The sequence below is a fragment of the Streptomyces catenulae genome (assembly GCF_000718015.1).
Taxonomy (GTDB): domain Bacteria; phylum Actinomycetota; class Actinomycetes; order Streptomycetales; family Streptomycetaceae; genus Streptomyces; species Streptomyces catenulae.
Window position 1 is genome coordinate 172,074 of the sequence record NZ_JODY01000008.1, and the last position, 55,469, is coordinate 227,542.

General features: G+C 72.9%; 47 protein-coding genes and 1 pseudogene (1 of these 48 only partly in view). 28 read left to right on the plus strand and 20 right to left on the minus strand.

Translation table 11 applies throughout. The features are described from left to right. Both IF23_RS0110525 and IF23_RS0110530 read left to right on the plus strand, forming a co-directional pair. Nucleotides 1–647 carry the 3' portion of a hypothetical protein gene (locus tag IF23_RS0110525; RefSeq protein WP_078653898.1) on the plus strand. The gene continues 463 nt to the left of window position 1, outside the view, so 647 of the gene's 1,110 nt are visible here — the last part of the coding sequence; the start codon falls outside the window, past its left edge; it ends in the stop codon at nt 645–647. After that, the gene (locus tag IF23_RS0110530; RefSeq protein ID WP_078653899.1) at nt 647–2,074 is read left to right on the plus strand and encodes a hypothetical protein; all 1,428 of its coding nucleotides are present in this window, start codon (nt 647–649) and stop codon (nt 2,072–2,074) included. The genes IF23_RS0110525 and IF23_RS0110530 overlap by 1 nt, the downstream gene beginning before the upstream one ends. A gap of 74 nt (nt 2,075–2,148) precedes the next feature. Here the strand turns inward: IF23_RS0110530 and IF23_RS0110535 are convergent, their stop codons facing one another. Beyond that, nucleotides 2,149–3,678: a peptide MFS transporter gene (locus tag IF23_RS0110535; protein ID WP_030282225.1), complete on the minus strand. Its 1,530-nt coding sequence runs from the start codon at nt 3,676–3,678 to the stop codon at nt 2,149–2,151. 474 nt (nt 3,679–4,152) lie between these two features. Between IF23_RS0110535 and IF23_RS0110540 the strand changes: the two genes are divergently transcribed. Both IF23_RS0110540 and IF23_RS0110545 read left to right on the plus strand, forming a co-directional pair. Further along, a complete protein-coding gene (locus IF23_RS0110540; protein ID WP_030282226.1) occupies nt 4,153–4,833 on the plus strand; it encodes a response regulator transcription factor in 681 nt (226 codons plus the stop codon). 88 nt (nt 4,834–4,921) lie between these two features. Further along, entirely contained in the window at nt 4,922–6,169 is a 1,248-nt protein-coding gene (locus IF23_RS0110545; protein WP_030282228.1) for an ATP-binding protein, read from the plus strand. 13 nt (nt 6,170–6,182) lie between these two features. On the opposite strand, the gene IF23_RS0110550 is transcribed toward IF23_RS0110545, so the two are convergent. Then, nucleotides 6,183–6,704, minus strand: a complete 522-nt coding sequence (locus IF23_RS0110550; protein ID WP_051739466.1) for a GtrA family protein — start codon at nt 6,702–6,704, stop codon at nt 6,183–6,185. A gap of 235 nt (nt 6,705–6,939) precedes the next feature. Here IF23_RS0110550 and IF23_RS0110555 point away from each other — a divergent pair, with 235 nt between their 5' ends. Genes IF23_RS0110555 through IF23_RS0110565 form a run of 3 tightly spaced genes read left to right on the plus strand, consistent with a single transcriptional unit; the run spans nt 6,940 to nt 9,823 of the window. Beyond that, a complete protein-coding gene (locus IF23_RS0110555) occupies nt 6,940–8,091 on the plus strand; it encodes a 5-(carboxyamino)imidazole ribonucleotide synthase (protein WP_037677856.1) in 1,152 nt (383 codons plus the stop codon). After that, complete coding sequence (purE, locus tag IF23_RS0110560; RefSeq protein ID WP_030282233.1) at nt 8,088–8,630, plus strand: 5-(carboxyamino)imidazole ribonucleotide mutase; 543 nt, start codon at nt 8,088–8,090, stop codon at nt 8,628–8,630. Before IF23_RS0110555 ends, purE begins: the two co-directional genes overlap by 4 nt. Beyond that, nucleotides 8,630–9,823, plus strand: a complete 1,194-nt coding sequence (locus IF23_RS0110565) for a dipeptidase (RefSeq protein ID WP_030282234.1) — start codon at nt 8,630–8,632, stop codon at nt 9,821–9,823. Before purE ends, IF23_RS0110565 begins: the two co-directional genes overlap by 1 nt. A 159-nt stretch (nt 9,824–9,982) precedes the next feature. On the opposite strand, the pseudogene IF23_RS0110570 reads toward IF23_RS0110565, so the two are convergent. Then, nucleotides 9,983–10,279, minus strand: a pseudogene (locus tag IF23_RS0110570) (VOC family protein); the annotation flags it as partial. A 74-nt stretch (nt 10,280–10,353) separates the two neighbouring features. Here IF23_RS0110570 and IF23_RS0110575 point away from each other — a divergent pair. Further along, entirely contained in the window at nt 10,354–10,914 is a 561-nt protein-coding gene (locus IF23_RS0110575; RefSeq protein ID WP_030282238.1) for a CGNR zinc finger domain-containing protein, read from the plus strand. Between the two features lie 84 nt (nt 10,915–10,998). Here IF23_RS0110575 and IF23_RS0110580 read toward each other — a convergent pair whose 3' ends face one another. Then, the gene (locus IF23_RS0110580; protein ID WP_030282240.1) at nt 10,999–12,339 is read right to left on the minus strand and encodes a UDP-glucose dehydrogenase family protein; all 1,341 of its coding nucleotides are present in this window, start codon (nt 12,337–12,339) and stop codon (nt 10,999–11,001) included. 246 nt (nt 12,340–12,585) lie between these two features. Here IF23_RS0110580 and IF23_RS0110585 point away from each other — a divergent pair, with 246 nt between their 5' ends. Then, the gene (locus tag IF23_RS0110585) at nt 12,586–13,758 is read left to right on the plus strand and encodes an acyl-CoA dehydrogenase family protein (protein WP_030282242.1); all 1,173 of its coding nucleotides are present in this window, start codon (nt 12,586–12,588) and stop codon (nt 13,756–13,758) included. 63 nt (nt 13,759–13,821) lie between these two features. Here the strand turns inward: IF23_RS0110585 and IF23_RS0110590 are convergent, their stop codons facing one another. The 5 genes from IF23_RS0110590 to IF23_RS0110615 form a co-directional block, all read right to left on the minus strand. Next, nucleotides 13,822–14,010 (minus strand): hypothetical protein, encoded by a 189-nt coding sequence (locus IF23_RS0110590; protein WP_030282244.1) that lies wholly within the window; start codon nt 14,008–14,010, stop codon nt 13,822–13,824. A gap of 410 nt (nt 14,011–14,420) precedes the next feature. Then, on the minus strand, nt 14,421–14,615 hold the full coding sequence (locus IF23_RS0110600) for a hypothetical protein (RefSeq protein WP_030282246.1): 195 nt from the start codon (nt 14,613–14,615) through the stop codon (nt 14,421–14,423). Between the two features lie 86 nt (nt 14,616–14,701). After that, the gene (locus tag IF23_RS0110605; protein ID WP_030282248.1) at nt 14,702–15,550 is read right to left on the minus strand and encodes a helix-turn-helix domain-containing protein; all 849 of its coding nucleotides are present in this window, start codon (nt 15,548–15,550) and stop codon (nt 14,702–14,704) included. Between the two features lie 17 nt (nt 15,551–15,567). After that, nucleotides 15,568–16,092, minus strand: coding sequence for a DUF6879 family protein (locus tag IF23_RS0110610; RefSeq protein ID WP_030282250.1), 525 nt, complete (start codon nt 16,090–16,092; stop codon nt 15,568–15,570). Further along, nucleotides 16,064–16,306, minus strand: a complete 243-nt coding sequence (locus tag IF23_RS0110615) for a hypothetical protein (RefSeq protein WP_030282251.1) — start codon at nt 16,304–16,306, stop codon at nt 16,064–16,066. Before IF23_RS0110615 ends, IF23_RS0110610 begins: the two co-directional genes overlap by 29 nt. Nucleotides 16,307–16,719: 413 nt before the next feature. Here IF23_RS0110615 and IF23_RS0110620 point away from each other — a divergent pair, with 413 nt between their 5' ends. Both IF23_RS0110620 and IF23_RS31090 read left to right on the plus strand, forming a co-directional pair. Next, nucleotides 16,720–18,741, plus strand: a complete 2,022-nt coding sequence (locus IF23_RS0110620; RefSeq protein ID WP_425423826.1) for an MFS transporter — start codon at nt 16,720–16,722, stop codon at nt 18,739–18,741. Continuing rightward, entirely contained in the window at nt 18,738–19,271 is a 534-nt protein-coding gene (locus tag IF23_RS31090) for a MarR family winged helix-turn-helix transcriptional regulator (RefSeq protein ID WP_051739467.1), read from the plus strand. The genes IF23_RS0110620 and IF23_RS31090 overlap by 4 nt, the downstream gene beginning before the upstream one ends. Nucleotides 19,272–19,341: 70 nt before the next feature. Here IF23_RS31090 and IF23_RS0110630 read toward each other — a convergent pair whose 3' ends face one another. Beyond that, a complete protein-coding gene (locus tag IF23_RS0110630) occupies nt 19,342–20,604 on the minus strand; it encodes an LCP family protein (protein ID WP_030282257.1) in 1,263 nt (420 codons plus the stop codon). Between the two features lie 226 nt (nt 20,605–20,830). Between IF23_RS0110630 and IF23_RS0110635 the strand changes: the two genes are divergently transcribed. Continuing rightward, entirely contained in the window at nt 20,831–21,385 is a 555-nt protein-coding gene (locus IF23_RS0110635; RefSeq protein ID WP_030282259.1) for an acyl-CoA thioesterase, read from the plus strand. Here IF23_RS0110635 and IF23_RS0110640 read toward each other — a convergent pair. The 3 genes from IF23_RS0110640 to IF23_RS0110650 are packed head-to-tail and all read right to left on the minus strand — an operon-like array spanning nt 21,336 to nt 23,835. Next, nucleotides 21,336–21,917, minus strand: coding sequence for a VanZ family protein (locus IF23_RS0110640; protein WP_030282261.1), 582 nt, complete (start codon nt 21,915–21,917; stop codon nt 21,336–21,338). The genes IF23_RS0110635 and IF23_RS0110640 overlap by 50 nt on opposite strands. A gap of 38 nt (nt 21,918–21,955) precedes the next feature. Continuing rightward, nucleotides 21,956–22,378, minus strand: coding sequence for a hypothetical protein (locus tag IF23_RS0110645; RefSeq protein ID WP_030282263.1), 423 nt, complete (start codon nt 22,376–22,378; stop codon nt 21,956–21,958). Beyond that, nucleotides 22,369–23,835 (minus strand): LCP family protein, encoded by a 1,467-nt coding sequence (locus tag IF23_RS0110650; RefSeq protein ID WP_078653900.1) that lies wholly within the window; start codon nt 23,833–23,835, stop codon nt 22,369–22,371. Before IF23_RS0110650 ends, IF23_RS0110645 begins: the two co-directional genes overlap by 10 nt. A 286-nt stretch (nt 23,836–24,121) precedes the next feature. Between IF23_RS0110650 and IF23_RS0110655 the strand changes: the two genes are divergently transcribed. Beyond that, entirely contained in the window at nt 24,122–25,144 is a 1,023-nt protein-coding gene (locus IF23_RS0110655; RefSeq protein WP_030282267.1) for a glycosyltransferase family 2 protein, read from the plus strand. A 95-nt stretch (nt 25,145–25,239) separates the two neighbouring features. Here the strand turns inward: IF23_RS0110655 and IF23_RS0110660 are convergent, their stop codons facing one another. Further along, nucleotides 25,240–27,030 (minus strand): LCP family protein, encoded by a 1,791-nt coding sequence (locus IF23_RS0110660; RefSeq protein WP_030282269.1) that lies wholly within the window; start codon nt 27,028–27,030, stop codon nt 25,240–25,242. A 69-nt stretch (nt 27,031–27,099) separates the two neighbouring features. Then, on the minus strand, nt 27,100–28,848 hold the full coding sequence (locus tag IF23_RS0110665) for an LCP family protein (RefSeq protein WP_030282271.1): 1,749 nt from the start codon (nt 28,846–28,848) through the stop codon (nt 27,100–27,102). Between the two features lie 142 nt (nt 28,849–28,990). Between IF23_RS0110665 and IF23_RS33965 the strand changes: the two genes are divergently transcribed. Then, nucleotides 28,991–29,197 (plus strand): hypothetical protein, encoded by a 207-nt coding sequence (locus IF23_RS33965; protein WP_157847995.1) that lies wholly within the window; start codon nt 28,991–28,993, stop codon nt 29,195–29,197. A gap of 876 nt (nt 29,198–30,073) precedes the next feature. Here the strand turns inward: IF23_RS33965 and IF23_RS0110670 are convergent. Then, on the minus strand, nt 30,074–30,838 hold the full coding sequence (locus tag IF23_RS0110670) for a TIGR03089 family protein (protein WP_030282274.1): 765 nt from the start codon (nt 30,836–30,838) through the stop codon (nt 30,074–30,076). Between the two features lie 416 nt (nt 30,839–31,254). Here IF23_RS0110670 and manB point away from each other — a divergent pair, with 416 nt between their 5' ends. Further along, complete coding sequence (gene manB / locus IF23_RS0110675) at nt 31,255–32,337, plus strand: mannose-1-phosphate guanylyltransferase (protein ID WP_030282276.1); 1,083 nt, start codon at nt 31,255–31,257, stop codon at nt 32,335–32,337. A 301-nt stretch (nt 32,338–32,638) separates the two neighbouring features. After that, nucleotides 32,639–33,544, plus strand: coding sequence for a DNA-3-methyladenine glycosylase family protein (locus IF23_RS0110680; protein ID WP_030282278.1), 906 nt, complete (start codon nt 32,639–32,641; stop codon nt 33,542–33,544). Nucleotides 33,545–33,700: 156 nt separating this feature from the next. On the opposite strand, the gene IF23_RS0110685 is transcribed toward IF23_RS0110680, so the two are convergent. The 3 genes from IF23_RS0110685 to IF23_RS0110695 are packed head-to-tail and all read right to left on the minus strand — an operon-like array spanning nt 33,701 to nt 36,591. Next, nucleotides 33,701–35,044 carry a coenzyme F420-0:L-glutamate ligase gene (locus IF23_RS0110685; protein ID WP_030282281.1) on the minus strand — a complete coding sequence of 448 codons (1,344 nt, stop codon included), beginning with the start codon at nt 35,042–35,044 and terminating at the stop codon, nt 33,701–33,703. Continuing rightward, a complete protein-coding gene (cofD, locus tag IF23_RS0110690) occupies nt 35,041–36,027 on the minus strand; it encodes a 2-phospho-L-lactate transferase (protein WP_030282283.1) in 987 nt (328 codons plus the stop codon). Before cofD ends, IF23_RS0110685 begins: the two co-directional genes overlap by 4 nt. 54 nt (nt 36,028–36,081) lie before the next feature. Further along, complete coding sequence (locus IF23_RS0110695) at nt 36,082–36,591, minus strand: cysteine dioxygenase (RefSeq protein WP_030282285.1); 510 nt, start codon at nt 36,589–36,591, stop codon at nt 36,082–36,084. Nucleotides 36,592–37,282: 691 nt separating this feature from the next. Here IF23_RS0110695 and IF23_RS0110700 point away from each other — a divergent pair. The 3 genes from IF23_RS0110700 (at nt 37,283) to IF23_RS0110710 (ending at nt 43,324) form a co-directional block, all read left to right on the plus strand. Then, nucleotides 37,283–37,546, plus strand: a complete 264-nt coding sequence (locus IF23_RS0110700) for a WhiB family transcriptional regulator (RefSeq protein WP_030282286.1) — start codon at nt 37,283–37,285, stop codon at nt 37,544–37,546. A 373-nt stretch (nt 37,547–37,919) separates the two neighbouring features. After that, entirely contained in the window at nt 37,920–41,780 is a 3,861-nt protein-coding gene (locus tag IF23_RS0110705; protein ID WP_030282288.1) for a glycosyltransferase, read from the plus strand. Continuing rightward, entirely contained in the window at nt 41,777–43,324 is a 1,548-nt protein-coding gene (locus IF23_RS0110710) for a DUF5719 family protein (RefSeq protein WP_030282290.1), read from the plus strand. Before IF23_RS0110705 ends, IF23_RS0110710 begins: the two co-directional genes overlap by 4 nt. Before the next feature lie 28 nt (nt 43,325–43,352). Here the strand turns inward: IF23_RS0110710 and IF23_RS0110715 are convergent, their stop codons facing one another. Next, nucleotides 43,353–43,805, minus strand: coding sequence for a metallopeptidase family protein (locus IF23_RS0110715; RefSeq protein WP_030282292.1), 453 nt, complete (start codon nt 43,803–43,805; stop codon nt 43,353–43,355). Nucleotides 43,806–44,157: 352 nt separating this feature from the next. Between IF23_RS0110715 and IF23_RS0110720 the strand changes: the two genes are divergently transcribed. From IF23_RS0110720 to IF23_RS0110760, 9 genes are all read left to right on the plus strand, one after another. Further along, the gene (locus tag IF23_RS0110720; protein WP_078653901.1) at nt 44,158–44,583 is read left to right on the plus strand and encodes a DUF3499 domain-containing protein; all 426 of its coding nucleotides are present in this window, start codon (nt 44,158–44,160) and stop codon (nt 44,581–44,583) included. 203 nt (nt 44,584–44,786) lie between these two features. Next, nucleotides 44,787–46,403 carry an L-lactate permease gene (locus IF23_RS0110725; RefSeq protein ID WP_030282296.1) on the plus strand — a complete coding sequence of 539 codons (1,617 nt, stop codon included), beginning with the start codon at nt 44,787–44,789 and terminating at the stop codon, nt 46,401–46,403. A gap of 149 nt (nt 46,404–46,552) precedes the next feature. Further along, nucleotides 46,553–47,911, plus strand: coding sequence for a phosphomannomutase/phosphoglucomutase (locus IF23_RS0110730; RefSeq protein WP_030282298.1), 1,359 nt, complete (start codon nt 46,553–46,555; stop codon nt 47,909–47,911). Nucleotides 47,912–48,480: 569 nt separating this feature from the next. Next, entirely contained in the window at nt 48,481–48,663 is a 183-nt protein-coding gene (locus IF23_RS0110735) for a Trm112 family protein (protein ID WP_030282300.1), read from the plus strand. 78 nt (nt 48,664–48,741) lie between these two features. Beyond that, entirely contained in the window at nt 48,742–49,878 is a 1,137-nt protein-coding gene (locus IF23_RS0110740; protein WP_030282301.1) for an SIS domain-containing protein, read from the plus strand. 106 nt (nt 49,879–49,984) lie between these two features. Beyond that, a complete protein-coding gene (gene manA, locus IF23_RS0110745; protein WP_030282302.1) occupies nt 49,985–51,190 on the plus strand; it encodes a mannose-6-phosphate isomerase, class I in 1,206 nt (401 codons plus the stop codon). A 183-nt stretch (nt 51,191–51,373) separates the two neighbouring features. After that, nucleotides 51,374–52,333 (plus strand): cation diffusion facilitator family transporter, encoded by a 960-nt coding sequence (locus IF23_RS0110750; RefSeq protein WP_030282303.1) that lies wholly within the window; start codon nt 51,374–51,376, stop codon nt 52,331–52,333. A gap of 501 nt (nt 52,334–52,834) precedes the next feature. Next, the gene (gene ahcY, locus IF23_RS0110755; RefSeq protein ID WP_030282304.1) at nt 52,835–54,292 is read left to right on the plus strand and encodes an adenosylhomocysteinase; all 1,458 of its coding nucleotides are present in this window, start codon (nt 52,835–52,837) and stop codon (nt 54,290–54,292) included. A gap of 111 nt (nt 54,293–54,403) precedes the next feature. Next, on the plus strand, nt 54,404–55,018 hold the full coding sequence (locus IF23_RS0110760; RefSeq protein WP_030282305.1) for a hypothetical protein: 615 nt from the start codon (nt 54,404–54,406) through the stop codon (nt 55,016–55,018). The last annotated feature ends 451 nt before the right edge of the window (nt 55,019–55,469 follow it).

The window sequence follows — 55,469 nt, forward strand, 5'->3', positions numbered from 1 at the left end:
GCGCCCGCCTCGCCGTGGTCTCCGGACCCGAACTGACCGGCGGCGACAACCTGCTGACCTGGTTCGGCGCGCCCCCGCGGCGGCGGCTGACCTTCACGGTCGGCAACACCGGGGCGGTTCCGGCGAAGGACCCGGTCTTCTCGGTGGGCACCGCGCACGGGGTGTTCGCGGCCCAGTGGGAGGACCGGCAGTGGCACGGCACCGTGCCCGCCGGGAAGAAGGCCCGGATCTCCCTGGACGTGGAGCTGGCGGCCGGTGCCCACGGCGGCTACCAGGTCTCGGCCAGGTACGGCGGCAAGTTGCTGGTCGAACAGGGCTGGGACGTCGGGCGGCCCTGGGGCGTGACGCTGTTCTGGGTGCTGCTCTGCCTGGTGGTGCCCGCCGCCGTCTTCCGCGCCGGGATGGCCGTCGTCGACCGGGTACGGCCACGGACCGCACCGGCGCCGCGCACCGCCCGGTCCGCCCGCCGGGCCACCGGGCCCCGGGCGCCGGGCCGGTGGCGCGCCCGGCTGCGCACGCTTCGGGGCGGTACGGACGGGGGGACCGCAGCCGCGGACCGCCCGGCCGCGCTGCCCTGGTACACCCCGGACACCGCACCGTCCGCGACCACATCCAGCGCACCACCGACAGCGGAAGGGCCATCGTGATGAGGAAACGGCGGAGCGTGCTGAGACGACGCGGAGGAGCGGGGGTGGCCGCCGGGGCGGCGCTGCTGCTCGCGGGCGCGGGGCTGGTGGCCACGGCCCCGACCGCGCAGGCGGCGGACACCGCGTACCGGACCGAGTGCACCCCGCCACCGATCTCGGGGCTGCCGCCGGTCGAGGGCACCACCACGGTGGCGCTGAGCGCACCGGCGACCGCGAAGGTCGGCGAGGAGATCGAGGTGGTGTGGAAGACGGTCACCGCCGCCTCGAAGAACCCGGACGTCCTCGACCTGGACAAGGACACCGTGCAGCCCTCCGGCGTGGTGCAGTTGGCCGGGGCGCAGGCAGGTGAGCTGGCGATGAAGGGGCCGCGGAGCAATCCGCCGATCCCGAAGAACAGCCCGATGGTGCTGCCGGACATGAAGGGCACGCTGAAGCTGGAGAAGCCGGGGGAGGTGACGCTGACGCCCGGCGCGTACACGATCAACGTCAACAAGCCGATCTCCACGGACACCAAGTGCGTCCCGAAGGAGAAGGCGGCACCGGCCGTCACGATCAAGGTGACCGACGGCGGCGGCACGACCGGCGGCGGCGACTCCGGGGGGACGGCGGCGGGCGGCACCTCGTCCGGCGGCACCTCGTCGGGCGGCTCCGGCGGTACGGCCGCGGGCGGGACGTCCACCGGTGGCGGCGACGGCGGGACCACCGCCGGAGGCTCCGGTTCCGGAGGCGGCAGCACGGGCGGCACCGGCGGCTCGGGCGGGGAGCCCGACGGCACCGCGCACCAGGGTGAGCAGGTGCAGGTCCCGTACGCCTGCAAGACGCCGATCGGGGACAAGAAGGCCACCTCGCCGGTGCGGATCGACGCGGTGGCGCAGGGCGGCGGCTACGACCTGACGGTGAAGTTCGCCAAGTCCGTGATGGACAGCCCGGCGGACATCCCCAAGGGCTCGGTCAAGCCGTCGATGGCGGTGGCGCTGGGCGGCGCGGACAAGGGCACCGTCAAGGTCGAGGGCCCGGCGAACGCCGCGCCCATCAAGTCCGGGCAGCCCATCGAGATCCCCGACCTCAAGGGCGGCTACACCCCGGGCGCCACCGGCCGGACGACGCTGACCCCCGGCGTCCTGACCGTCAACGCCCTGGGTACGACCACCACCTGCACCCCGGAGAAGGACCCGGGCGCCTCCCTGACCCTCGACACCGCGGCCCGGCCCGGCGGCGCCTTTGGCGGTACGTCCACGGCGGGCGGCACCTCCGGCACGTCCGGCGCGTCCGGTTCCGCGGGCGGCGCCGCCGCGGCGGGCGGTCTCGCCGACACCGGCGCGAGCGACCACGGCGGGCTGACCGCCCTCGGCGTCTTCGCCGCCACCGTGCTGCTGCTCGGCGGCGGCCTGCTGCTGGGCACCCCCTGGCGGCGGGCCCGCCGCTGACCGGCCCCGTACGCACGAGGGCCCGGCACACCCGATGCGGTGTGCCGGGCCCTCGTGGTGGGCCGGGGGGCGTGTCAGCGCACGTCGCCCATGAGCCCGAGGATCTTCTTGCGGTTCAGCCAGATCGCCACACCCGCGAGGACCGCCAGTGCGGCTTCCGCGGCGAGGACGCCCGTACCGCTCAGGTCGGCACCGGCGGTGGAGAGCAGGCTGACGATGCAGTCGCCCGCGGTGACGGCGAGGAACCAGACACCCAGCATCTGGCTGGCGTACTTCTCCGGCGCCAGCTTGGTGGTGACCGACAGGCCGACGGGGGAGAGGCACAGCTCACCCATGGTCTGGATCATGTAGACCATGAGCAGCCACATCGGGCTGACCTTGGTGCCGTCCGACGACATCCCCATCGGGACGATGAAGACGAAGTACGAGATGCCGATCATCACCATCGCGATGGCGAACTTGATCGTGGTGCTCGGCTCCTTGAGGCGCTTGGCCAGCGCCAGCCACATCCAGGCGAAGACCGGGGCCAGCGCCATCACCCAGAGCGGGTTGACGGACTGGAACCACGTCGACGGGAAGTGCAGACCGAAGATGGTGTCGGCGGTGTTCTTCTCCGCGAAGCCGCTCAGCGTGGAACCAGCCTGGTCGAAGATCATCCAGAAGACGGCGGCGGCGGCGAAGAACCAGATGTAGCCGCTGACCTTCGTCTGCTCCTCGGCGGTCAGGTCCTTGTCGCGCTTGATGCGCGCCAGCACCGAGACCGGGATGATCAGGCCGAGCAGCGCGATCGGGATCAGCGCCCAGTTCAGCGTGAAGGTGCCGGTGCCGATGACGATGCCGTAGAAGACCGCGGCGATGGCCAGCCAGATCAGGCCCTTGCGCAGCCAGGAGTTGCGCTCCTGGACGGAGAGCGGCGTCGGGACCGTGCTGCTGATCGGCGAGAGGTGGCGGGTGCCGATGGTGAACTGGATCAGACCCAGGGCCATACCGACCGCGGCGGTCGCGAAGCCGAGGTGCCAGTTGACGCTCTGGCCGATGGTGCCGACGACCAGCGGGGCGAGGAAGCCACCGAGGTTGATGCCGATGTAGAAGATCGTGAAGCCACCGTCACGGCGCGGGTCCTGCGGACCGTCGTAGAGGTGGCCGACCATCGTCGAGATGTTGGCCTTCAGCAGGCCGGAGCCGAGCGCGACCAGTCCCATACCGGCGAAGAACATCGCCGTGCCGGGCACCGCCAGCGTCAGGTGACCGAGGATCACGACGCAACCGCCGATGATCACCGTCTTGCGCGGGCCCCAGACGCGGTCGGCGAACCAGCCGCCGGGCATGGCCAGCAGGTAGACCATCGCGAGGTAGACCGCGTAGATCGCCGACGCCGTGGCCATCGTCATCGCGAGACCGCCGCCCTGGGCCCCGGGCTTGGCATCCGTGCCGCCGGAGATCAGGTACAGAACGAGAAGGGCCCGCATGCCGTAGAAGCTGAAACGCTCCCACATCTCGGTCATGAAGAGAGTGGCCAGTCCGCGGGGGTGGCCGAAGAAGGTCTTGCCGCCGGAGGCAGGGTTCCCCTGCGCGGCGGTGTCCTTCGTCAGGCTGGACGCCATGGGTGCTTCCTTGGTCTGCTCGGGACGCGAGGGTCGAACGTCACGCCCGGTGGGGGTCGATGACCGGCACCGGCGTAGACCTGCCCGCGCACCCCACGTCCGAGGGGATCGACGCCACCCGAGGGGGAGCCGGCGGGACGGTCGTACACCGCCATCCACGCCCCCCGTCATTCTTGGCGCGGCGGACCCGGTCGACAGGTCAATCGCTGTGCACCTGGCGCGGTGTACCGCACCCTGTACACAACTGGGGACCGCGGACACCCTTGAGGTGCCGAGGGCCCCGGCGGTTGTGCGATGGACGTCGGCCCACCATACGTCCCGTTCGACCGGCGTTGGGAGGGGTGAGACAACGCTCACATTCCCCGCAGGGAACCATTCCTGCGTGTCGACGAACCACGCCGTCCCTTGTCGCATATGTCGTCCCGCCCGCCCCGCTCGCCCCCTGGCCACGGTGCATCGGACTACCATCGGGCCATGACCCGTGTACTGCTCGCCGAGGATGACGCGTCCATCTCGGAGCCGCTCGCCCGCGCACTGCGCCGCGAGGGTTACGAAGTCGAGGTGCGCGAGGACGGCCCCACGGCGCTCGACGCCGGCCTACAGGACCACATCGATCTGGTCGTGCTCGACCTGGGACTGCCCGGCATGGACGGCCTGGAGGTCGCCCGCAGGCTGCGCAACGAAGGTCATTCCTTCCCCATCCTGGTGCTGACCGCCCGCGCCGACGAGGTGGACACCGTCGTCGGTCTGGACGCCGGAGCCGACGACTACGTCACCAAGCCCTTCCGCCTCGCCGAGCTGCTCGCCCGCGTCCGGGCGCTGCTGCGGCGCGGCTCCACCGCCGAACCGCAGCAACCGCCCGCCACCCACGGTGTGCGCATCGACGTCGAGTCGCACCGCGCATGGATGGGCGACGAGGAGCTGCAGCTCACCGCCAAGGAGTTCGACCTGCTGCGGGTGCTGGTGCGGGACGCCGGTCGGGTCGTCACCCGTGACCAGCTGATGCGCGAGGTCTGGGACACCACCTGGTGGTCGTCGACGAAGACCCTCGACATGCACATCTCCTGGCTCCGCAAGAAGCTCGGCGACGACGCCGCCAACCCGCGCTACATCGCCACCGTCCGGGGCGTCGGCTTCCGCTTCGAGAAGAGCTGACGCACCCGGGGCCCGGCCGTGGCCGCGGGCAGGCCCTGCCGGGCGGGACGCCGAGACAGACCACCGCAACCCCCGCCCGGAGGGCACCGTGCGCCGCCGCCTGATCAACTCCACCCTCGCGGTGGTGCTCGTCGTCATCGCCGTCTTCGGCCTCTCCCTCGTCATCGTCGAGACCCGCACCATCCAGGCGGGCGCCCAGGAGAGCGTGGCGTCCGAGGCGGTCCGGCTGGTCGGCATCGTCGAGAGCCGGATCGGCAGCGGCGAGAAGATCACCCCGGACGCCCTCTCCGAACAGATCACCGTCCACCGCTACGCCCGGATCAAGGTGCCCGGCAAGGCGCCGATCGAGATCGGCACCCGGCCCACCGGTGACGTCATCCAGTCGCAGGTCTCCGGCGACCGCGGGGAGCAGGTCACCGTCCAGGAGTCGCGCGCCGCCGTCAACGAGGAGATCGGCCGCACGCTGCTGGTCATCCTGGCGGTGGCGCTGCTGGCGATCGTCGCCGCGGTGGGGCTCGCGATCCGCCAGGCCCGTCGGCTCACTGCCCCCCTCACCGACCTCGCCGAGACCGCCGAACGCCTCGGCTCCGGCGACCCCCGCCCCCGCCACCGCCGCTACGGCGTCCAGGAGCTGGACCGGGTCGCCGATGTGCTGGACGCCAGCGCCGAGCGGATCGCCCGGATGCTCACCGCCGAACGCCGCCTCGCCGCCGACGCCTCCCACCAGCTCCGTACTCCGCTGACCGCGCTCTCCATGCGGCTGGAGGAGATCACGCTCACCGACGACCCGGACACCGTCAAGGAGGAGGCCACCATCGCGCTGGCCCAGGTGGAGCGGTTGACCGATGTGGTCCAGCGGCTGCTCACCAACTCCCGCGACCCGCGCTCCGGCTCCGCCGTCGCCTTCGACCTCGACGAGATCGTCAAGCAGCAGGTGGAGGAGTGGCGGCCCGCCTACCGCAGCGCCGCCCGCTCCATCGTCCGCTCCGGGAAGAAGGGGCTGCGGGCCGTCGGTACGCCGGGTGCGGTGGCGCAGGTGCTCGCCACGCTGATCGAGAACTCGCTGATGCACGGTGACGGGACGGTCGCGCTGCGCACCCGGGTCACCGGCAACCAGGCGGTGGTGGAGGTCACCGACGCGGGGCCCGGTGTCTCCGCCGACCTCGGCTCGCGGGTCTTCGAGCGGACCGTCTCCGGCCGCAACTCCACGGGGCTGGGCCTCGCCGTCGCCCGCGATCTGGCGGAGGCGGACGGCGGACGGCTGGAACTGCTCCAGCAGCGCCCGCCGGTCTTCGCCCTCTTCCTGGCCCGGGAGGCCGAACCGTCCGAGGTGTGAGGGGTCCGGCGGGTCAGCCGCGCGGGGCGCCGTGCGGCTGCGGCTGCCGCTCCCGCGCCTGCTCCGGCTCGTGCGGCCGCGTATCCGGCAGCGGCTCGGCGCCGTCCGGCGTGCGGAAGACCCAGGTGCGGTACGACCAGAAGCGGAAGAGGGTGGCGACGCCGATGCCGAGGAACTTGAAGACGTTGCTCTGCAGCGGGGAGTCCCAGCCGAAGCCGTACGTCGCCGCGTAGAGCATGCCGTTCTCGATGATCAGTCCGGCGATGCTGAACAGCAGGAAGAGCGAGAGTTCGCGGGTGCGGCCCTGCTTGTCGCGGTCGCGGTAGGTGAAGTAGCGGTAGCCGAGGTAGTTGGTGCCGGTGGCCACGACCGTCGCGATGACGCTGGCCCGCACGACCGGCAGCTCGGTCAGATGGCGTACGAGGTTGAAGACCGCGAAGTTCACGACCACCCCGGCGCCGCCGACGGCACCGAACTTGGCGACCTCCCGCAGGAGCTGCTCCAGCCGCGACCGCAGCGCGCTCCGTTCACTCATGGTGATCGTCTTGCTCCCTGTCCGTGGCGGCCGGCCCGGCCGGTCGTCCCGGACCGCCCCTCATGCTAACCAGCGTTTCCCAGGGGTCGCCGCGCACGGGCGCGCGCAGCGACGCCCGCCCGCAGTGATACGGAAGATCACGCTCCGCACATTGCCTCCGCCATACGGTGGCCCTCGGACGATCCTCCAAACACCACCCGTCGGGGTGGCACGCCCGTACGGATACGCTGGGGGCGTGACGTTCCCGGTAGTCGGCATGGTCGGTGGCGGTCAGCTCGCCCGTATGACCCACGAGGCGGGCATCCCCCTCGGCATCAAGTTCAAGCTCCTCAGCGACACCCCGCAGGACTCGGCGGCCCAGGTGGTCAGCGAAGTCGTCATCGGCGACTACCGCGACCTGGACACGCTGCGCTCCTTCGCGCGTGGCTGCGATGTGATCACCTTCGATCACGAGCACGTACCCACCGAGCACCTCAAGGCGCTGGAGGCGGACGGCATCCCTGTACGCCCCGGCCCCGAGGCGCTGGTGCACGCGCAGGACAAGGGGGTGATGCGGGCGAGACTGGACGCGCTGGGCGTGCCCTGTCCGCGCCACCGCATCGTCTCGGATCCGGAGGATGTGGTGGCGTTCGCCGACGAGGGCGATGGTTTTCCCGTGATCCTTAAGACCGTCCGCGGCGGCTATGACGGCAAGGGTGTCTGGGTCGTACGTTCCTCCAAGGAGGCGGCCGAGCCGTTCCGCGCCGGGGTGCCCGTGCTGGCCGAGGAGAAGGTCCCCTTCACCCGCGAACTGGCCGCCAACGTCGTCCGCTCGCCGCACGGCCAGGCCGTCGCCTACCCCGTCGTGGAGTCCATCCAGGTCGACGGCGTCTGCGACACGGTCATCGCCCCGGCGCCCGACCTCGACGCGGACCTCGCGGCGCGCGCCCAGGAGATGGCGCTGCGGATCGCGGCGGAGCTGGGCGTCGTCGGCCACCTCGCGGTCGAGCTGTTCGAGGTGCCCGGGCCCGACGGTGAGCCGCGGGTGCTCGTCAACGAACTGGCGATGCGTCCGCACAACTCCGGGCACTGGACCCAGGACGGCGCGATCACCTCGCAGTTCGCCAACCACGTCCGTGCCGTGCTGGACCTCCCGCTGGGCGACCCGCGCCCGCGCGCCCCGTGGACGGTGATGGCCAACGTCCTCGGCGGCGACTACCCGGACATGTATTCCGCGTACCTCCATTGCCTGGCACGCGATCCGCAGCTGAAGATCCACATGTACGGAAAGGACGTGAAGCCCGGCCGGAAGGTCGGTCACGTCAACACCTACGGCGACGACCTTGCCGACGTGCGCGAGCGCGCCGCGCACGCCGCCGGCTACCTGCGAGGAACGATCACCGAATGACCAGTAGCTCCCCCGGAAGCCCCATCGTCGGCATCGTCATGGGTTCGGACTCCGACTGGCCCGTCATGGAGGCGGCGGCCAAGGCGCTCGACGAGTTCGAGATCGCCTACGAGGTCGACGTCGTCTCCGCGCACCGGATGCCGCACGAGATGATCGCGTACGGCGAGGAGGCCGCCGGGCGCGGGCTCAAGGCGATCATCGCGGGCGCCGGGGGAGCCGCCCATCTGCCGGGCATGCTCGCCTCCGTCACGCCGCTGCCGGTGATCGGCGTGCCGGTGCCGCTGAAGTACCTCGACGGCATGGACTCGCTCCTCTCCATCGTGCAGATGCCCGCCGGGGTGCCGGTCGCGACCGTCTCCGTCGGCGGCGCCCGTAACGCCGGGCTGCTCGCCGCGCGGATGCTCGCCGCGCACGACGAGGAACTGCTCGGCCGGATGCGGGAGTTCCAGCAGGAGCTGAACGACCAGGCCACCGAGAAGGGCAAGCGGCTGCGGAACAAGGTCGCCTCCCCGGCCGGTTTCGGCTTCGGGAGCAAGTGATGACGGCCGCCGCGGTGGACCCGCGTATCGCCGCCCTGCTCGCCGAACACCCCGTCGTCGACGGCCACAACGACCTGCCCTGGGCGCTGCGCACCCAGGCCGGGTACGACCTGGAGCGGCGTGACATCGCCGGTGACCAGTCGGAGTTCCTGCACACCGACATCCCGCGGCTGCGGGCCGGTGGCGTCGGCGCGCAGTTCTGGTCGGTCTACGTCCGCGCCGACTTCGCGGGCGATACGGCGGTCAGCGCCACCCTGGAACAGATCGACGTGGTGCGGCGGATGGCCGCGCGCTACCCCGAGGCGCTGCGGCTGGCGTTCACCGCCGACGACATGGAGGCGGCGCGCGCCGACGGCGTCATCGCCTCGCTGATGGGCGCCGAGGGCGGCCACTCCATCAACAACTCGCTGGCCACCCTGCGGGCCCTGCACCGGCTGGGCGTCCGCTACATGACGCTCACCCACAACGACAGCCTGGCCTGGGCGGACTCCGCGACGGACGAGCCGCGCGCGGACGGTCTCAGCGCCTTCGGCGAGGAGGTCGTGCGGGAGATGAACCGCCTCGGCATGCTCGTCGACCTCTCGCATGTCGCCGCCACGACGATGCGGGACGCGCTGCGGGTCTCCACCGCGCCGGTGATCTTCTCGCACTCCTCGTCCCGCGCGGTCTGCGACCACCCGCGGAACATCCCCGACGACGTCCTGGAGCGGCTGCCCGCCAACGGCGGCACCGCGATGGCCACCTTCGTGCCGAAGTTCGTGCACCAGGAGGTCGGCCCCTGGATGCTGCGGGCCGACGAGAACATGCGGGCCCACGGCTTCCACCACCTGGACACCACGCCCGAGGCGATGGTGGTCCAGCGGGAGTTCCGGGCGGCGCACCCGATGCCGGAGGCGACCGCGGCGACCGTCGCCGACCACCTCGACCACCTGCGGGAGGTCGCCGGGGTCGACCACATCGGGCTCGGCGGCGACTACGACGGCACCGCCTTCACCCCGACCGATCTGGCGGACGTGGCGAGCTACCCGAATCTGCTCGGGGAACTGCTGGACCGTAAGTGGTCCACCGCCGACCTCGCCAAGCTGACCTGGCGCAACGCGGTCCGTACGCTGCGGGACGCGGAGGATGTGGCCCGCGCCGAGCAGGCCCGCCGCCCGGAGTCGATCGCCACGATCGAGCAGCTGGACGGCTGAGCGGTACCTCTTCACCCACCGGCGGGCCCTGTCACGGACGGGGCCCGCCGGTGCGTTCCGTGTCCGGGCGGCGGGCGGAGCGCCGGGTCAGTCGCAGAGGCAGAGGCAGAACGGGTGCCCGACCGGGTCCAGATAGACGCGCCAGCTCTGCCGGGCGTCGTCCTGCTGGACCAGCTTCGCGCCGAGCGCCAGCGCCTTCTCCTGCGCCGCCTCCAGGTCCGCGCGCCGGACGTCGAAGTCGAGGTGGCACTGCTGGGGCCGGTCCTGCCCCGGCCACTGCGGCGGCCGGTACCCCGCCACCTCCTGGAACGCCAGCCGCCGCCCCTGTGGCCCGACGGCCTCGAACCAGTCGCCCTCGCCCGTCACCCGCCAGTCGAGCAACTCGGCGTAGAAACCGGCGAGCGCCCGCGGATCGGGGCAGTCCAGCGCGACGACAGTCAGCTCGATCAGCGCCATATCGTTACCTCCTGAAGCGGTTTACGGGTAACTGCGTTACTGCATCATGGCGGTCGGCCGGTAACGTGGCAAGGGTGGCGGACCGAACGGCACCGGTGTCCCTCCTCCCGGTGCAGGACCTGGTGAACACCCTCGACATCGAGACCGGCGTGGACGCGCTGACCGCGGACGGCGGGCTCGACGCCTTCCTCACCGCGCACGGCCTGCCCCCGCTCACCGCGGCGGACGCCCCGGCGGCCCTGCGCACCCTGACCGAGCTGCGCGAGGCGCTGCGCACCGTCTGCCTCGCACACACCGCGGACACCACCCCGGACCCCGCCGACGCCCGGACCCTGGACCGGCTGCTGGCCCGCGGCCCGCTCGTCCTCGCCCTCGACCCCGACGGCGCCCCCGCACTCCGCCCGGCCGCCGGGCTGCGCGGCGCCGACCGGCTCGTCGCGCTGCTGGCCGCCGCCGTCGCCACGGCAGCCGCCGACGGCAGCTGGCGCCGCCTCAAGGCGTGCGAGGCCCATGACTGCCGGTGGGTGTTCTACGACCGGAGCCCGGCCGGACGCAGCCGCTGGTGCTCGATGGCGGTCTGCGGCAGCCGGGCGAAGATGCGCAGCTACCGCGCCCGCCGCGCGGAATCCGGCTGAAACCCGCGACCGCCCGGCCGGGGCACGGTGGCCCGGCCGGGCGGTCGGAACGGAAGGAACCGGGAGAAACGGTAGGAAAAGCGGTTACGCCTGCGGGCGGCCCAACGCCCGGTAGGTCCAGCCGGCCTTCCGCCACAGCTCCGGGTCGAGGGCGTTGCGCCCGTCCAGGATGCGGCGTTCGGCGGCCGCCTCGCCCAGCACCGCCGGGTCCAGCTCCCGGAACTCCCGCCACTCGGTCAGATGCAGCACCGCGTCCGCCCCGCGCACCGCCTCCAGCGCGCTGCCCGCGTAACCCAGCGTCGGGAAGAGCCGCCGGGCGTTCTCCATGCCCTTCGGGTCGTAGACGGTGACCTGGCCGCCCTGGAGGTGGATCTGACCGGCGACGTTGAGGGCGGGGGAGTCGCGGACGTCGTCGGAGTCCGGCTTGAAGGTGGCGCCGAGGACGGCGATCCGCTTGCCGAGGAAGCCGCCGCCGACCGCGTCCCGGGTCAGCTCGACCATGTGGCCGCGGCGCCGCATGTTGATCGAGTCGACCTCGCGCAGGAAGGTCAGCGCCTGGTCCGCGCCCAGCTCACCGGCGCGGGCCATGAACGCCCGGATGTCCTTGGGCAGGCAGCCGCCGCCGAAGCCGACCCCGGCACGCAGGAACTTCTTGCCGATCCGCTCGTCGTGCCCGATCGCCTCGGCCAGCTTCATCACATCGCCGTCGGCCGCCTCGCAGACCTCCGCCATGGCGTTGATGAACGAGATCTTCGTGGCCAGGAAGGAGTTGGCGGCGGTCTTCACCAGCTCGGCGGTCGGGTAGTCCATGACGACGAACGGCGAGCCCTCGGCGACCGGCTTCTCGTAGATCTCCCGCAGCAGCGCCTCGGCCCGCTCGCTCGCGACGCCGACGACGATCCGGTCCGGGTGCAGGGTGTCGTCCACGGCGAACCCCTCGCGCAGGAACTCCGGGTTCCACGCCAGCTCCGCCGCCTCGCCCGCCGGTGCCTCGCGCGCCAGCAGCCGCGACAGCCGCGCCGCGCTGCCCACCGGCACCGTCGACTTGCCGACGACCAGCGCCGGACGGGTCAGATGCGGGGCGAGCGAGGCGAAGGCGCTCTCGACGTACGACATGTCGCAGGCGTACTCGCCGTGCTTCTGCGGGGTGTTCACACAGACGAAGTGCACATCGCCGAAGGCCCCCGCCTCCTCGTAGGAGGTGGTGAAGCGGAGTCGGCCGGTGGAGCCCTCGATCCCGTCGATGTGGCGGCGGAGCAGCTCCTCCAGTCCCGGTTCGTACATCGGGACCTCGCCGCGCCGCAGCATCTCGATCTTCTCGGGGACGACGTCCAGACCCAGGACCTCGAAGCCGAGCTCGGCCATGGCGGCGGCGTGGGTGGCGCCGAGGTAGCCGGTGCCGATCACGGTGATCTTGAGGGCCATGGATGCTCCAAACCAGTTTTCGGCGCGGCGGCCGGGGTGCGGTGTGCAGGTCGGTGACGGACGGGCGAAAAGGCGCTGACCGAGCATAGTCGGGCCCCCGCGGGCGGGCGTCGGGCACCGGCCACCGGGGAACGGATGGTCTGTCGGCAACCTCACGTATCCCGCCGCGCCCGGGACGCCTAGAATCCGGAGCAGAACGGGTTACTTAACGGTAGTTAGCTTCAGCTCTCAGGGGAGTGAGAAACCTTGGCGGGAACCGCTGATTTCGATCTGTACCGGCCGTCGGAGGAGCACGACATGCTCCGGGAGTCGGTGCGTGCCCTCGCCGAGGCGAAGATCGCACCGTTCGCCGCCGCCGTGGACGAGGAGGCCCGCTTCCCGCAGGAGGCGCTCGACGCGCTGGTCGCCAACGACCTGCACGCCGTCCACGTACCGGAGACCTACGGCGGCGCGGGCGCCGACGCGCTCGCCACCGTCATCGTCATCGAGGAGGTCGCCCGGGTCTGCGGTTCGTCCTCGCTGATCCCGGCGGTCAACAAGCTCGGCTCGCTCCCGGTGATCCTCTCCGGCTCGGAGGAGCTGAAGGCGAAGTACCTCGGCCCGCTGGCCAAGGGCGACGCGATGTTCTCGTACTGCCTGAGCGAGCCGGACGCCGGTTCGGACGCGGCGGGCATGAAGACCAAGGCCGTCCGCGACGGTGACTTCTGGGTCCTCAACGGCGTGAAGCGCTGGATCACCAACGCCGGTGTCTCCGAGTACTACACGGTCATGGCCGTCACCGACCCGGAGAAGCGCTCCAAGGGCATCTCCGCCTTCGTCGTCGAGAAGGGCGACGAGGGTGTGTCCTTCGGCGCCCCCGAGAAGAAGCTCGGCATCAAGGGCTCGCCGACCCGCGAGGTCTACCTCGACAACGTCCGCATCCCCGCCGACCGCATGATCGGCGCCGAGGGCACCGGCTTCGCCACCGCGATGAAGACCCTCGACCACACCCGCATCACCATCGCCGCACAGGCACTGGGCATCGCCCAGGGCGCGCTGGACTACGCCAAGGGCTACGTCCGCGAGCGGAAGCAGTTCGGCAAGCCGATCGGCGACTTCCAGGGCGTGCAGTTCATGCTCGCCGACATGGCGATGAAGGTCGAGGCCGCCCGCCAGCTGACCTACGCCGCCGCCGCCAAGTCCGAGCGCATCTCCGCCGGTGGCAAGGACGAGGACCTCACCTTCTTCGGCGCCGCCGCCAAGTGCTACGCCTCCGACGCCGCGATGGAGATCACCACCGACGCCGTCCAACTCCTCGGCGGCTACGGCTACACCCGCGACTACCCGGTCGAGCGCATGATGCGCGACGCCAAGATCACGCAGATTTATGAGGGCACGAACCAGGTGCAGCGGATTGTGATGGCGCGGAACCTGCCGTAGGCGGTAGCTGCACAACAAGAAATGCCCCTGCCGCACGGCGGGGGCATTTCCTGTCTGCGGGGCCTACACGAGGCCGACCCCCGCCTGAGCCTTGATGGTGTTCACCGCGTCTTCGGTGAGCCAGCGCAGGGGGACCACGGTCCACTTGTCGCGCTTGCGCATGACCACGGCTTTACCGTCCCTGGTGCGTCCGACGTGGACGAAGCCGTGATCACGCCGCAGGTCTTTCGCCAGGTTCTCGCCGTGGATCACGGGCGTCACTCCCCTTCGCGGTCCTCGTCATCGGCGAGGCTGCTGTGCACGTTCCCGTTCTGAGAGACCCGGGAGTCAGGATCAGTCGCCTGATCCCGACCGGCGTACGGATCCCACTCGTCCTCGTTCCGCTTACCCATTCTTGTCTGCTCCCTGGATCGACCGCTGAAGCGATATGGGGAATCGGTCCCCGCGCCGTCGTACATCCCGCCCGACCAATGGCCTGTCCTTTCACGGGATGGAGACGGGGTCTGCACTGTCCCTGTCGTGATTCTCAAATGGGTACGGGGCCCATTCGGCGTCGCCGGGCAGGGGCAGAGGTATGGGTGCCTCTGCTCGGACCGGGCACGTCTTCCTGTACTCGACGGCTTGTCCGACCGGGAGGCTCCCGATACCGGCAACTGTGACCATCAGTGCCCCTCCGGGTGCCGACGGAGGAAGACGTTGCAGTCGGACACAGTGGTCATGTCGCCACCCGCACGGGCGCGGTCCCGCACATTGGCCAGCTCGGTGCAGCCTGCGCAGTCCGGCACCGGACCAGGCTCCGCATCCAACCTGAGCGGCAGCTCTACCGCCTCACTCGGGTAAGTCCTCGGCTGGCTCATACTGTCCCTCCGCGTCGTCCGTGTGATGACCACGTTAGGGACGTCAGCGAATCAACCCCCAGGAAGTTGCACGCGGTTGCACAGATTCATCCAAGGGAGTCGATGGCCCTTGTGATGCAGGCGCGAGCTTCTGGGCCTCGTACTGCGATCTTCGACAGTTCGCCGAAGGCTTTCAGATACGTTCGGATCTCGCCGGGGGCTGTCAGGTTGATCTCTGCCGTCAGCGTCTCCACCGCCACCTGGGCATCGTCGAAGGCGTAGAACGCTTCCAGCGGCCAGGCCGCACGCCGGGCGCCGAGCGGGATCACGCCCAACGAGACGTTGGGCTGAGCCATGACCGACAGCAGGTAGCCGAGTTGGCCCGCCAGCGCCGCGTCGTCGCTGACGCGGTAATAGAGGACAGCTTCCTCCAGGAGCAGCGCAAAGTGATGGCCCCCTTCCCGCACGACGCGGGAGCGGTTCAGCCGAGCCTGTACGGCGTCTGAGACATCGTCCGGCGTTCCCTGAAAGTGCGTGATGGACCGTAGAAGGCCAGTGGCGTACTCAGCTGTCTGGAGCATCCCCGGCACGACATTGGATGCGTACACGCGGAAGGTGCGGGTCCGTTGGTAGAGGGGCACCGTCTGTTCGTGAATCCGGCGCATCCCGTCCCGGTGGATCTGCCGCCACTCCACGTACATGGACTCAGCGTTGCGTGAGGCTGCGATCAAGTCGGCGGCCTGATCGTCAGCATCACAGGCCGTGCACCAGGCCCGGATATCCGCGTCTGAGGGCGGAGTCTTGCCACGGGCGATCCGCGAGGACTTGGACTTGTGCCAGCCGCACCGGGCGGCCAGTTCATTCCCCGTGAGCCCGGCGTCCTTCATGATGCTTTGCAACCGGGTTGCTACAGCGGCGCGCGCCGCTTGGGCGCTGGAGAGCGGGGATGAGGACATGAACCGGCCGGCCTGAGTCAGACGCTGTACTTCTCGTGTGGGATGGCGCGCTCCCACACCGCCTCGAACGCCGAGGCGCAGAGCTGCGCAACGGCAGGGTCTTCGGTCTGGTCGGTGTGGACCCACTGCCCGGACCCATCAAAGATATTGAACTGAACCAACCGCCTGTCGAACAGCCAGAAGTCATTTCCGGGCAGGGCCAGATCTGATGCGTGGCGCCGAGGCAGCCAACGGATCTGCTCCCCGGCAGCGACGTTTGTGAACGTTCCGGAGTGCTCAAAGCGGATGTAGTCGCTCAGCGGTTCGGAGACGATTCGGGCGCGGCGCATCACCACTCCCTTGTTCGTGACCTCCTGCACGAGGTCGAGCCACGGCCGCCACCACGAGTCGCGGTCGTCGGGGTTGAGACGGTGCCCCTCCCTCCACGCCGCGAACCCTTCGATCTCGTTCTCTGCGCCGTAGGCGTCGCGCATCTCCAGATGGACGGCTGACCTTTCCGCCGCACGGAGCAGGTCAGCAAAGCTGGTCAAGCTCTGCGACATCAAGTGCCTCCCTGAGAAGCGGGATCATCCGCTTCGGTACCCGGATCACTGCTTCGTGGTCGGGGATCGGAACATCCACCGAGCTTTCCCGCGTGGTCTGCTCGTCCGCCTTCCAGCCCTGGAAGAGGAGATCCCTCGTGCCCTCATCGACCCACACGGCCGGAGAGCCGTGATCCCCGGACTCTGGATCTTTACCGACGAACCGTAGCGCCATGCCGACCTCCGCTGTCGAGTGCGTTGCAATCTGTTGCGCGAACCTCACGCCCCGAGGTGGCTGCGGTCAAGAGGGTGGGTTCCTTCTGGTCAACGTGAGCATCCCTGGGGTGACCAGCGGCGATGACACCCACGTACGGGTGATCATGGGGAAATGCTGGGGAGGCACCCCATAGAGGGGGTGTTCGCGCAGGTCAGGGGGCTATGTTCCGTAATGCACCCAGATCTACGAGGGTACGAACCAGGTGCAGCGGATCGTGATGGCGCGGAACCTGCCGTAACGGCGGAGATCCACACGGACTAAACGGCCCCGGCGGTACCGCCGGGGCCGTTCCGTGTCTCTGGCCGGGGGCGGCGGGGCGTACTAAATTGGTTGATGTCAAGCAAGTGAACGTCCCGGTGGGAGTGGTTCCCGTGGGAAATTCCGCTGACGATCCGGTGCCTCCGGCCGCCGTGGGCCGTGAGCCGCGGTGGGTGCCGGGGCCGCGCTACCGGTGGGTCGCGCTGTCGAACACGACCCTCGGGGTGCTGATCGCCTCGATCAACATGTCGATCATGCTCATCGCGTTGCCCGACATCTTCCGCGGCATCGGCGTCGATCCGCTGCAACCGGGCAACACCGGGTTGCTGCTCTGGCTGATCATGAGCTATCTCGTGGTGACCGCCGTGCTGGTGGTGAGCTTCGGGCGGCTCGGTGACATGTACGGGCGCACCCGGATGTACAACCTCGGCTTCGCCGTCTTCACGGTCTTCTCGGTGCTGCTCTCCGTGACCTGGATGCACGGTACGGCCGGGGCGCTGTGGCTGATCGGGATGCGGGTGCTCCAGGGCGTCGGCGGGGCGCTGCTGATGGCGAACTCCAACGCGATCCTCACCGACGCCTTCCCCGCCCGGCAGCGCGGTCTCGCCCTCGGGCTCAACCAGGTCGCCGGGATCGCGGGCTCCTTCGTCGGGCTGGTGCTCGGCGGACTGCTCGGGCCGGTCGACTGGCGGCTGGTCTTCCTCGTCTCGGTGCCGTTCGGCGTCTTCGGCACCGTCTGGGCGTATCTGAAGCTGCGCGACACCGGCATCCGCACCCCCGCCCGGCCCGACTGGTGGGGCAACTTCCTCTTCGCCGCCGGACTCATCGCCGTCCTCGCCGGGATCACCTACGGGATCCAGCCCTACGCGGGGCACACCATGGGCTGGACCAACCCCGGGGTGCTGGGGGCGCTGGTCGGTGGGGTGGCGCTGCTGGTCGTCTTCTGCCTCGTCGAGTCGCGGGTGGCCGAGCCGATGTTCCGGCTGGGGCTGTTCCGGATCCGGGCGTTCACCGCGGGCAACCTCGCCAGCCTGCTGGCCTCGCTGGGCCGTGGCGGGCTGATGTTCCTGCTGATCATCTGGCTCCAGGGCATCTGGCTGCCCCGGCACGGCTACGGCTTCACCGAGACCCCGCTGTGGGCCGGTATCTACATGCTGCCGCTGACGCTCGGGTTCCTGGTGGCGGGGCCGGTCTCGGGGTGGGCCTCGGACCGGTTCGGGGCCCGGACCTTCGCCACCGGCGGGATGCTGCTGGCGGCCGCGACGTTCGTGGCGCTGGACCGGCTGCCGGTCGACTTCGACTACCGCATCTTCGCCGTGATCCTGCTGCTCAACGGCATCGGCATGGGCCTGTTCGCGGCGCCGAACCGGGCCGCGGTGATGAACAGCCTGCCGCCCGACCAGCGCGGCGTCGGCGCCGGGATCTCCACCACGTTCCAGAACTCCGCGATGGTCCTCTCCATCGGCATCTTCTTCTCCCTGATGATCACGGGGCTGGCCGCCTCGCTGCCGCACGCCCTCACCAGCGGCCTGACCGCCCAGGGCGTACCGGCCGCGGACGCCGCCAAGGTCGCGGCCCTGCCCCCGGTCGGTGTGCTCTTCGCCTCGCTGCTGGGGTACAACCCGATCCGTACGCTGCTCGGCCCGCAGGTCCTCGACGGGCTGCCGCACGGCCACGCCGCCTATCTGACCGGCCGGGAATTCTTCCCGCAGCTGATCTCCGGCCCGTTCTCCCAGGGCCTGTCGGTGGCGTTCGGCTTCGCCCTGGTCGCCTGCCTGATCGCCGCGGTGGCCTCGCTGCTGCGCGGCGGACGGTACGTACACGACGAACGGGCCGGGGCCGGGGGCCGCGGGCCGGTGGCCGCGGCGTCGGCCCCGACCGGGACGGCGCCCGGCGGCCGGGCCGAGGCCGGGCCCGATGCCGGAGCCGAGCCCGAGGCCGGGGCCCGGCGGCCCGCCGCCGTACGGTCCGGGGGGTCGGCCGGTGCGGGCGGGCCGTCCGACCCGCCGCCACCGGCCGCCGGGTCCTCGGCGCCCGACCGTCCGCCGGATCCCGGCCCGCGCCCGGGCCGGGGCACCGCACCGCCCGGCGGCGAGCCCCCGCCTCCGCCCCCGTCCTCGGGAGGCCCCGCATGACCACCGTCGATCCGGCCGGTACGGCTGACCCCACCGGCACCCCTGGCCCCACCGGCACCCCCGGCGGAGCCGACACCGCCGAGGCCGCCGGGCGTCTCCGGGCCGCTCTGCTGCGGCTGCTCCCCGTCGTCCGGGGCGACCGGGTCCACCCCGATCTCACCCCGAGCCGGCTCGCCGCGCTCGCGGTGCTCGACGCGTACGCGCCGCTGCGGATCAGCGAGCTGGCGGCGCGGATGGACATCGCGCTCTCCACCGCCTCCCGGATGGCCGATCTGCTCGACTGCTCCGGGTGGCTCGTCCGCCGCCCCGACCCCGAGGACCAGCGGGCCAGCCTGCTCGCCCTCAGCGACGCCGGGCGCGCGCTGCTGCACTCCGTACGCCGGGAGAGCACCAGCCGCCTCGCCCTGGAGATCGCCGCCCTGCCGCCCGACCGGCGCCGCCTGCTGTGCGAGGCGCTCCCGGCGCTGGAGGAGCTGGCCGAACGGGCCCGCGCCCCGCGCCGGGGCGCCGGGACCACCGCGGGCCGCTGACCGCCCCGGACACGGCGACGGCCCCCGGCGCGCTGCCGGGGGCCGTCGTGTCGTACGCGTACGGAAGAGGTCAGTTGCCGTCGGTGACGGTGACCTTCTCGTCGTTGTTGAGCTGCTGGACGAGCTGCTGGACCTTGGCCTTGTCCCACATGACGAAGCCGTTGGTGATGCCGGACATCGGCATGTTCAGCGAGGTGCCCTCACCGCTGTTGACGCCCTTCATCGCGAAGAACATGTTGCCCAGGCTCCACAGGCTCATGTCCTTGTCGACGATGAGGGTGTCCAGACCCGCGCCGAGCGTCGGGTAGAGCTGGAACGGGTTGAGCACCGTGCCCGGCGACGCCGCCTGGTTGGCGAGCGCGGCGAGGAACTTCTGCTGGTTCTTGGTGCGCGCCAGGTCGCTGGTGGCGAACGCCTTACGGGCGCGGACGAAGGCGAGCGCCTGGGAGCCGTTGAGCGTCTGCTTGCCCGCCTGGAAGTCGGAGCCGGAGTCCTTGTCCTTGAACGCCTTGGGGATGTCCAGCTCCACGCCGCCGATCGCGTCCACGATGTTGGCGAAACCGGCGAAGCCGATCTCGACGTAGTGGTCGATGTGCAGCTTGGTGTTGTACTCGATGGTCCGCACCAGCAGCTCCGGGCCGTCCTCGGCGTACGCCGCGTTCAGCTTGGTGCGGCGGCCGGTGCCCGGGTACTTCTTGCCGGACTGGGAGCCGACGAAGGACGGTATCTCCACGCCGGAGTCGCGCGGCAGCGAGATCAGCGTCGGGCCGTTGCTGCCGTCGTGCAGGATCATCATCGAGTCGGTGCGCTTGCCCTCGACGGACCCGGTGTGGAGGTTCTTCTTCTGCTCGGACGTCATGCCCTCGCGGCTGTCCGAGCCCACGATCAGGTAGTTCGTGCCGTCGCCCGCCTCGGGCCGGTCGATGACCTTGCTCAGGTCCACCTCGCGGCGGAGCTTGCCGTCGGCCCAGAAGTACGTGGCGACGGAGGCGACCGCGACGACCACCACGACGGTCAGCACCGTCCACTTGATGCGGCGGCCCCAGTTCGGGCGGGGCCGGGAGTCGTAGCCGCCCTGCTGCGGGCCGCCGGGCCCGCCACCGCCGTAGACCTGGCCGGTGTTGTAGCCGTCGTAGTCGTCGTAGCCCTGCGACTGCTGGGGCGGGACGGAGCCGCGGTAGGGGCCCGCTCCCGTCCCCGGGCGGCCGTAGCCGGGCCCGGCGTCCCGCCGCACCTGCGGCATGGCGCGTGCGCCTTCCGGTCGGGCGCCGCCACTGCCGCGTCCGTACCCGCGTTGGTCGCGGGAGGGTCCGTTCCCGTGCCACTCATTCATACGAGGAGTGTGCCTGCCGCGGTGCGGGGTCTTACAGGGCGGGGGTGGAATCGGGGCGCGGCTGTTGCAGAGCTGATGCAAAAACGTGTGGGCGGACCCAAGCGGATGTGACCATTCCGACGTGGCGGAGGAAAACCGCACGACGGACGCCCGCGACGGCGCCGCACGGCCGCCGAAGGCCCGTCCTCCCGGTCGGCCCGTCACCGCCACCGCTTAGGGTGGACACATGACCGAACTCGTGACCGACGACGCGGAGGGCGCCCTCGCGGGCAAGCCCACCCACGTCTCCCGCACCACGCTGTCGCACATCATGACCGCCGCGGACACCAACCTTCTGGGCACGGTGCACGGCGGCGTGATCATGAAACTGGTCGACGACGCGGCGGGCGCGGTCGCGGGACGGCACTCCGGCGGCCCCGCCGTCACCGCCTCCATGGACGAGATGGCCTTCCTGGAGCCGGTCCGGGTGGGCGATCTGGTGCATGTGAAGGCGCAGATCAACTGGACCGGCCGGTCCTCCATGGAGGTCGGCGTCCGGGTCATGGCCGAGCGGTGGAACGAATCCACCCCGGCCACCCAGGTCGGCTCCGCCTACCTGGTCTTCGCCGCCGTCGACGCCGAGGGCAAGCCCCGCCCGGTGCCGCCGGTGATCGCCGAGACCGAGCGTGACCGCCGCCGCTACCAGGAGGCGCAGATCCGCCGTACCCACCGCCTCGCCCGGCGGCGGGCGATCATGGAGCTGCGCGCACGGCACGCCGCCGAGGGCCTGCACGACGCATGACGGCGGCGGCCCACCGGGCCAGCGCCGCCAGCCCCAGGCCCAGGCCCGCCCCCGCCGCCCCGCTCAGCACATCGTTCACATCCGCGATCCGGCCCGCCCGCATCACCGCCTGCGCCGCCTCGACCGCCACACACAGCGCCACGCTCAGCCCGAACGCCCACGCCGCCGACCGCCGCGCCACCGCGAACCGCAGCAGCAGCGGCACCGGCAGATAGAGCGCCGCGCCCGTCAGCTGCTCCCGGACCAGCACCGCCGCCTCGTCCGGCAGCAGCGGCGCGCCCGGGTCGAACAGCTCCGCGCCGGGCAGCCACCACACCGTCGCATCGCCCGACCCGACCGGCTGCACCGGCGCCAACGTCGCCACCAGCAGCAGCGCCAGCCACCCGGCCAGCAGCACCCCGGCCGTCCGGCGCGGCCACGGGCCCGCCGGATCGCGGCCCTCCCACAGCGCCAGCCCGGTCCCCACGGCCAGCGCCCCCAGCAGGTGGAGCGCCACCGTCACGGGCGTGATGCCCCAGATCAGCTGCCACACGATGCGCCCTCCGGAACCCGCCGCGGCCGACCACCGGGTCAGCCGCAGCTCCACTTGGTGACGTAGACCCGCTCCCCGTGCTCCATCACGCCGCGGATGCACTCCCCGGCTTCCATCCCCACCCGGCCCCGCAGGGTGGCCGCGCCGCGGGTGGTGCGGACGGTGCCGAACCACCCGGGGAACGCGGTGATCCGGGAGTCCTTGCGCTGGTAGCCCAGGCGGACCGCGATCTCGCCGGGGGCGCCCGCGCGCCCGCGCCGGTAGTGCGCGGTGTAGACGCCGGGGCGGCCCACCGGACCGCGCAGACAGAGCACCCCGCCGGTCGGACCGCCGCAGCCGACCGGCGCCGCCGGTGCCGGTGGGGCCGCCGCCGCCACCGTCGCCACCAGGCAGAGCGCGGCCGTCAGGCCCGCCCGCCGGGCGTACGGGCGGCGGCATCGCGCCGGTCCGGTCAGGGACATGCGGCCTCGTCGCCGGTGACCGCCGCGATGCCCGGGGTGCCGGGCGCCGGTTCCTCGGCCCGCACCGGGTGCACCCCGGTGTAGTCCTGCCCGACCGTCACCCGCAGCACCGGGCCCTGCCCCGGCACCTTGCGCAGCTCGGCGCCGGGCAGCGCGGCGGCCAGGCTCTGCGCCGAGCGGTCCCAGCGCGGGTCGTAGGAGAGGAGCGTCTTCGGGTGCGGGCCGTCCGGCGCGTCCGCGGGGACGCCCGTCGGGACGAATCCGGCCGACCCCAGCGCCTTGGCGACGGACCGGGCGAGCCCGTGCCGGTCGGTGCCGTTGTCGACCCGGACCCGGATCTGGTCCGGCGGGACGTCCACCACCGTCGGCCGCGGTCCGGCCGCCGCCTTCTCCGGCGTGGCCAGCGGCTTGTCGTCCCGCAGCGCCCGGAAGACCTGCTTCGACGCGACCGGGTCCCAGCGCACCGTCGTCCCGCCGCCCGGCAGCCGCACCCCGTCCGGGGCCAGCGGCACCGACAGGAACTCCGACGACGCGGGGGTGAAGCCGCGCATCGCCTGCCCCAGGTCGACCAGGTCGTCGGCGGTGAAGTCGGAGTCGGCGCGGACCGACGTCAGCATCGCGTCGGCGACCTCCCGGAACCGCACCGGGTTCATCAGCACCCCGGACGAGGAGACCTTGTGGATCAGCGACGCCAGGAACCGCTGCTGGCGCTGCATCCGGCCGAGGTCCGCGGAGCCGTCGATATGGCGGGAGCGGACGTACTGGAGGGCCTGCCCGCCGTTGAGCGTCGCCTTCCCGGCGGGCAGATCGAGCCCGGTGTAGCTGTCCTTCAGCGGCCGTACGGTGCAGATGTCCACCCCGCCGACGGCGTCCACGCTCCGCATGAAGCTGGTGAAGTCGACCTCCAGATAGTGGTCGATGTGGACGCCCGTCATGTGCTCGACGGTGCGCACCGTCAGCCCCGGCCCGCCCTCGGCGTACGCGGCGTTCAGCTTGACGGCGTGCCGGGGCCGCTGCCGTCCGGTCGCCTCGTCCTTGTGCGCGGGCACCTCGGCGTACGAGTCGCGGGGCAGGCTGACGACGCTGGCGCGGTCCCGTCCGGCGGAGAGGTGCACCAGCATCAGGGTGTCCGTGCAGTGACAGGGCGCGCCGCCCAGGTGGTACTTCCGCTTCTCCGCCGGGGTGATCTTGTCCCGGCCGTCGGTGCCGACGACCAGGAAGTTCAGCCCGTCACCGCCGGTCGGCCGCTCCCGCTCCGGCATCCCCTGGAACGGGTGGACCCGCCCGATGCCCTCCTCCACGCCGGTGACCATGGCGTGCCCGACGCCGCTCGCGGCGATCAGCAGCACCGAGGTGAGGGAGGCGATCCGCAGCCCCCAGCGCCTGCGCGGTGAGCGCCCGCGGCCCCGGGTGGTGCGGCGCGCGGCGGAACGGGCGGGGCGGGACGGGGCGGTCAACGGGGGACACCTCCGCGGCGGGCCGGATGTGAGCGGTGACCGTCCGCCACGGCCCTGCCACGGCGGGCGGGGCGGGCGGAGCGATCCGGCGGTAACTGCGGGAACACAGTAAGTCGATACGATCTACTGCAAAGTCCCACACGCCGGGCCCCGGCCGCCCCACCACCCGCCTGCCGTCCGTCCCGGTCACCCATAAGCGGTAACGTGAGGCGCGATATCGCACTCTCCCGGCGAGCGCTGCCGTCCGCGATGGCGGCTCCGCCACGGGCCGTCCCCCCGAGGAACCATGCCCCAGCAGCAGCCCCCGGCCGTCTCCGTGATCATGCCGGTGCTCAATGAGGAACGTCATCTGCGCAACTCGGTCCGGCACATCCTGGAGCAGGAGTACGCCGGCGAGATGGAGGTGGTGATCGCCGTCGGCCCGTCCGCGGACCGTACGGAGGAGATCGCCGCCGAGCTCGCGGCCGAGGACCCGCGGGTGACCACCGTCGCGAACCCGACCGGCCGCACCCCCGCCGCGCTGAACGCCGCGATCAAGGCGTCCAGCCACCCGGTCGTGGTCCGCGTCGACGGCCACGGCATGCTCTCGCCGAACTACATCGCCACCGCCGTCCGGCTCCTGGAGGAGACCGGCGCGCAGAACGTCGGCGGCATCATGCACGCCGAGGGCGAGAACGCCTGGGAGGACGCGGTCGCCGCCGCGATGACCTCGAAGATCGGCGTCGGCAACGCCGCCTTCCACACCGGAGGCCAGGCCGGTCCCGCCGACACCGTCTACCTCGGCGTCTTCCGCCGCGAGGCGCTGGAGCAACAGGGCGGCTACAACGAGGAGTTCATCCGCGCCCAGGACTGGGAGCTGAACTACCGCATCCGCGAGGCCGGTGGCGGCGTGTGGTTCTCGCCCGAGCTGAAGGTCCAGTACCGCCCCCGGCCCAGCGTCAAGGCGCTGGCCAAGCAGTACAAGGACTACGGCAAGTGGCGCCATGTCGTCGCGCGCTACCACTCCGGCTCGATCAACCTGCGCTACCTCGCCCCGCCGACCGCGGTCTGCGCCATCGCCGCCGGTGTCGTCGTCGGCGCCGCCGTCACCCCCTGGGGCTTCGTCGTCCCGGCCGGATATCTGGCCGCCATCGCCGCGGGCTCCGTCCCGGCGGGCAAGGGCCTCTCCCTCAAGGCGCGCGCCCAGATCCCGGTCGCGCTCGCCACCATGCACATGGCCTGGGGCGTCGGCTTCCTCACCAGCCCCCGCTCGCTGGCCCGCAAGGTCATCGCCAGCCGCCGCCCGGCGGTGAAGACCGCGACCACCTGACCGTACGGAACCGGCATACACCGTACGGAACCGGCATACGAGGAAGGGGCGGGCCACGGCGGCCCGCCCCTTCCTCGTGTGCGCCCGCGGCGACGTCAGAACGTGTAGTCGTCGTTGACCTTCATACAGGCCTTGTCGTCCTTGCCGTTGAGCGAGCTGCTGTTCTTCGGCGCCTTGCCGGAGTCGTCGCTGCTCCCGGCGGACTTCGGGTAGACGGTGCCGGTGCGCCAGTCGCCGCCGACGATCAGCCGCAGCCCCCCGGCCGAACTGCTCTCCCGCACCGCGCTCTTCGGCAGCCCGGCGTCCTTCGCCAGCGCCAGCGCATCGCCCCGCAGCTTCTTGTCGCTGTACTCGACGGTGGTGTCCGCCTGGCTGATCAGCTGCGAGTCGGTACCCGCGGCGGTGTACCCGAGCTGCGCGAGATGCTGCTGCACCACGGCGGCGCGGCCGGGGGCCGGACCGAGGACGGTGCTCTGGGTGCCGTTCTGGACGACGACGTGCAGCTGGTCCTTGGCCATCGACGGCTTCGGGTCCGCCGCCTTCTTCTTGCCGGTGTCCTTGCCGTCCAGCCCGGTGTCGTTGCGGAGCAGCGCGAACGTCTGCTCCGCCTCGACCGGCTTCGGGAGCACGTACTTCTCACCGGGTCCGTACACCCACGGCATGGTGATCATCGTGATCCGCCCGGTGGGCACCTCACGGAGCTGGCCCGCCAGGTCGTAGAGCTTCATGGGGGTGCCCAGCTCGTCGTCGACGGTGAGCGCCTTGGTCGCCGCCTCGGCGAGGTCGCGGAGCTTGCCCGGGTCGGTGAGCTTGGTGCCCGACTTGAGCTGACGGACCATCGAGTTCATGTACATGTGCTGGGCGTTGGCCCGCCCGATGTCGGTGTTGTCCTCGAAGCCGTAGCGGGTCCGCAGCCACTGGAGCGCCTGGACGCCCTTGATGGAGTGGGTGCCCTTGGTGAGCTTCAGCCCGCTGCCGTGGCCGTCGCTGCGGTTGTGCGAGTAGATGTTCTTGTCCACACAGACGGGGACGCCGCCGATGGCGTCGGCCATGTCCACCACACCGCCGAAGTCGACCATCATGAAGTGGTCGATGTAGACGCCGGTCAGCTCTTTCCAGGTGGCGACGGTGCAGCCCGGACCGCCGTGCTGGAGCGACTGGTTGATGGGCGCGGTGTCCTGCGGATAGACATGGCCGTCGTCCGGGTCGGTGCACTTGGGGATCGGCACGCGGGTGTCGCGCGGGATCGACATCACCGACATGTTGCTGCGGTCCGCCGAGACGTGCAGCAGCATCTGGACGTCGCCCAGCGGCTTGCGGTCGCGGTCCTCCGCGGCGCCGCCCAACTCGATGTTCTTGTCGTTGTTCCGGCCGTCGGACCCGATCAGCAGGATGTTCAGCGGCGTCTGCCCGAACGCGTTCGGCTCCGGCTTGCGCAGCCCGCTGTCACCGAGATCCAGCTTGTCCTTACGGATGTTGTCGGTGAGGTGCTGGTAGTAGAGGTATCCCGCCCCGGCGCCGCCGACGAGCAGGAAGCCCAGGCCCAGCGCCGTCCAGCGCAGGGCACGGCTCTTGCGGCGGCGTCGCCGTCCGCCGGAGGCTTCGGCGGCCTTGCGCCGTCCCCCGCGTCCCCCTTTGCCGCCTCGGGCGGCGGCCCTGGGGCTCTTCCCGTCGGCGGTGTCACCGGACTGGTCGCTCTTGCCGTCGCCGGCGCCGTTCGCGGACACGGCGTCGGCGCCGGGTATCCAGCCGGGGGCGTCCGGCGGCGGGCCGGACTCCTCGTAGAGGCTGTCGTCCCAGCCCAACTGCTCTGCTTCCGGCTGCTGTTGGTCGCTTCCGGACCGGCGTCGGCGCGGTCGCTCGCCGCGCACACTGCTCTGCCGCATCGGGCCCTTTCCCCGGGTCGGTAAATGGTGCGCTCGGCGCCTGTGCGGGGCGGCCGCTGCTCGTTCAGGTCACTTGGCGCAGACGTTCTTGTCATCTGCATTGACGTTCTGCACGCCGTCCGGGGTTTCGGTCGGCGCCTCAATAGGGGTTCCGGGGGCGGTGAAGTCCTTGCCGAGGGTCAGCTTCATCGGCACCCGGTCACCGGCGTCCGTGGTGGACTCCTTGAGCGCGCTCTTCGGCAGACCCATCCAGTCGGCCAAAGTGGCGGCCTGGTCGGCCTGGTTGGGGGCGTACTCAAGGCGGGTGGTGGCCAGCTTCGCCGGTGCGTTGCCCGCGTTGGTGGAGAGCTTGGCGGCCTTCACGTTCTGCAGCCAGTCCACGCTCTCCTGCGCCGCGCCCAGCGGTCCGCCGCCGTTCATGACGTCGACGCGGACCAGCTCCGGCGGCGCCTTCTTCACCGGTGCCTTCTTCTTCCCCTTCCCCTTGCCCTTCTTCGCGAGCATGTGGTCGGCCTGAACCATCTTGAACAGCGGTTCGGCCTTGCTCTTGTCGAGTATGACGGTGGCGGCGTCCTCGGGGTTGTCCAGGACGGGCACAGTGGCGAAGGTAATTTTGTCGATGTCGACCTGCTTGAGGTCGGTCCCCAGATCGAGCAGCTTCTTCGCGCTGCCGATACCGGTGTCCACGGTCAGCGCCTTGGTCGCCGCCTGGCTGATGTCGTAGAGCTTGGACGGGCTGCTGAACGCGTCCGACTTGATCTTCCGGATCATCGAGCTGAGGAACTGCTGCTGGAGCTCGATCCGGCTGAGGTCGCTGCCGAAGCCGACGGTGTGCCGGGTACGGACGAACGCCAGCGCCTGCTCGCCCTTGACGATGTGCCGTCCGGCCTTCAACTTCAGATGCGACTTGGGGTCGTTGATGTCCTTCGCGGCGCAGACCTCCACGCCGTTGACCGCCTCGGACAGCTGCTTGACGGCGTTGAAGTCGGCCATCATGAAGTGATTGATCTTCAGGCCGGTCATCTGCTCGACCGTCCGCCAGGTGCAGCCGGGGTCCCGGCCCTCCTGCCCCAGGCTGGTGTTGAACCGCACGCCGTTCTGCCCGGGGATGTCCTTCGTCGAGCCGTCCTTCTGCTTCGTCGGGCAGGACGGGATGTTGGTGATGATGTCGCGCGGGATGCTCAACGCGGTCGCGTTCGTACGGTCCTTGGAGACGTGCATCAGGATCGTGGTGTCCGCGTGCCCGACGCTGCCGTCGTCGCCGTAGCCCTCGTTGCCCTTGCCCGAGCGGGCGTCGGTGCCGATGATCAGGATGTTCACCGGGCCGTCGGAGACCGCGTCGTTCTCGATGCCGACGTCGACCTTGGCGATGTTCCCGTTGAGCTGCTGGTAGAGGTAGAACACCCCGCCGCCGCCCGCCAGCACCACGAAGCCGAGCACCCCGGACGTCCACAGGAGCGCCTTGCGCCGCCCGGACTTCTTCGGCTTGCCCTTGCGGCGGCCGGAGGTCGCGGGCCCGGAGCCGTTGCGGGCGGCCTTACGGGCGGCGGCGCGGCCACCGGGGCGCGGGGCGTCCTGCGCGGCGGCGGAGCGGCGGTCGCGCTGCGTCGGCAGTTCGCGGGTGTCGGTGTCGCCGTGCGGTGCGGTGGGGGCGCGCCGGGAGCGTCTGGGGGAGGGGTCGGGGGCCGCCGGTTCGGGGGCTGCCGGTTCGGGTGCGGCATCGAGCCGCAGCTCGTACTTACCGGTACTGGGGTTGAGTACCCACTGATCGGCGGGGTCGACGTTGTCCCCCGCCCGCCCACGGCCTTGCGCGTCCACGGTGCCCTGCATCCTCCGTCGGTGCCACGCGGCGCCTCCCCTCGGGCGCACGGTCGGACCTGTGTTTCACGTTCGTTCGTCCGGCTGGTCTGCGGACCGGATCACTCACACTATCCGCCAAGTTCAGCGCGGAACGCCGCCCGTGACAAATTCCACTTCCCTACAACTGGGCAATCCGCCCAATCCATTCGACTCGTTGGCAGGACCTTTGCGGCATTTTTATTCGCAGATCCCGCGCGCTGCGGTGACCGCGGGAATGGGCGGCCACGAAGGTGTCGGCGGCGCAGGGGAACTGGCCGTCTTCTCACCGGAGGATGCCGTATCCGAGGCGTTCGGTGAAGAGGTGTGACCGGAGTTGCCGAAGTCGCCCGCGCCGCCGGACGGCGCGGCGGCGGGCGCCGGAAGGCCCCGGTTCGGCGCGGGGAAGGGCTGGTCGGCGGCGGGTGCGGCGACCGGTCGCGGGTGGCGTCGCCGGAGTACCCGGTACCCGGCGCGGTCATGAACTACGTGTGTCCGGCGGGAATGGCGCGCATGCCGCGGACCAATTCGTGGAGACCGGTGAGGGAAGCCGGTGCCTTGTCGGCGGTGCGGAACTCGTGACGGCTTCCGGCAACGGATAGTGCCGGGCGGATTGCGCAGCACACCATTGCTCTGCACTTTCTTCACACGGGGGTCAAGGAACTGCTGTGGGTGTTCCATACGCTGCGTGGCACTTCCGTTACCGGGACTCTTGCGGGCGCGGACAAATCCACGGGCTTCTTCGCCGTACGGATCTGCCGCCCGGCTCGGGATGCCGCCTCGCACCCGCCGGTCGTGGTCCGGTCGCGAAAGGGCGCGGCGGAACGGTGTCCGGGCGGTGGAGACCGATTCGCCGCGCCCTTCTCCGGTTGCTGCCTGTGCGGCACTGTCGGCGTGGACGGTGCCGCTGAGCTGCGCGTACGGCGCGACGGATCTGCCGCCCGGCTCGGGATGCCGCCTCGCGCCCGCCGGTCGTGGACCGGTCGCGAAAGGGCGCGGCGGAACGGTGTCCGGGCGGCGGAGACCGATTCGCCGCGCCCTTCTCCGGTCGCTGCCTGTGCGGCACCGTCGGCGTGGACGGTGCCGCTGAGCTGCGCGTACGGCGCGGGGCGGGGCGTGCGGGGGCGTACGCGGGGGAGTGCGGGAGCGTGCGTCGGGGCGCGCTCCGGCGCCCGGCCGCACCGGCCGGGGGGCGGCCGGGCGGTGGTCAGAGCGCGGCGGACGGCGCCTGGAAGGTGATCTGTTCGCTCCGCGCGCGGGCCGCGGCGGCGGTCTCGTCCAGCTGCTCCGCATGGCGGCAGAGCACCACCGAACCGCCGGTGGCCAGCGGTGCGTACAGCCCGTAGGACAGGCCCGGCCAGCCGTCGTACGCCAGGCTCGACAGCACCCGGGGCGCGGTCGGCATCCCGGCGGCGCGGGCGTCGGCCAGCGCCCGGTCGACGACCTCGGCGCCGGTCAGCTCCTCACCGTCCACGGAGAGCGCGGGATCGTCCGCGGCCACCGGGGCGAACGGCGCGAAGCGGTCGCCCTGGGACGGCACCTCCACCGCGTAGTCGGCGAACCCGGCGGGCGCCTGCGGGAACCGGCCGCCCAGCGGGCGCAGGGCCAGCGCCACCCGCTCGCCGGTGCAGGCGCGCGCGGTCTCCAGCCGGTCCGGGCCGCTGACCACCACATCGGCGGCGGCCGGATCACCGTCGACGTCGACCAGCACCCCCACGGACGAGGCGGCCACCAGCCACACCGCGGTCTGCCAGTGGGCGGGCAGCAGCAGCGCGAGGCGGTCGCCGGGTCCGGCGGCCAGATCGCCCTGGAGGTAGTTGGCGGTCTTCGCCACCCAGTTGGCGAAGGTCGCGACGGACAGCTCCACGCGCTCACCGGTGGCGTCGTCGTAGAAGGTCACGAGGGGGCGGGCCGGATCCGCGGCGAGCGCGGAACGCAGCAGGCCGGCGGGGGTGCGTTCGGTGGCGTTCACGGTCGCAGGGTACGGGACCGGTCCGGGCGGAGCCGGGCCCGTGGGGGAGGGGACGGCGCTCCCCGAGAGCGGCGGCCCGGTCCCGTACGGGGGCGCCGCGGACCCGTGGGGGACGGGCCGTCAACCCGTACGGGACGGCGGCGGACCCCTACGGGACGGACGTCGGCCCGTACGGGTGCCGACGCGGTGTCAGCGGGCGCGGGGCGCGGCGGTGGTGACGGCATTCCCGTCCGGGCGGGCGTCCGGGGCGCGGGGGCGCGGGCCCGGGGCGCGCCCGGCCGCCCGTCGCGCCGGTGGCGCCGGGCCCGGTAACACCGCACGTCACCCCGTACGCCGCCCCCGGGCCGGGCCGCGGAACCGTCTGCCTACACTGGTCGGCCGATCGGCCGACCCCAGCAGGAAGCAGAGACGACAAGGTGACTGAAGCGATCCTCCTGGTCGGCGGCAAGGGCACGAGGTTGCGCCCGCTGACGGTGCATACGCCCAAACCGATGGTCCCGGCGGCCGGTGTGCCGTTCCTGACCCACCAGTTGGCGCGGGCCCGCGCCGCGGGCGTCGAGCACATCGTCCTCGCCACGTCCTACCTCGCCGAGGTCTTCGAACCGCACTTCGGCGACGGCTCCGACCTGGGCCTGCACCTGGAGTACGTGACGGAGGAGGAGCCGCTGGGCACCGGCGGCGCGATCCGCAACGTCGCCTCCCGGCTCCACTCCGCCCCCGGCGACCCGGTCCTCATCTTCAACGGCGACATCCTCACCGGGCTCGACATCCCCGCGCTCGTCGACACCCACCGCACCAGCGGCGCCGATGTCTCGCTGCACCTGTCCCGGGTCGAGGACCCGCGCGCCTACGGGCTGGTGCCCACCGACGGCTCCGGCCGCGTCACCGCCTTCCTGGAGAAGCCGCAGACGCCGGAGGAGATCGTCACCGACCAGATCAACGCCGGGGCGTACGTCTTCAACCGCTCGGTCATCGACACCATCCCGGCGGACCGCCCGGTCTCCGTCGAGCGCGAGACCTTCCCCGGACTGCTCGCCGACGGCGCCCACCTCCAGGGCATGGTCGACTCCACCTACTGGCTCGACCTGGGCACCCCGCAGGCGTTCGTCCGCGGCTCCGCCGACCTCGTCCTGGGCCGCGCCCCCTCCCCGGCGGTGCCCGGCCGCTGCGGGGAGCGCCTGGTGCTGGACACCGCGCGGGTCGCCGCGGACGCCAAGCTCACCGGCGGCACCGTCGCCGGACCGGGCAGCCGGATCGGCGCCGGGGCGCGGGTCGAGGGCAGCACGGTGCTGCGCGACGCGGTGATCGAGGAGGGCGCGGTGGTGCGCGACTCGCTGATCGGGGCGGGCGCCCGGATCGGCGCCCGGACGGTCCTGGACGGCGCAGTTATCGGCGACGGCGCGGTCATCGGCGCCGACAACGAACTCCGCGACGGCATCCGCGTCTGGTGCGACGCGCACCTCCCGGACGGGTCGGTGCGGTTCTCCTCGGACCAGTAGGGGTTCTTCCCGGACCCGTAGGGGAGGAGCCCGGACCCGTGGGGTCCGGGCTCCGGCCATGTCAGGGCCCGGGGCCGGTCCCGGAGGGAATCGCGCCGGACCCGTACGGGGAGGGCGCCGCTCCCGCGGGGCATCCCGGGGCGCCGGGCCCCCGCCTCCGCCGGGCCCCCGCCTCCGCCGGGCCCCCGCCTCCGCCGGGCCCTCGCCTCCGTAGGGCCGCCGCCGGGTCCGGGAAGGCGTCCCGCCCGTCGCCCGCACCACGTCCGCCCCCGCTGTCACCCCCATCGCCTACGCTGGCGAGATGCCCACCCGTACCTGGGTGCCGCCCGGCCCCTACGATCTGCACCGCACGCTCGGCGTGCTGGGGCGCGGGCCCGGTGATCCCGCGTTCGCGGTGCGCGGCGGCGAGATCTGGCGGGCCAGCCGCACCCCGCAGGGGCCCGGCACGCTCCGGCTGGCGGCCCGGCCCGCCGACGGCGCGGTCGCGGCCGAGGCGTGGGGCCCCGGCGCCGACTGGCTGCTGGAGCGGCTGCCCGCACTCCTCGGCGCCGACGACGACCCGGAGGCGTTCACCCCGCGCCACCGCCTCGTCCACGCCGCCCACCGCCGCCACCGCGGCGTCCGCCTCGCGCGTACGGGGCTGGTCCTGGAGTCGCTGATCCCCTCCGTCCTGGAGCAGAAGGTCACCAGCGACGAGGCGTACCGCGCCTGGCGGCTGCTGCTCCGGCGGCACGGCGAGCCGGCCCCCGGCCCCTGGGACCGGCTGCGGGTGATGCCCGATCCGCGCGGCTGGGCCCTGATCCCGTCCTGGGAGTGGCACCGCGCGGGCGTCGACGCCAAGCGCTCCGACACGATCGTGCGCGCCGCGCGGGTCGCCCGGCGGCTGGAGGAGGCCGCCGCGATGGAGTTGACCGACGCCACCCGCAGGCTCTGCGCGGTCCCCGGCATCGGCCCGTGGACCGCCGCCGAGACGCTGCAACGCGTCCTCGGCGCCCCGGACGCGCTCACCCTCGGCGACCTCCATCTGCCGAAGATCGTCGGCTATGCGCTCACCGGCCGCCGGGGCACCACCGACGCGGAGATGCTCGACCTCCTCACGCCGTACGCGGGCCAGCGGCACCGCGCGACCCGGCTGATCCTGCTCTCCGGCACGGTCCCGCCACGCCGCGCCCCGCGCTTCCCCGTCGGCGACATCGCCCGCCTGTGACCCACGGGCGGCGGCGGGGGAAGCGGCGCACCCGTGAGCGGACGGTGAACCCGTAAGGGGCGCGCCCCCGGCCCCTACGGACCGGAGGCGCGCCCCTCACGGGTCGCCCCGGAGGCGCACGCCCCGCTCAGCGCACCTCGATTCACCGCACCCCGCTCACCGCACCTCGATGAAGTCCGCCCCGTCCCGTGCCGGGCGCTCCCGCGGCGGGGCCGCCGGGCGGCCGATGGCGACCGCGCCCATCGGGTCCCAGTCGTCGGGCAGTTCCAGCACCTCGCGGACCACGTCGCGGCAGAACATCGTCGAGGACACCCAGGCCGAACCGAGCCGCTCCCCGGCCAGGGCGACCAGGAAGTTCTGGATACCGGCGCCGCCCGCGACCACGAACATCTCCCGCTCCGCCGCCGCCCGCCGCGCGTCCGGGTAGTCGTGCGCACCGTCCGCCACCAGGCACGGCACGGCCAGGTACGGCGCGTTGCGCAGGACGTCGCCGCGGCGCAGCCGACGGGCGACGGACTCCGCGGAGAAACCGTCGGCCCGCAGATCCGCGGCCCAGGCGTCCCGCATCGCGTCCAGCAGCCGGGTCCGGGACTCCGGCGACTCCAGCAGCACGAACCGCCACGGCGTGGTGTGGTGCGGCGCCGGTGCGGTCAGCGCCGCCGCGACCGCCCGGCGCACCGCGCCGCCGTCCACCGGCGCGTCGGTGAACTCCCGCACCGTGCGGCGCAGCGTCATCGCCTCCCGCACCGCCTCGGAGGTGCCGAGCCGGAACATGTCGCCGTCGCCGGTGCGCACCAGCGCCGCCGCGCCCACGTCGTCCGCGTCGTCCGGCCCGGTGACGACGTGCGGCAGCCCGCGCACCACCGCGACCGGCAGCGCCGCCGCCTTGCCCTTGACCAGGTCGCCCGCGGCGGTCAGCTCGTCGGCGGTGGCCACCACCGTCGCGCTGAGCGGATTGCCGTACGCGTCGGTGCCGCCGCGCAGATCGTCCAGGACGCGGACGCCCGCGGCGCCGATCGCCACATCCGTCAGCCCCGACCGCCACGGCCGCCCGAAGGTGTCGCTGATGACGACGCCGACGTCGACGCCGAGCGTGGTACGCAGCCCGGCGCGGAGCGCGCGGGCCGAGGCGTCCGGGTCCTCGGGGAGCAACAGCACGGTCCCGTAAGGGGTGTTGGAGGCGTCAACACCGGCGGCGGCCATGACCAGACCCTGCCGGTTCTGGACGATGCGCAGCGTGCCGCGGCGCGCCACCACCCGGACCGTCTCCCGGTCGATGGCCTCCTCCCGGTCGGTGGCCTCGATGATCCGGCCCTCGGCCTTGCTGACGATCTTCGAGGTGACGAGCAGGACGTCGCCGTCGGCGAGCCCGGGCAGCCCCTCGGCGGTCGCGGCGTCCGCGATGAGCTTCACCAGATCGTCGCCGGTACGCACCTCGGGGATGCCGGGCAGCGCCCAGACGCGGTAGCCCGGAGCGGTGGCCGCGGTGTCGGCGCTCATGCCCGTACCTCCTCGGCCAGCGTCAGCGCCGCGCGGGCCATGGCGGCCGTCGCGTCGAGGTCCGTCATCATCAGCGGCACCGCCCGGCAGCGGATCCCGGCCGCCTCGACATCGGCGACCGCCGCGGCGTCCACCTCGTCGACCAGCCAGCCGTCCAGCAGCCCGGCCGGGGCGTCGTCCGCCGCGGCGCCCTTCGCGCCGTAGTGGCGGGCGACCGCCGTGGCCGTCGCCTCGACGCCGATCGCGGCCAGCACCTTGTCGGCCATCCCGCGCACCGGCGCGCCGCCGACGAGGGGGGAGAGGCCGATCACCGGGGCGTCCGCCGCGGCGACGGCGTCCCGGATGCCGGGCACCGCGAGGATCGTGCCGACGCTCACCACCGGGTTGGACGGCGGGAGGAGGATGACGTCCGCCGCGGCGATCGCCGCCAGCACACCGGGTGCCGGGGCGGACTGCTCGGCGCCGACCGGCACCACCGCGAGGGCGTCCACCGAGGCGCGCATCCGCACCCAGTACTCCTGGAAGTGGATCGCCCGCCGCTCCCCGTCCTCCTCGACGGCGACATGCGTCTCGACGCGGTCGTCGGTCATCGGCAGCAGCCGGACGCCGGGCTTCCAGCGGTCGCAGAGCGCCTCGGTGACGGCGCTGAGCGGATATCCGGCGCCCAGCATCTGGGTCCGGACGAGGTGGGTGGCGACGTCCCGGTCGCCCAGCCCGAACCAGTCGGGCCCCACGCCGTACGCCGCCAACTCCTCCTTCACCCGGAAGGATTCGTCGTCGCGGCCCCAGCCCTTCTCCTCGTCGATGCCGCCGCCGAGGGTGTACATCACGGTGTCGAGGTCGGGACAGACCTTGAGCCCGAAGAGATGGATGTCGTCGCCGGTGTTGCCGATGACGGTGATCTCCGCCTCGGGCCGTGCTGCCTTCAGTCCCCGCAGGAAGCGGGCGCCGCCGATACCGCCGGCCAGAACCACAATGCGCATGCCCCCAGTCTGGCAGCCGCGGGGCGGCGGCAGGTGGCCGCCGTCGACGCCCCGTCAGCGCGCGGCGGCCTCGGCGGCGACGGCGTGCTGCGAGGGGTGCATCGGCATCTCGGTGAGCCCGGGGAAGTAGATGTGCAGGCTGACCGCGGGCGTCAGCGCGTCGTTGACCACCTCGTGGACGTATCCGGGGGCGAAGACCCGCTGCGCGCCGGGGCGCAGCGCATGCCGCACCTCGCCGCCGCCGGACGTCGCGTGCTCCGTCAACTCCCCTTCCAGCACGGTCAGTACGCCGGAGGACCGCCCGTGGTCGTGGCGGCCGCTGCCCTGCCCCGGCAGCCAGCTCAGCAGCCACACCTCGTACCCGGCGGACGGGACCGAGCGCAGCCGGTGGTACCAGCGGGTGGTGGCGTCGTAGCGGACCAGCGGTGCCCAGGAGGCGCGGTCGGCGGCGAGGGAGCGGGCCAGCCCGGCGAAACCGGCGACGGTGGAGGGGTGCGCGGGGACGGGCGGCAGGAGGTGGGCGACGGAGAGCAGGTCACCGGCGATCTGGACATCGCTGTTCATGTGCTTCGGATTCCTCGAAGGACGAGCGGGATGACGCGAACGGGGTGCGACGGCGCGCGGTGGTCTCCCGGTGGGGGCACCGTGCGGGCGCGTGGAGCGGGGGCGCTGCGGGGGTGGTGCGGCGGAGAGGGCTGGAGCTCAGTGGCTTCAACAGCTGGAACAGCGACAGCGAGCGTGCGCAGCGCGCAGCGACCCGTGGCAACGGGTCGTGCGGGGTGCGGAGGTCGCTGGCATGCGACCTAGGAGAACGGTTCGCGTCCGCGATGTCAACCGGACGCCTGCCGCGCCGGTGGGGCTTCACCCCATCCGGTCGCACCGTCCGGCGAAAGGTTTGTCCCCCGTCCGGCGGGAGAAGGGGCCCGGCAGCCGCGCCCGCGTACGCCGTCGCGGTCCGTGGACCGCGCTGTGATCTCTCCCGCTCCGACGCGCGAGGTGCAACGGCGGTGCGGTCGGTCACGTCCCTGTGGGTAATGGGGGCGTACCTCAGGAGTGCGCCCCCAGGGAAGTGTCCGAGTTTTTCAGTATTTGAACACTTTCCGTGTACGTTTGGTTCGGCAGGGTGAATAAGGGGCGCAATAGCAGATCTTGGCTTGACTGGCCCGGATCCCCGCACTTGTAATTTCACTCGTGTCGTTCGGCCGTCATCGATCACGGTCGCATCACGGGGACGTCAAGCAGACGAGGGGCGCACATGACCGAGCTGTTCGAAGAATTGCTGGTCGAAGAGGCGGAAGAGGAGCTCGGCTGGCAGGAGCGCGCACTGTGCGCGCAGACCGACCCCGAGTCCTTCTTCCCGGAGAAAGGCGGCTCCACCCGCGAGGCCAAGAAGGTCTGCCTCGCCTGTGAAGTCCGCTCCGAGTGCCTCGAATACGCCCTCGCCAACGACGAACGCTTCGGAATCTGGGGCGGTCTGTCGGAGCGCGAGCGGCGTCGGCTGAAGAAGGCCGCCGTCTGAAGGCGGCGCGGAAGTCCGCCGGACGGACGGTGCGCGGCCCCGCGGGCCCCGCGGCCGTACCCCGCCAACTCCCCATATCCCCCTATAGCGAACCCACCGCCTCCAGCGCACTCCACGCCGGGGGCGGTCCGCTGCGTGAGGAGCCGGTGGGCGCGGGCGGGTGAACCATTAGTGTGGGGCTCCGTCCGAGACGTGCCGCCGACCCCGGGTGGGCGCGCGCGTCCCTGGGGGGTGTCGTCAACGTCCCGTCCGCCACGCGACGCCCGGCGGTGACGCTTCCCCTGGTAGTCCGTCGCAGTGTCTTCCGGGGGCGCCGGTCCGCGCGGCTTCGCCGCCGGACCCGAACTCCCGGGTCCGGAGGGCCCGTACCTCGATGTCCGTGCACAGCCAGTCGGCGGCCCAGACCGCCACAGATCCCGCAGGCACCCCAGAGTTCCCACGGCATGTCGTCACCGCCGTGATCGTCTCCCACGACGGTGCCCGCTGGCTGCCCGACGCGCTCGCCGGTCTGCAGGGCCAGGAACGCCCGGTGCAGAACGTCATCGGCGCCGACACCGGCAGCGCGGACGACTCCGCCCAACTCCTCGGCGCCGCCCTCGGCGACGAGCGGGTGCTGCACCTCGCCCGCCGCTCCGGCTTCGGCACCGCCGTCGACGAGGCCGTCCGCACCGCCCCCCGGCTCACCCCCGACGACCTGCCGTACCTGCGGCGCCCCAGTGGCTGGGACCCCGTCAGCCGCACCTGGCGCGACGACGCGTACGACATGCCGGAGCTGCCGCACGGCGAACCGGTCCAGTGGCTCTGGCTGCTGCACGACGACTGTGCGCCCGAGCCGACCGCCCTCGCCGAACTGCTCCGCGTCGCCGACGCCAGCCCCTCGGCCGCCGTCATCGGCCCCAAGCTGCGCAGCTGGTACGACCGTCGGCAACTGCTGGAGGTCGGCGTCTCCCTCGCCCGCAGCGGCCGCCGCTGGACCGGTCTGGACCGCCGCGAGCAGGACCAGGGCCAGCACGACCAGGTCCGCCCGGTCCTCTCCGTCTCCAGCGCCGGGATGCTCATCCGCCGCGACGTCTACGAGGAGCTGGGCGGCTTCGACCGGCGGCTGCCGCTGATGCGCGACGACGTCGACCTGTGCTGGCGCGCCCAGTCGGCGGGCCACCAGGTCCTGGTCGCCCCCGACGCGGTGCTGCGGCACGCCGAGGCCGCCGCCCGCGAGCGCCGCACCGTCGACTGCGTCGGCCGCAACGTCGCCAGCCCGCACCGCGTCGACAAGGCCGGTGCCGTCTACACCCTGCTCGCCAACACCCGCGGCGCGCTGCTCCCGTACGTCCTGATCCGGCTGGTCCTCGGCACCGTGCTGCGGGTCCTGGCCTACCTCGTCGGCAAGGTGCCGGGGCAGGCGCTCGACGAACTCGCCGGACTCTTCGGCACCCTGCTGCGGCCCGGCCGGATCCTCGCCGCCCGCAAGCGCAGAGGCCGACCCGCCACCGAGGCGTCCGAACTCCGGCCGCTGTTCCCGCCGCCGGGCGCCACCGTCCGCGTCACCGTCGAGCAGATCGCGGGCAACCTCACCGGACGGGCCGCGCCCGACGTGGCCTCGTCCGGGCGGCACGGCGCGGTGGAGTCCGGGCCGGGCGGGGACGACGCCGACTTCCTCGACGTCGAACAGTTCGCCCGGCTCAAGCGGATCGCCCGCCGCCCGGCGCCGGTCCTCTTCGCGGTGCTGCTGCTGGTCTCGCTGATCGCCTGCCGCGATCTGCTCGGCTCCGGTTCGCTGACCGGCGGCGCGCTGCTGCCCGCGCCCGCGCACGTCTCCGAGCTGTGGGCGTCGTACCTCGACAGCTGGCACCAGGTCGGCACCGGCTCCACCGCCGCGGCGCCGCCCTACCTCGCCGTCCTCGCGCTGCTCTCCACCCTCTTCCTGGGCAGCACCGGCTTCACCCTCACCCTGCTGCTGGTCTGCTCCGTCCCGCTGGCCGGACTCTCCGCCTACTTCGCCTCCCGCCCGCTGGTCGCCTCCCGGCTGCTGCGCGCCTGGGGCAGCGTCGTCTACGCGTTCCTGCCCGCGGCGACCGGCGCCCTGGCCGGGGGCCGTCTGGGCACCGCGGTGCTGGCGATCACCCTCCCGGCGATGGCCCGCGCGGCCGTCGCGGCGGGCGGGCTGCGGCTGGCGCCGGGCACCCGCCCGAGCTGGCGCGCCACCTGGGCGCTGGCGCTGCTGACCGCCTTCACCATGGCGTTCACCCCGGTCGTCTGGCCGCTCGTGGTGGCGCTCGGCCTGGCGCTGCTGGTGCTGCGCGCCCTGGACGGCAACCGCGCGCTGCTCACCGGGTACGCGCTGCGGTTCGTGGCCGTGGCGCTGGCGCCGCTGGTCGTCCTCGCCCCCTGGTCGCTCTCGCTCCTCGCGCACCCCGCGAACTTCTTCCGCGAGGCCGGTCTGGCGTACGGCACCGGCTCCGCGTCCGCCTTCGACCTGCTCTCGATCAGCCCCGGCGGCCCGAAGACCGCGGGCGGTCTGCTGCTGCTCGGCATCGTCCTGGCCGCGCTCGGCGCCGCCCTGCGCGACACCCGGCAGCGCACCATCCGCCTCGCCTGGGCGGTCGCCTTCGCCGCGCTGCTCCTCGCCGCCCTCGGCAACGGCCACGGCTGGACCGGCCCGCTGATGCTGGTCTACGGCCTGGCGCTGCTGACCGCCGCCGCCGTCGGCGCGGAGGGCATCCGCACCCGCATGATCGCCCTTGGCTTCGGCTGGAAGCAGCCGGTGGCCGTGCTGATCGCGCTGGCCTCCGCGCTCGCGCCGCTCTACGCCGCCGTCACCTGGATGATCACCGGCGCCGCCGGACCGCTGGAGCGCCGCGACCCGGTGCAGGTCCCGGCGTTCGTCGCCGAGGAGTCGTCCACCGCCGACCGGGCCCGCACGCTGGTGCTCGACGGCGGCGACGGCCACGTCGGCTACACCCTGGTCCGCGGCTCCGGCGCCGTCCTCGGCGACGCCGACCTGGCCCGCGAGGCCGGGGACGACCGGCGGCTGGGCACCATCGTCGCCAATCTCGTCGCCGGTTCCGGCGCCGACCAGACCAGCCAGCTCGGCGGCTACGCCGTCCGCTACGTCCTCGTCCGCGACGGCGCCCCGCGCGAGATGGGCCGGGTCCTGGACGCGACGCCGGGCCTGACCCGGCTCAGCCAGGACGACGGCAGCGCCCTGTGGCGCGTCGACCGGCGGGTCTCGCGGGCGTCGATCGTGGCGGGCGACGCCACCGACGGCACCCACGCCGGGGACACCGCCGCGCCCGTCGCGGTGGCCGCCGGTCCCGTCGAGGTGCACACGCGGGTGCCCGCCGGGGCCGAGGGCCGGGTGCTGCGGATCGCGGACGCGGCGGACGCGGGCTGGCAGGCCACGCTGGACGGCAAGCCGCTCAAGCCGGTCACCGTCGACGGCTGGGCGCAGGGCTTCGCCCTCCCGGCCGGTGCCGGTCGCCTCGACCTCACCCACGAGAACCCGCTCGGCCACACCCTGTGGACGGCCGCCCAGGGCCTGCTCGCCGTCGTCCTGGTGGTTCTGGCGCTGCCGGGCCGCCGCCGGGAGATCGACGACGACCTGCCCGAGGAGGCCGACGTCGAGGCGCAGGCCGCGGCCGCGACCGGCGACGGCCGCCGCGCCCGCCGGCTGCGCGCCGCCGCCCGGGCCGAGGAGTCCGCCGACACGCCGGAGCCCGCCGCCCCGGACGCCGCGACCCCCGACCCCGGCCGGGAACCGGCGGCACCCCTGTACGACCCGGCCGCCCACGACCCGTACGCCGCGGTACCCCAGCAGCAGTACGACCCGTGGGGCACCACCCCGCACCAGCCCGGCGACCCGTCGGCCGTGCCGCAGCAGTACGGGCACGACGGTGGCGACCCGACGGCGGTGCCGCAGCAGTACGGGCACGACGGTGGCGACCCCTCGGCCGTGCCGCAGCAGTACGGGCACGACGCCGGTGACATCGCGCAGAACCCGTACGGGTACGGGCAGCCCGACCCCTACCAGCAGTCCGGTGGCTACCCGGCCGACCCGTACGGGGCCGGTGTCCCGCAGCCGGGCGGCTACGACCCGTACGCCTACGGACAGCAGCCCTACCCGGGGCAGCAGCCCTACGACGGGCAGCAGATCCCGGCCCAGCAGCCCTACGACGACGGCACGACGTACCCCGGCCCGCCCGCCGGACCGCGCCGTGACGGGAGCGAGCAGCAGTGAAGCGCACGATGATGACCCTGACCGCCGCGGCGGTCGCGCTCGCCGCGGCCACCGGCGTCGCCGCCGTCGCCGCCCCCGGGGGCGCCCCGCAGGCGGCGCCCGGCGCGGCCCGTAAGCCGGTCGAGCGCTCCGCGCTGCTCTGCCCGACCCCGACCTCCTCGGAGGTCGGCGAGACCACCTACACCGCCTTCGCGCCCAAGGGCGCCACCGGCAAGGGCACCGCAGCCCTCCAGGCCGCCGGAACGGTCCAGCAGGACACCGGAGGCAAGGGCGGCAAGGGGAAGGGCAAGGGGGACAAGGGCGACGACGGCGGCGGGCAGCAGACCGTGCCGCCGCACGACACCAAGCCCGTCGCCCCGCTCACATCCGCGGGCACCCCCGTCACCGCCACCACCAACCGCTCCGACGCGCCCGCGCTGACCGGCGAGGCCGACGGCGCGTTCGCCCCCGGCTGGACCGTCCAGCAGACCACCACGGTCGCCGCGGGCGCCGGGCGCGGGCTGCTCGGCCTGAGCTGCGTGGCGCCCGACACCACCTTCTGGTTCCCGGGCGTCGGCACCGGCAAGGACCGGCAGGACTACGTCCACCTCACCAACCCCGACGCCACCCAGGCCGTCGTCGATCTCGAACTGCGCGGCAAGGACGGCGCGCTGAGCGGCGACGCGGGCGAGAACATCGCCGTCCCGCCGCACACCACCGTCCCGGTGCTGCTCTCCACCCTCACCACCTCCCCGCAGCCCGACGCGGCGCTGCACGTCACCGCCCGCGAGGGCCGGGTCGGCGCCTCCGTCCAGGCCACCGACACCCACAAGGGCGGCGACTGGCTCCCGGCCGCCGCCGACCCGGCGCCCGGCGCGGTCCTCCCCGGCATCCCCGCCGACGCCACCGCCGTCCGGCTGGTCGTCCTCGCGACGGGCGACACCGACGCCGACCTGAAGGTCCAGCTGGCCACCCCGACCGGCTCGATCACCCCGGCCGGACTGGAGACGCTGCACGTCAAGAGCGGGATGACGACGGCGGTCGACCTCAAGCCGCAGGGCGAGGCGGGCTCGCTGGTGCTCTCGCCCGCCGACAGCGGCTCCCGCGCCCCGATCGTCGCGGCGCTCCAGGTGGTCCGCGGCAAGGGCGCCGACCAGGAGATGGCGTTCATCCCCGCGACCCGCCCCGTCGAGCAGCGCGCCACCGCCGCCGACAACCGCGCCAAGGGCGCCACGCTGTCGCTGGTCGCCCCCGAGAAGGGCAAGGACGCCAAGGTCACCGTCACCGCCTCGGCGGGCAGCGGGGGCGGCAGCCCGGTCAGCAAGACGTACACGGTCAAGGGCGGCACCACCCTCGCCGTCGACCCGCCGCGCCCGCAGGGCCTCAAGGGCAACTACGCGCTGACGGTGGAACCGGCCCCCGGCAGCGGCCCCGTCCACGCGGCCCGCATGCTGGCCCAGCCGCAGGGCGGCGTCCCCGCCTTCACCGTCCAGACGCTGCCGGACGACCGCGGCACGGTGGTCGTCCCGACGGCCGGTCAGGACCTCTCGCTGCTGACGGACTGAGGGACCGGGCCGGTGGGCCCGCGCGCGGTCAGTCCTGGCCGTAGCGCGGGTCGACCGACTCCGGCGCCAGCCCGAGGAGTTCGGCGACCTGCTCGACGACGATCTCGTGGACCAGCAGCGCCCGCTCGTCACGGCTCTTGGTGCGGATCTCGACCGGGCGGCGGTAGACGATCACGCGGTCGCGGTGCGGCCCGGCGGCGGGCTCCGCCCGGCCCAGCGGCACCGTCCCGTCGTCCGGCTCCGCCCCGTCCTCCGGGCCGAACAGCGGCACCTCCTGGACGAGGAAGTCGACGCCGGACAGCTGCGGCCAGCGCCGCTCCAGCCGGTCGCGCGCATCGTGGACCAGATCCTCGAAGGCGTCGGCGCGGCTGACGGAGAGCGGCACCTGCGGCGGGGCGACGGGACCGCGCATGCCACGGCCGTGGCGGTCACGGCGGCGCGGGCGCGGCTCCGTCGGGCGGGGCGGTTCGGGCGTGTCCATCGCCTCCGAGCGTAGCCGCCGCGGCCCGTCCGGGGAGGCGGAGCGAGCCATCCGGGAACACGGGGGCGGATGACCGGTCCGATAACGATTGTGTTCATTTGGCGCGCCCCCGTCCGCCACCCGCCCCCCGACCCGCGTCACGCCCTTCTTCCTCTCCGCTCCACGGCCTCCCGCCACCGATTCATCCCTTTCCTCCGCATCCTCGTCCGGGGAATCCCGCGATACCGCCCCCGAGCGGCGTCCGTTCCGGCTCCGCGCGGCCCTTTCCGTGCCGTCCGGCGCAGGCCGCCGCGAGCGGGTGCAGGTCAGACGCACCGGACGAACTGGGACGACACGGTCGGGTGAGCGGGAGGTGAGTCGTCGCGGCCCGGTCAAGAGTGCGGTACCGTCCAACGTCGTGAGCCCTGTACGTCGCTGTTCGCGCACTGCGTGCGGCCGCCCCGCCGTCGCAACGCTGACGTACGTCTACGCGGATTCGACCGCCGTGCTCGGACCGCTCGCCACCTACGCGGAACCCCACTGCTACGACCTGTGCGCCGAGCACTCCGAGCGCCTGACCGCCCCCCGCGGCTGGGAAGTCGTCCGCCTGGCCATCGAGCCCGGTCCGGCCCGCCCCAGCGGTGACGACCTCGAAGCGCTCGCCAACGCGGTACGCGAGGCGGCCCGTCCCCCGGAGCGCCCCGCCGCCCCGGAGCGGCCCGAAACCCGCGAGACCCCGCAGCAGCCGGGCGCCGTCCGCCGCGGACACCTCCGCGTGCTGCGGTCACCGGACTCCTGACCGTGGTTTCCTGACGCCGGACCGGACGCCCGGCCCGCTCCCCGGCGCCGGGCCGAACTTCCGGTGTCCGGCAGCCTTCTGACGCGGTGTTGACGCCGCCGTGGGGCCGCCCTGACCATGCCTCCACTCCCCGCCTGATCCGATTCCGCACCGTGGAACACGCCACGGTGCGGAGCGGCCGGGGAACCCCGTCTGGAGGCCCCGTGTTCGTCCAGCACCTGGCTCCCGTGGCCGACTCGCCCGCGCTCTCCGCCCTCGTCGCCGCGCTGCCCCTGGTCACCGTCCTCGTCCTGCTCGGCGCCGTCCGGATGCGCGCCCACCGCGCCGGACTCACCTCTCTCGCCGTCGCACTGGCCGTCGCCGTCCTCGTCTACGGCATGCCCACGGGGCAGGCGCTCTCCGCCGCCGCCCAGGGCGCCGTCTTCGGCCTCTTCCCGATCCTGTGGATCGTCGTCAACGCCCTGTGGGTGTACCGGATGACGGTCCGCACCCGCCACTTCGACGTCCTGCGCCGCTCCTTCTCCCGCCTCTCCGACGACCCGCGCGTCCAGGCGCTCGTCATCGCCTTCTGCTTCGGCGCCCTGCTGGAGGCGCTGGCCGGGTTCGGCGCGCCCGTCGCCATCAGCGCGGTGATGCTGGTCGCCCTCGGCTTCGACCCGGTCAAGGCGGCGGTCGTCGCCCTCGTCGCCAACACCGCGCCCGTCGCGTTCGGCGCCATGGGCACCCCGGTCGTCACCCTCGCCCAGGTCACGGGCGTCCCGCTGGACCGCCTCGCCGCCGTGGTGGGCCGTCAGACGCCGCTGCTCGCCCTCGTCGTCCCGCTGCTGCTGGTCCTCCTCGTCGACGGGCGGCGCGGGCTGCGCGAGACCTGGCGGCCCGCGCTCGCCTGCGGACTCGCCTTCGCCACCGTGCAGTTCGCCGCCGCCACCTACGTCTCCGCCCAACTCGCCGACATCGGCGCCGCACTGGCCGGTGCCGCCGCCCTCGCCGTCCTGCCCGCGGCCCGCCGCCCGGCCACCGCGGAGGTCCGTGCCGCCGTCCTGACCGGCGCCCGCGGCGCCGAACCCGACCACCCCGACCCCCGGCGCACGGTCCTTCGCGCGTACGCCCCCTACGCCCTCATCGTCGTGATCTTCTCCGTGGCACAGATCCCCCTGGTCAGGGACGTCCTGGCGCGGGCGACGCGCACCGTCGACTGGCCGTTCCTCGACGTCGTGGACGCGGACGGCACCAGGGTCGGCGGCAACGTCCTCACCCTGCCGCTCCTCGCCACCGGCGGCACCCTGGTCCTCCTCGCCGGGGCGCTGACCGCCGCCGTCCTCGGCGTCCGCGCCGCCGACGCGGTCCGCGAATGGGCCGCGACCGTCCACGAGTTACGGCGCGCGATCCTCACCGTCACCGCCGTCCTCGCGCTCGCCTACGTCATGAACCTCTCCGGGGCGGCCACCACCATCGGCCACGCCGTCGCCGCCGCCGGAGCCGGACTCGCCCTGCTCTCCCCGGTGCTCGGCTGGTTCGGCGTCGCCGTCTCCGGGTCCGACACCTCCGCCAACGCGCTCTTCGGCGCCCTCCAGGTCACCGCCGCCCGCCAGTCGGGCCTGGCGCCCGACCTCCTCGCCGCCGCCAACAGCTCCGGCGGCGTCCTCGGCAAGATGATCTCCCCGCAGAACCTCACCATCGCCTGCGCCGCCGTCGGACTCGCCGGACGCGAGGGCGACCTGCTCCGCCGCGTCCTGCCGTGGAGCCTGGCGTTGCTGCTGGTCATGTGCCTGATCGTGGTCGCCCAGAGCACCGCCGTCCTGGGCTGGATGCTGCCCTGACACCCCGCCACCCGGGGCGCGGTCCACCGGCCCGCCCCGGGTGCCGCGCCCGTCCGCGGGGCGCCTGGCGCGTACCCGACGTCCGCCCGGACCGCTGTCGGTACCTCCGGGTAGGTTGGATCTCCCGTACCGAATCCAGGAGGCCGGCCGTGGCGGATCTGTCGCAGCTCGTGAAGGCGTACGACGTACGCGGTGTGGTGCCCGATCAGTGGGACGAGTCGCTCGCGGAGCTGTTCGGCGCCGCCTTCACCCAGGTGACCGGCGCCGACGCGCTCGTCATCGGGCACGACATGCGGCCCTCCTCGCCGGGGCTGGCCGCCGCGTTCGCGCGCGGCGCCGCGGTGCGCGGTGCGGACGTCACCCACATCGGCCTCTGCTCCACCGACGAGCTGTACTTCGCCAGCGGCGCCCTCGGTCTGCCCGGCGCGATGTTCACCGCCTCGCACAACCCCGCGCAGTACAACGGCATCAAGATGTGCCGCGCCGGTGCCGCCCCCGTCGGCCAGGACACCGGGCTCGCCGAGATCCGCACCCTGGTGGAGGGCTGGGCGGACGGCGGCGCCCCGGAGCCCGCCGCCACCCCCGGCACCGTCGGCGAACGCGACGTCCTGGGCGAGTACGCCGCCCACCTGCGCTCCCTCGTCGACCTCTCCGCGATCCGCCCGCTGAAGGTCGTCGTCGACGCGGGCAACGGCATGGGCGGCCACACCGTCCCCACCGTCCTCGCCGGGCTGCCCCTGGAGGTGGACGCGCTCTACTTCGAGCTGGACGGCTCGTTCCCGAACCACGAGGCCAACCCCCTCGACCCGAAGAACATCGTCGACCTCCAGGCCCGCGTCCGCGCCACCGGCGCCGACCTCGGCCTCGCCTTCGACGGCGACGCCGACCGCTGCTTCGTCGTCGACGAGAACGGCGACCCGGTCCCCCCGTCCGCGATCACCGCCCTGGTCGCCGCCCGCGAGCTGGCCAAACACCCCGGCGGCACGGTCATCCACAACTGCATCACCTCCTGGTCGGTCCCCGAGGTGGTGAAGGAGAACGGCGGCACCGCCGTCCGCACCCGCGTCGGCCACTCCTTCATCAAGGAGCAGATGGCGAAGACCGGCGCGATCTTCGGCGGCGAGCACTCCGCCCACTACTACTTCCGCGACTTCTGGAACGCCGACACCGGCATGCTCGCCGCCCTCCACGTCCTCGCGGCCCTCGGCGGCCAGGACCGCCCGCTCTCCCAGCTGGTCGCGGAGTACGACCGCTACGCCGCCTCCGGCGAGATCAACAGCACCGTCGCCGACCAGGCGGGCCGCCTCGCCGCCATCAAGACCGCCTACGAGCAGCGCGACGGCGTCACCCTCGACGAACTCGACGGCCTCACCGTCACCGCCGCCGACTGGTGGTTCAACCTCCGCGCCTCCAACACCGAACCCCTCCTCCGCCTGAACGTCGAGGCCCGCGACCCGGAAACGGTCGCCCGGGTACGGGACGAGGTGCTGGCCGTGGTGCGGGCGTAACGGCACGGCCCGGGCCGTCCGGCTGATGGCGGCGGGCACGCTGGCCCGGCCGGGGCTGCCGAGCTGGCCGGGGGCGAGCCGCCGCGGCGGGGGACTATCGCCGAGGTGGCCGGGGCGCACGCCTCGCCCGCCGCCCGGCCGGCCCGCCGACGGGCCCGCGTCCCACCTGCGGCAGCGGGCCGACCCCGCCGCACCTCGGGGCCCGGCCCGTCCCACCTACGGCTTCGGCCCGACGCCCCCGTCGCCGGGCCACCGGATGCACACCCTGGTCCCGGCCGCCATCCCCTGTGCCCCGCCCGCGGGCGCAGGCCGCCCCCCGCCGCACCTCGGCGCCCGCTCCCGTCCCACCGACGGCTTCGGCCCGACGCCCCCGTCGCCCGGCCACCGGACGCACGCTCCGGTCTCGGCCGCCACCCACCCGCGCCCCGCCCGGGAGAGCGCCGCACCCGCCTCCCGGCCCCGTCCCACCGACGGCCCCGCCGTACGCCCCCCCGCCCCCGACGACAGGCCCCCCGCCCCCGCCCGGCGGTAGGCTGGCGGGGCCGCAACCATCGAAGGAGCAAGCCCCCATGCCGGTCGACGCCAGCCTCATCGAGATCCTCGCCTGCCCCGCGTGCCACGCCCCGCTGGCCGACCGGACCGCGGACGACCCCGCCGAGCTGGTCTGCACCTCCGCCACCTGCGGTCTCGCCTACCCCGTGCGGGACGGCATCCCCGTACTCCTCGTCGACGAGGCCCGCCGCCCCGCCTGACCGGACGCCGCCGGGGGCCCGCCCCCGGCACCGCCCGGCGTGTCCCGCCCGCACCGGCGAACGGAGGCCGCGCCCACCATGCTCGACGAGTCACTCCTCGACAACCCCGAGGCGCTGGCCCGCGCCGACCGCTTCGGTCTGCTGCGCGGCGTCGCCGAATCCGGCGCCCGGGTCCGCACCGCCGCCCGCGGCGCCGCCGAGGCCGGTATCCCCGACCTCGTCCCCGACGGGCGGCCCCGCGCCGTCCTCGTCGCCGGGCCGGGCCCCGTCGCCCCCTGCGTCGCCGACCTCTTCGGCGCGCTCGGCGGCGGCAGCTGCCCCGTCACCCACATCCCGCCCACCGGCGTCGACGCCCGCCCCGGCGCCCTGCGCTGGGCGCTGCCCGGCTGGTGCGGCCCCCTCGACCTGATCCTCGTCGCCGGACCCGACGGCTCCGACCCCGGCCTCGCCGAGCTGGTCGAGGGCGCCTACCGCCGCGGCTGCTCCGTCGTCGCCGTCACCCCCGCCGGATCCCCGCTCGCCGAAGCCGTCCGCCAGGCCCGCGGCCTCGCCGTCCCGCTGGCGACCACCGCCTACGACGCCGAGTTCGACGTCGAGGGCGCCCCGCCCGCCGCCCCCGGCACCCTCTGGTCGCTGCTCACCCCGATCCTCGCGCTCGCCGACCGGATCGGCCTGCTCAGCGCCCCGCCCGAGGTGCTCGACCGCCTCGCCGACCGCCTCGACCAACTCGCCGAGAGCTGCGGACCGGCCCTCGCCACGTACACCAACCCGGCGAAGACACTGGCCGCCGAGGTCGCCGACGCGCTCCCGCTGATCTGGACCGAGGGCCGGGTGGCCGGTGCCGTCGGCCGCCACTTCGCCACCGAACTCGCGAGCCTCGCCGGACGCCCGGCCCTCGCCGCCGAACTCCCCGAGGCGCTCACCGCCCACCGCACCCTGCTCTCCGGCGCCCTCGCCGCCGGTGCCGACCCGGACGACTTCTTCCGCGACCGCGTCGAACAGCCCGCGGCCCTCCACGCCCGCGTCATCCTCCTGCGCGAGAACGCCCCCGGCCCGCTCTCCGCCACCCGCGCCGCCCACGCCCTCGCCGAGGAACGCGGCACCGCCGTCAGCGCGCCGGAGCCCCCGGACGGCACGGACCTGGAGACCGCCGCCGAACTACTCGCCATCGCGGATTTCGCCGCCGTTTACCTCGCGCTCGCCGACACCGAGTGATCTGTGGGGGCCGCCCCGCGGCCACCCGTACGGGAGCCCTCCCGTACGCCCCACAGGAACCGTCACCCCGCCGGAACCCGCACGCCACGCAGGAAGCAGCAGCCCCATGGACCGCCTCGTCAACACCGTGCGCCCCTACGCCTGGGGCTCCGTCACCGCCCTCCCGGAGCTGCTCGGCACCGAACCGACCGGTGAACCCCAGGCCGAGATGTGGATGGGCGCCCACCCCGGCGCCCCCTCCCGTATCGACCGCGGCGCCGGACCCGTCTCCCTGGCCGACGTCATCGCCGCCGACCCCGAGGCCGAACTGGGCGAAGCCGCCGTCGACGCCTTCGGCCCCCGGCTGCCCTTCCTCCTCAAACTCCTCGCCGCGGGCTCTCCGCTCTCCCTCCAGGTCCACCCCGACCGCGCCCAGGCCGAGACGGGCTACGCCGCCGAGGAGCGCCGCGGCGTCCCCCTCGACGCCCCGCACCGTAACTACAAGGACCCGCACCACAAGCCCGAGCTGCTCTGCGCCCTCACCCCCTTCGAGGGGCTCTGCGGCTTCCGCCACCCCGCCGAGGCCGCCGACCTGCTGGCGGGCCTGGACGTCGACGCGCTCAAGCCGTACGTCGACATCCTGCGCGCCGCACCGGAGGCCGATGCGCTGCGCGAGGTCCTCACCGCCCTCCTCGGCACCGACCGCGCCGCCCTCGCCGACTCCGTCGACCGCGCCGCCGCGGCCGCCGCCCAGCGGGGCGCGGAAGACGGCCCGCACGCCCCCGCCTACGCCGCGTACGCCGCCCTCGCCCACCACTACCCGGGCGACCCCGGCGTCCTCGCCGCGATGCTGCTCCACCACGTCACCCTCCAGCCCGGCGAGGCGCTCTTCCTCGGCGCCGGCATCCCGCACGCCTACCTCAACGGCCTCGGCGTCGAGCTGATGGCCAACTCCGACAACGTGCTCCGCTGCGGCCTGACCCCCAAGCACATCGACGTCCCCGAACTGCTGCGCGTCGTCCGCTTCACCCCCGGCGACCCCGGCATCCTCCGCCCCGAGGAGACCGACGGCGAGGAGATCTACGACACCCCCGCCGACGAGTTCCGGCTCTCCCGCTACGCCCTCGCCCCCGGCGCCGCCCCCCGCCCCCTGGACGCCCGGACCCCGCAGGTGCTGCTCTGCACGGCGGGCACGGTCCTGGTCGCCGCCGAACTCCCTTCCACGGAAGGAGAGTTGCGCCTCACTCCTGGGCAGTCGGCCTTCGTCCCGGCCGGGGAACACGTCACCGTCTCCGGTGAAGGCACCCTCTTCCGCGCCACGGTCGTCGCGTAACGCCCACCCGCGCCCACCGGGCCCGGCAACTCCCCGGCCCCGCCCCTGACCTGCCACGACAGCCGGGGCCATGGTCCACCGACCGGGCACCCCGAACCGCCCTCCGGCCGGGCTGCAAGAATGACGCCCCACATCTTTAAAGGGGCAGTAAAGCCCGGCCGACGGAAGGGACATACGGCACTCATGAGTGCATCAGGCGGAACCAAGGCGATCGTTGCGGCGCTGGGCGCCAACCTGGCGATCGCCGTAGCGAAGTTCGTGGCGTTCGCCTTCAGCGGCTCGTCGTCCATGCTCGCCGAGGGCGTGCACTCGATCGCCGACTCCGGCAACCAGGGCCTGCTCCTGCTCGGCGGCAAGAAGGCCAAGCGCGCCGCCACCGAGGAACACCCCTTCGGCTACGGCCGCGAGCGCTACATCTACGGCTTCCTCGTCTCGATCGTCCTCTTCACCATCGGCGGCGTCTTCGCGCTCTACGAGGGCTACGAGAAGATCCACGACCCGCACGCCCTCGAGAACTGGTACTGGCCCGTCGGCGTCCTCCTCTTCGCCGTCCTCGCCGAAGGCTTCTCCTTCCGTACGGCCCTGAAGGAATCCAACGAGCTGCGCGGCAAGCAGAGCTGGGCGCAGTTCATCCGCCGCGCCAAGGCCCCCGAGCTGCCCGTCGTCCTGCTGGAGGACTTCGGCGCCCTCATCGGACTCGTCCTCGCCCTGTGCGGCGTCGGCCTCACCCTGGCCACCGGCGACGGCATCTGGGACGGCATCGGCACGATGTGCATCGGCACCCTCCTGGTGCTGATCGCGCTGGTCCTGGCGGCGGAGACCAAGTCGCTGCTGCTCGGCGAGGCCGCCGGTGCCGACCAGGTCGCCAAGATCCGCGAGGCGGTCGTCGACGGCGACACCGTCACCCGCGTCATCCACATGCGCACCCTCCACCTCGGCCCCGAGGAACTGCTGGTCGCCGCCAAGATCGCGGTGGAGCACGACGACACCGCCCGCGAGGTCGCCGACGCGATCAACGCCGCCGAGGAACGCATCCGCGCCGCCGTCCCGATCGCCCGGGTCATCTACCTGGAGCCCGACATCTACGACGAGGCCGCCGCAGCCGCCGGTGCCGACCCCGAGAAGTCCCCCGGCGGCCGCTGACCCCGCAGCCACCGCCGCCCCGAAGGCCCCGCTCCCCGGAGCGGGGCCTTCGCGCGCACCGGCCCGCCCCTCCAGGCGCGGGGGAGGACTCCGCCCCCACCGGCAACCGCACGATCTCGGCCCCGATCGCCCTCCCCGCCCCACCCCGGGCAGCGCCCCCGCCGAGGCGCCGTCCCGCACGGCCACCCGCACCGGCCCCTCCCCACGCCCCCGTACGGCCCGGCCCAGGCGCCCCGGGCCGCCGCCCCCGCAGCGCACAGAATGAGCCGAGGCGGGCTGGGGCCGCCGGGCCGGTCGGTGTAGATTCGTCCCCAGTGCCAGACGTCGCTGCTGATGGCGGTCGGGCGGCCCGCACCGCGGACCGGCCGAGGGAGAGAGGGCCTCCGACGGACTGCGCTGCGGCCAGGGGAGAGGTGCGTCCGCTTCCGCGTGCGCTGCCGCCTGCCCGCGCCGCAGACTGCCCAGCCCGACATCCACCTCGCCGTACGAGGAGCAGCCCGTATGACCACCGCAGCCACCGGCCAGGACTTCAAGGTCGCCGACCTCTCCCTCGCCGCCTTCGGCCGCAAGGAGATCACCCTCGCCGAGCACGAGATGCCCGGCCTGATGGCGATCCGCAAGGAGTACGCCGCGGCCCAGCCCCTGGCCGGCGCCCGCGTCACCGGCTCCCTGCACATGACCGTCCAGACCGCCGTCCTCATCGAGACCCTCGTCGCCCTCGGCGCCGAGGTCCGCTGGGCGTCCTGCAACATCTTCTCCACCCAGGACCACGCCGCCGCGGCCATCGCCGTCGGCCCCAACGGCACCCCGGACAACCCCCAGGGCGTCCCGGTCTTCGCCTGGAAGGGCGAGTCCCTGGAGGAGTACTGGTGGTGCACGGAGCAGGCCCTGACCTGGCCGAACTCGCCCACCGGCGGCCCGAACATGATCCTCGACGACGGTGGCGACGCCACCCTCCTCGTCCACAAGGGCGTCGAGTACGAGAAGGCCGGCAAGGTCCCCTCCGTCGACACCGCCGAGAGCGATGAGCACCGCGCCATCCTGGAACTGCTCACCCGCACGGTCGCCGCGACCCCGCAGAAGTGGACCCGCCTCGCCTCGGAGATCCGCGGCGTGACGGAGGAGACCACCACCGGCGTCCACCGTCTCTACGAGATGCACCGCGACGGCGACCTCCTCTTCCCGGCGATCAACGTCAACGACGCCGTCACCAAGTCGAAGTTCGACAACAAGTACGGCTGCCGCCACTCCCTCGTCGACGGCATCAACCGCGCCACCGACGTCCTCATCGGCGGCAAGACCGCCGTGATCTGCGGCTACGGCGACGTCGGCAAGGGCTGCGCGGAGTCGCTCCGCGGCCAGGGCGCCCGCGTGATCATCACCGAGGTCGACCCGATCTGCGCACTCCAGGCGGCGATGGACGGCTACCAGGTCACCACCCTGGACGAGGTCGTCGAGACCGCCGACATCTTCGTCACGACGACCGGCAACAAGGACATCATCATGGCCTCCGACATGGCCCGGATGAAGCACCAGGCCATCGTCGGCAACATCGGCCACTTCGACAACGAGATCGACATGGCCGGCCTCGCCAAGCTCGACGGCATCGTCAAGGACGAGGTCAAGCCGCAGGTCCACACCTGGACCCACCCCGACGGCAAGGTCCTGATCGTCCTCTCCGAGGGCCGTCTGCTGAACCTCGGCAACGCGACCGGCCACCCCTCCTTCGTGATGTCCAACTCCTTCGCGGACCAGACCCTGGCCCAGATCGAGCTGTTCACCAAGCCGGAGGAGTACCCGACCGACGTCTACGTCCTGCCCAAGCACCTGGACGAGAAGGTCGCCCGCCTCCACCTGGACGCGCTGGGCGTCAAGCTCACCACGCTCCGCCCGGAGCAGGCCGCCTACATCGGCGTCGAGGTCGAGGGCCCGTACAAGCCCGACCACTACCGCTACTGAGCAGCCGCGTAACACCCGCAGCAGCCGGTGAAGCCAGGCCCTCGCCCCACCGGGCGAGGGCCTGGCCCGTACCGCCCCACCGGCCCGCACCCGCCCGCTCCAAGGACCCCCATGCCCCGCGGCCACTACTCCCTGCACGATCCGCACGACCACACCCCCCTCGGCGAAGAACATTTCCACTGCGCCACCGGCCCCTCCGGCTGGCGCTACGTCTCCCAGATCACCGCCCCCTCCGGCGACCACCTCGGCTCCGTCGACCTCACCCTCGACGAACGGGGCCGCCCCCTCCGCCTCGAACTCCACGCAGGCGGCTGGCAGGTACGCGGCGCCGCACTCGACGGCGTCACCTGGGTCCGCACCGACCCGACCGGCGCACACGCCACGGAGGGCAACGTCCCCGCCCATGCCTTCACCGGCGCGTCCCCGGCCTTTCTCATCGCCACCGCCCGGCTGCTGCGCCCCGCACCCGGCGCCGGAGCGGTCCGCACCCGGCTCGTGGCCTTCACACCCCCCGTCCTCGCCCCCCGCACGCTCGATCAGTCCTGGGCGCTGGTCTCGAGCACAGCACACGCCACTGACAACGCCCCGCTGATCGACGACGCGTACCAGGTCAACGACCTGGAGACCGGTGAACAACACACCGTCCACCTCACCGGCGACGTGGTCCTCTCCGCCCCCGGCATCGAGCTCGAATCGCTCGACTCCCCGCCGTCGGCCTTCGCGTAACCGAGGCCCACCGCCCCCGATGTGCATCGGGCACAGCTGACCTGCTAGTGTCCATACCTCCCCAGGAAAACCGTTGACACGGGCATCTCGGGGAGGTAGATTCGAACGGTTGCCAGGAGCTGGACAGGCTCCATCGCAACGGTTAGTCTCATATCTCGCTCCGGCCAGAATTCAATTCGGCGGAGCCACTCGAATCACTTAGCAGAAGCTTCCGCCGATTAATCGGTCGAAATACTTCTGATAATGTTCGGGTCAGCCGAAAGGCAAAACCCCTCCGACGGGTAATCGGAAACGAATTCGGACCGGAAACGGCGAGAAACGGATCTGATAGAGTCGGAAAGGCCGGAAAGCAAAAGCAAGAAGGCCAACCCCGCTCCAACAGGGGGCCGGAAACGCCCAGCGGATCTGGTAAGGTTGGAACCGCGGAAAAGCCGAAAGGCCCGACCGCACC

Excerpts from the sequence above, each read along its gene's own strand:
- IF23_RS0110530 (WP_078653899.1), top strand. The coding sequence starts at position 647 with ATGAGGAAACGGCGGAGCGTGCTGAGACGACGCGGAGGAGCGGGGGTG.
- IF23_RS0110535 (WP_030282225.1), bottom strand. The coding sequence starts at position 3,678 with ATGGCGTCCAGCCTGACGAAGGACACCGCCGCGCAGGGGAACCCTGCC.
- IF23_RS0110540 (WP_030282226.1), top strand. The coding sequence starts at position 4,153 with ATGACCCGTGTACTGCTCGCCGAGGATGACGCGTCCATCTCGGAGCCG.
- IF23_RS0110550 (WP_051739466.1), bottom strand. The coding sequence starts at position 6,704 with ATGAGTGAACGGAGCGCGCTGCGGTCGCGGCTGGAGCAGCTCCTGCGG.
- purE (WP_030282233.1), top strand. The coding sequence starts at position 8,088 with ATGACCAGTAGCTCCCCCGGAAGCCCCATCGTCGGCATCGTCATGGGT.
- IF23_RS0110565 (WP_030282234.1), top strand. The coding sequence starts at position 8,630 with ATGACGGCCGCCGCGGTGGACCCGCGTATCGCCGCCCTGCTCGCCGAA.
- IF23_RS0110580 (WP_030282240.1), bottom strand. The coding sequence starts at position 12,339 with ATGGCCCTCAAGATCACCGTGATCGGCACCGGCTACCTCGGCGCCACC.
- IF23_RS0110600 (WP_030282246.1), bottom strand. The coding sequence starts at position 14,615 with ATGAGCCAGCCGAGGACTTACCCGAGTGAGGCGGTAGAGCTGCCGCTC.
- IF23_RS0110605 (WP_030282248.1), bottom strand. The coding sequence starts at position 15,550 with ATGTCCTCATCCCCGCTCTCCAGCGCCCAAGCGGCGCGCGCCGCTGTA.
- IF23_RS0110610 (WP_030282250.1), bottom strand. The coding sequence starts at position 16,092 with ATGTCGCAGAGCTTGACCAGCTTTGCTGACCTGCTCCGTGCGGCGGAA.
- IF23_RS0110615 (WP_030282251.1), bottom strand. The coding sequence starts at position 16,306 with ATGGCGCTACGGTTCGTCGGTAAAGATCCAGAGTCCGGGGATCACGGC.
- IF23_RS31090 (WP_051739467.1), top strand. The coding sequence starts at position 18,738 with ATGACCACCGTCGATCCGGCCGGTACGGCTGACCCCACCGGCACCCCT.
- IF23_RS0110630 (WP_030282257.1), bottom strand. The coding sequence starts at position 20,604 with ATGAATGAGTGGCACGGGAACGGACCCTCCCGCGACCAACGCGGGTAC.
- IF23_RS0110635 (WP_030282259.1), top strand. The coding sequence starts at position 20,831 with ATGACCGAACTCGTGACCGACGACGCGGAGGGCGCCCTCGCGGGCAAG.
- IF23_RS0110645 (WP_030282263.1), bottom strand. The coding sequence starts at position 22,378 with ATGTCCCTGACCGGACCGGCGCGATGCCGCCGCCCGTACGCCCGGCGG.
- IF23_RS0110655 (WP_030282267.1), top strand. The coding sequence starts at position 24,122 with ATGCCCCAGCAGCAGCCCCCGGCCGTCTCCGTGATCATGCCGGTGCTC.
- IF23_RS0110660 (WP_030282269.1), bottom strand. The coding sequence starts at position 27,030 with ATGCGGCAGAGCAGTGTGCGCGGCGAGCGACCGCGCCGACGCCGGTCC.
- IF23_RS0110680 (WP_030282278.1), top strand. The coding sequence starts at position 32,639 with ATGCCCACCCGTACCTGGGTGCCGCCCGGCCCCTACGATCTGCACCGC.
- IF23_RS0110685 (WP_030282281.1), bottom strand. The coding sequence starts at position 35,044 with ATGAGCGCCGACACCGCGGCCACCGCTCCGGGCTACCGCGTCTGGGCG.
- cofD (WP_030282283.1), bottom strand. The coding sequence starts at position 36,027 with ATGCGCATTGTGGTTCTGGCCGGCGGTATCGGCGGCGCCCGCTTCCTG.
- IF23_RS0110695 (WP_030282285.1), bottom strand. The coding sequence starts at position 36,591 with ATGAACAGCGATGTCCAGATCGCCGGTGACCTGCTCTCCGTCGCCCAC.
- IF23_RS0110700 (WP_030282286.1), top strand. The coding sequence starts at position 37,283 with ATGACCGAGCTGTTCGAAGAATTGCTGGTCGAAGAGGCGGAAGAGGAG.
- IF23_RS0110705 (WP_030282288.1), top strand. The coding sequence starts at position 37,920 with ATGTCCGTGCACAGCCAGTCGGCGGCCCAGACCGCCACAGATCCCGCA.
- IF23_RS0110715 (WP_030282292.1), bottom strand. The coding sequence starts at position 43,805 with ATGGACACGCCCGAACCGCCCCGCCCGACGGAGCCGCGCCCGCGCCGC.
- IF23_RS0110735 (WP_030282300.1), top strand. The coding sequence starts at position 48,481 with ATGCCGGTCGACGCCAGCCTCATCGAGATCCTCGCCTGCCCCGCGTGC.
- IF23_RS0110740 (WP_030282301.1), top strand. The coding sequence starts at position 48,742 with ATGCTCGACGAGTCACTCCTCGACAACCCCGAGGCGCTGGCCCGCGCC.
- manA (WP_030282302.1), top strand. The coding sequence starts at position 49,985 with ATGGACCGCCTCGTCAACACCGTGCGCCCCTACGCCTGGGGCTCCGTC.
- IF23_RS0110750 (WP_030282303.1), top strand. The coding sequence starts at position 51,374 with ATGAGTGCATCAGGCGGAACCAAGGCGATCGTTGCGGCGCTGGGCGCC.
- ahcY (WP_030282304.1), top strand. The coding sequence starts at position 52,835 with ATGACCACCGCAGCCACCGGCCAGGACTTCAAGGTCGCCGACCTCTCC.
- IF23_RS0110760 (WP_030282305.1), top strand. The coding sequence starts at position 54,404 with ATGCCCCGCGGCCACTACTCCCTGCACGATCCGCACGACCACACCCCC.